This window comes from Bradyrhizobium sp. Leaf396 (assembly GCF_001424605.1).
In the GTDB taxonomy this organism is placed as follows: Bacteria; Pseudomonadota; Alphaproteobacteria; order Rhizobiales; family Xanthobacteraceae; genus Bradyrhizobium; species Bradyrhizobium japonicum_C.
Window position 1 is genome coordinate 331128 of sequence record NZ_LMQJ01000065.1, and the last position, 54305, is coordinate 385432.

At 64.6% G+C, this 54305-nt stretch carries 58 protein-coding genes and 1 pseudogene (2 of these 59 cut by a window edge); 26 read left to right on the plus strand and 33 right to left on the minus strand.

The window, feature by feature from the left end; genetic code table 11:
• Positions 1–1134, plus strand: the 3' end of a protein-coding gene (gene gcvP / locus ASG57_RS34550) for an aminomethyl-transferring glycine dehydrogenase (protein ID WP_057199100.1). The gene continues 1734 nt to the left of window position 1, outside the view; only the last 1134 of its 2868 coding nucleotides appear in the window; its start codon lies off the left edge, out of view; its stop codon occupies positions 1132–1134.
• A gap of 128 nt (positions 1135–1262) precedes the next feature.
• Here gcvP and ASG57_RS34555 read toward each other — a convergent pair whose 3' ends face one another.
• The 4 genes from ASG57_RS34555 to recA form a co-directional block, all read right to left on the minus strand.
• On the minus strand, positions 1263–2237 hold the full coding sequence (locus ASG57_RS34555) for a hypothetical protein (RefSeq protein WP_230646552.1): 975 nt from the start codon (positions 2235–2237) through the stop codon (positions 1263–1265).
• Between the two features lie 42 nt (positions 2238–2279).
• On the minus strand, positions 2280–2930 hold the full coding sequence (locus tag ASG57_RS34560) for a hypothetical protein (protein WP_230646551.1): 651 nt from the start codon (positions 2928–2930) through the stop codon (positions 2280–2282).
• A gap of 355 nt (positions 2931–3285) precedes the next feature.
• The gene (locus ASG57_RS34565) at positions 3286–4092 is read right to left on the minus strand and encodes a hypothetical protein (RefSeq protein WP_230646550.1); all 807 of its coding nucleotides are present in this window, start codon (positions 4090–4092) and stop codon (positions 3286–3288) included.
• 273 nt (positions 4093–4365) lie between these two features.
• On the minus strand, positions 4366–5454 hold the full coding sequence (recA, locus tag ASG57_RS34570; RefSeq protein ID WP_024340905.1) for a recombinase RecA: 1089 nt from the start codon (positions 5452–5454) through the stop codon (positions 4366–4368).
• Positions 5455–5716: 262 nt separating this feature from the next.
• Here recA and ASG57_RS38900 point away from each other — a divergent pair, with 262 nt between their 5' ends.
• A complete protein-coding gene (locus tag ASG57_RS38900) occupies positions 5717–5884 on the plus strand; it encodes a hypothetical protein (RefSeq protein ID WP_035698441.1) in 168 nt (55 codons plus the stop codon).
• 599 nt (positions 5885–6483) lie between these two features.
• On the opposite strand, the gene ASG57_RS34580 is transcribed toward ASG57_RS38900, so the two are convergent.
• The 3 genes from ASG57_RS34580 to ASG57_RS34590 form a co-directional block, all read right to left on the minus strand.
• Entirely contained in the window at positions 6484–6741 is a 258-nt protein-coding gene (locus ASG57_RS34580; protein ID WP_024340909.1) for a DUF2798 domain-containing protein, read from the minus strand.
• 192 nt (positions 6742–6933) lie between these two features.
• Entirely contained in the window at positions 6934–7188 is a 255-nt protein-coding gene (locus ASG57_RS34585) for a hypothetical protein (protein ID WP_057199072.1), read from the minus strand.
• 106 nt (positions 7189–7294) lie between these two features.
• Positions 7295–7588, minus strand: coding sequence for a hypothetical protein (locus ASG57_RS34590; RefSeq protein ID WP_024340911.1), 294 nt, complete (start codon positions 7586–7588; stop codon positions 7295–7297).
• 381 nt (positions 7589–7969) lie between these two features.
• Here ASG57_RS34590 and ASG57_RS34595 point away from each other — a divergent pair, with 381 nt between their 5' ends.
• Positions 7970–8434, plus strand: a complete 465-nt coding sequence (locus ASG57_RS34595; RefSeq protein WP_024340912.1) for a PaaI family thioesterase — start codon at positions 7970–7972, stop codon at positions 8432–8434.
• A gap of 112 nt (positions 8435–8546) precedes the next feature.
• Here the strand turns inward: ASG57_RS34595 and ASG57_RS34600 are convergent, their stop codons facing one another.
• On the minus strand, positions 8547–8840 hold the full coding sequence (locus tag ASG57_RS34600) for an HdeA family protein (protein WP_024340913.1): 294 nt from the start codon (positions 8838–8840) through the stop codon (positions 8547–8549).
• Between the two features lie 181 nt (positions 8841–9021).
• Here ASG57_RS34600 and ASG57_RS34605 point away from each other — a divergent pair, with 181 nt between their 5' ends.
• Positions 9022–9264 (plus strand): PilZ domain-containing protein, encoded by a 243-nt coding sequence (locus ASG57_RS34605; protein WP_024340914.1) that lies wholly within the window; start codon positions 9022–9024, stop codon positions 9262–9264.
• Between the two features lie 43 nt (positions 9265–9307).
• Here the strand turns inward: ASG57_RS34605 and ASG57_RS34610 are convergent, their stop codons facing one another.
• Both ASG57_RS34610 and ASG57_RS34615 read right to left on the minus strand, forming a co-directional pair.
• Positions 9308–11338 (minus strand): pyrroloquinoline quinone-dependent dehydrogenase, encoded by a 2031-nt coding sequence (locus ASG57_RS34610; RefSeq protein ID WP_082529098.1) that lies wholly within the window; start codon positions 11336–11338, stop codon positions 9308–9310.
• Positions 11339–11351: 13 nt separating this feature from the next.
• Positions 11352–11576 (minus strand): hypothetical protein, encoded by a 225-nt coding sequence (locus ASG57_RS34615; protein WP_057199073.1) that lies wholly within the window; start codon positions 11574–11576, stop codon positions 11352–11354.
• Between the two features lie 151 nt (positions 11577–11727).
• Between ASG57_RS34615 and ASG57_RS34620 the strand changes: the two genes are divergently transcribed.
• Positions 11728–12132 carry a hypothetical protein gene (locus ASG57_RS34620; protein ID WP_024340917.1) on the plus strand — a complete coding sequence of 135 codons (405 nt, stop codon included), beginning with the start codon at positions 11728–11730 and terminating at the stop codon, positions 12130–12132.
• A 111-nt stretch (positions 12133–12243) separates the two neighbouring features.
• On the plus strand, positions 12244–12573 hold the full coding sequence (locus ASG57_RS34625) for a hypothetical protein (protein ID WP_057199074.1): 330 nt from the start codon (positions 12244–12246) through the stop codon (positions 12571–12573).
• Positions 12574–12640: 67 nt separating this feature from the next.
• Here ASG57_RS34625 and ASG57_RS34630 read toward each other — a convergent pair whose 3' ends face one another.
• The 4 genes from ASG57_RS34630 to ASG57_RS34645 form a co-directional block, all read right to left on the minus strand.
• The gene (locus tag ASG57_RS34630) at positions 12641–12997 is read right to left on the minus strand and encodes a carboxymuconolactone decarboxylase family protein (protein ID WP_024340919.1); all 357 of its coding nucleotides are present in this window, start codon (positions 12995–12997) and stop codon (positions 12641–12643) included.
• Positions 12998–13007: 10 nt separating this feature from the next.
• Positions 13008–16229, minus strand: coding sequence for an efflux RND transporter permease subunit (locus ASG57_RS34635; protein ID WP_057199075.1), 3222 nt, complete (start codon positions 16227–16229; stop codon positions 13008–13010).
• Entirely contained in the window at positions 16226–17230 is a 1005-nt protein-coding gene (locus ASG57_RS34640) for an efflux RND transporter periplasmic adaptor subunit (RefSeq protein WP_057199105.1), read from the minus strand. The genes ASG57_RS34635 and ASG57_RS34640 overlap by 4 nt, the downstream gene beginning before the upstream one ends.
• Before the next feature lie 121 nt (positions 17231–17351).
• Positions 17352–17672, minus strand: coding sequence for an ArsR/SmtB family transcription factor (locus tag ASG57_RS34645; RefSeq protein WP_028145971.1), 321 nt, complete (start codon positions 17670–17672; stop codon positions 17352–17354).
• Between the two features lie 95 nt (positions 17673–17767).
• On the opposite strand from ASG57_RS34645, the gene ASG57_RS34650 reads away from it, so the two are divergent.
• The 5 genes from ASG57_RS34650 (at position 17768) to ASG57_RS34670 (ending at position 22526) form a co-directional block, all read left to right on the plus strand.
• On the plus strand, positions 17768–19054 hold the full coding sequence (locus ASG57_RS34650; protein WP_024340923.1) for an NAD(P)/FAD-dependent oxidoreductase: 1287 nt from the start codon (positions 17768–17770) through the stop codon (positions 19052–19054).
• Positions 19051–19494, plus strand: a complete 444-nt coding sequence (trxC, locus tag ASG57_RS34655; RefSeq protein WP_024340924.1) for a thioredoxin TrxC — start codon at positions 19051–19053, stop codon at positions 19492–19494. Before ASG57_RS34650 ends, trxC begins: the two co-directional genes overlap by 4 nt.
• Before the next feature lie 23 nt (positions 19495–19517).
• Positions 19518–19721, plus strand: coding sequence for a YgaP family membrane protein (locus ASG57_RS34660; protein ID WP_024340925.1), 204 nt, complete (start codon positions 19518–19520; stop codon positions 19719–19721).
• 39 nt (positions 19722–19760) lie between these two features.
• Entirely contained in the window at positions 19761–21200 is a 1440-nt protein-coding gene (ccoG, locus tag ASG57_RS34665; protein WP_057199076.1) for a cytochrome c oxidase accessory protein CcoG, read from the plus strand.
• A gap of 156 nt (positions 21201–21356) precedes the next feature.
• Complete coding sequence (locus ASG57_RS34670) at positions 21357–22526, plus strand: GNAT family N-acetyltransferase (RefSeq protein ID WP_057199077.1); 1170 nt, start codon at positions 21357–21359, stop codon at positions 22524–22526.
• Between the two features lie 5 nt (positions 22527–22531).
• On the opposite strand, the gene ASG57_RS34675 is transcribed toward ASG57_RS34670, so the two are convergent.
• Both ASG57_RS34675 and ASG57_RS34680 read right to left on the minus strand, forming a co-directional pair.
• On the minus strand, positions 22532–23197 hold the full coding sequence (locus ASG57_RS34675) for a DsbA family oxidoreductase (RefSeq protein WP_057199078.1): 666 nt from the start codon (positions 23195–23197) through the stop codon (positions 22532–22534).
• Between the two features lie 69 nt (positions 23198–23266).
• Positions 23267–24085, minus strand: a complete 819-nt coding sequence (locus tag ASG57_RS34680) for a helix-turn-helix domain-containing protein (protein ID WP_024340929.1) — start codon at positions 24083–24085, stop codon at positions 23267–23269.
• 102 nt (positions 24086–24187) lie between these two features.
• Here ASG57_RS34680 and ASG57_RS34685 point away from each other — a divergent pair, with 102 nt between their 5' ends.
• Together ASG57_RS34685 and ASG57_RS34690 are read left to right on the plus strand one after the other, a co-directional pair.
• Positions 24188–24418, plus strand: coding sequence for a hypothetical protein (locus tag ASG57_RS34685; protein ID WP_024340930.1), 231 nt, complete (start codon positions 24188–24190; stop codon positions 24416–24418).
• A 31-nt stretch (positions 24419–24449) separates the two neighbouring features.
• The gene (locus tag ASG57_RS34690) at positions 24450–24848 is read left to right on the plus strand and encodes a hypothetical protein (protein ID WP_024340931.1); all 399 of its coding nucleotides are present in this window, start codon (positions 24450–24452) and stop codon (positions 24846–24848) included.
• A gap of 81 nt (positions 24849–24929) precedes the next feature.
• Here the strand turns inward: ASG57_RS34690 and ASG57_RS34695 are convergent, their stop codons facing one another.
• Entirely contained in the window at positions 24930–25493 is a 564-nt protein-coding gene (locus ASG57_RS34695; RefSeq protein WP_024340932.1) for an SET domain-containing protein, read from the minus strand.
• A 163-nt stretch (positions 25494–25656) separates the two neighbouring features.
• On the opposite strand from ASG57_RS34695, the pseudogene ASG57_RS34700 reads away from it, so the two are divergent.
• Positions 25657–26265, plus strand: a pseudogene (locus ASG57_RS34700) (hypothetical protein).
• A gap of 18 nt (positions 26266–26283) precedes the next feature.
• Here the strand turns inward: ASG57_RS34700 and ASG57_RS34705 are convergent.
• On the minus strand, positions 26284–27012 hold the full coding sequence (locus ASG57_RS34705; RefSeq protein WP_024340934.1) for a TetR/AcrR family transcriptional regulator: 729 nt from the start codon (positions 27010–27012) through the stop codon (positions 26284–26286).
• Between the two features lie 106 nt (positions 27013–27118).
• On the opposite strand from ASG57_RS34705, the gene ASG57_RS34710 reads away from it, so the two are divergent.
• The 5 genes from ASG57_RS34710 to ASG57_RS34730 all read left to right on the plus strand — a co-directional run bounded on the left by ASG57_RS34710 (position 27119) and on the right by ASG57_RS34730 (position 30973).
• On the plus strand, positions 27119–28516 hold the full coding sequence (locus tag ASG57_RS34710) for a carotenoid oxygenase family protein (protein WP_024340935.1): 1398 nt from the start codon (positions 27119–27121) through the stop codon (positions 28514–28516).
• A 77-nt stretch (positions 28517–28593) separates the two neighbouring features.
• The gene (locus ASG57_RS34715) at positions 28594–28851 is read left to right on the plus strand and encodes a hypothetical protein (RefSeq protein ID WP_349510075.1); all 258 of its coding nucleotides are present in this window, start codon (positions 28594–28596) and stop codon (positions 28849–28851) included.
• Between the two features lie 229 nt (positions 28852–29080).
• Positions 29081–29635, plus strand: coding sequence for an inner membrane-spanning protein YciB (locus ASG57_RS34720; RefSeq protein ID WP_057199080.1), 555 nt, complete (start codon positions 29081–29083; stop codon positions 29633–29635).
• Positions 29636–29740: 105 nt separating this feature from the next.
• Complete coding sequence (locus ASG57_RS34725; RefSeq protein WP_024340938.1) at positions 29741–30037, plus strand: hypothetical protein; 297 nt, start codon at positions 29741–29743, stop codon at positions 30035–30037.
• A gap of 15 nt (positions 30038–30052) precedes the next feature.
• Positions 30053–30973, plus strand: coding sequence for an SH3 domain-containing protein (locus tag ASG57_RS34730; RefSeq protein WP_024340939.1), 921 nt, complete (start codon positions 30053–30055; stop codon positions 30971–30973).
• Between the two features lie 157 nt (positions 30974–31130).
• Here ASG57_RS34730 and ASG57_RS34735 read toward each other — a convergent pair whose 3' ends face one another.
• Complete coding sequence (locus ASG57_RS34735; RefSeq protein ID WP_057199081.1) at positions 31131–32786, minus strand: fumarate hydratase; 1656 nt, start codon at positions 32784–32786, stop codon at positions 31131–31133.
• A 211-nt stretch (positions 32787–32997) separates the two neighbouring features.
• Here ASG57_RS34735 and ASG57_RS34740 point away from each other — a divergent pair, with 211 nt between their 5' ends.
• Positions 32998–33471 carry a hypothetical protein gene (locus ASG57_RS34740; protein WP_024340941.1) on the plus strand — a complete coding sequence of 158 codons (474 nt, stop codon included), beginning with the start codon at positions 32998–33000 and terminating at the stop codon, positions 33469–33471.
• Positions 33472–33779: 308 nt separating this feature from the next.
• The gene (locus ASG57_RS38905; RefSeq protein ID WP_196232393.1) at positions 33780–33953 is read left to right on the plus strand and encodes a hypothetical protein; all 174 of its coding nucleotides are present in this window, start codon (positions 33780–33782) and stop codon (positions 33951–33953) included.
• Between the two features lie 103 nt (positions 33954–34056).
• On the opposite strand, the gene ASG57_RS34745 is transcribed toward ASG57_RS38905, so the two are convergent.
• The 9 genes from ASG57_RS34745 to flgB form a co-directional block, all read right to left on the minus strand.
• Positions 34057–34764, minus strand: a complete 708-nt coding sequence (locus ASG57_RS34745) for a glutathione S-transferase (protein ID WP_024340942.1) — start codon at positions 34762–34764, stop codon at positions 34057–34059.
• A 164-nt stretch (positions 34765–34928) separates the two neighbouring features.
• The gene (locus tag ASG57_RS34750; RefSeq protein WP_024340943.1) at positions 34929–35966 is read right to left on the minus strand and encodes a Tim44 domain-containing protein; all 1038 of its coding nucleotides are present in this window, start codon (positions 35964–35966) and stop codon (positions 34929–34931) included.
• A 161-nt stretch (positions 35967–36127) separates the two neighbouring features.
• Complete coding sequence (gene cckA / locus ASG57_RS34755) at positions 36128–38713, minus strand: cell cycle histidine kinase CckA (RefSeq protein WP_024340944.1); 2586 nt, start codon at positions 38711–38713, stop codon at positions 36128–36130.
• A 155-nt stretch (positions 38714–38868) separates the two neighbouring features.
• Positions 38869–39948, minus strand: coding sequence for a flagellar biosynthesis protein FlhB (flhB, locus tag ASG57_RS34760; protein WP_024340945.1), 1080 nt, complete (start codon positions 39946–39948; stop codon positions 38869–38871).
• A 4-nt stretch (positions 39949–39952) separates the two neighbouring features.
• Positions 39953–40729 (minus strand): flagellar biosynthetic protein FliR, encoded by a 777-nt coding sequence (fliR, locus tag ASG57_RS34765; RefSeq protein WP_057199082.1) that lies wholly within the window; start codon positions 40727–40729, stop codon positions 39953–39955.
• A 17-nt stretch (positions 40730–40746) separates the two neighbouring features.
• Positions 40747–41010, minus strand: coding sequence for a flagellar biosynthesis protein FliQ (fliQ, locus tag ASG57_RS34770; protein WP_024340947.1), 264 nt, complete (start codon positions 41008–41010; stop codon positions 40747–40749).
• Between the two features lie 161 nt (positions 41011–41171).
• Positions 41172–41480 (minus strand): flagellar hook-basal body complex protein FliE, encoded by a 309-nt coding sequence (fliE, locus tag ASG57_RS34775; protein ID WP_024340948.1) that lies wholly within the window; start codon positions 41478–41480, stop codon positions 41172–41174.
• A gap of 16 nt (positions 41481–41496) precedes the next feature.
• A complete protein-coding gene (gene flgC, locus ASG57_RS34780; protein WP_024340949.1) occupies positions 41497–41922 on the minus strand; it encodes a flagellar basal body rod protein FlgC in 426 nt (141 codons plus the stop codon).
• 36 nt (positions 41923–41958) lie between these two features.
• Complete coding sequence (gene flgB, locus ASG57_RS34785) at positions 41959–42363, minus strand: flagellar basal body rod protein FlgB (protein ID WP_024340950.1); 405 nt, start codon at positions 42361–42363, stop codon at positions 41959–41961.
• 347 nt (positions 42364–42710) lie between these two features.
• On the opposite strand from flgB, the gene ASG57_RS34790 reads away from it, so the two are divergent.
• Together ASG57_RS34790 and fliP are read left to right on the plus strand one after the other, a co-directional pair.
• On the plus strand, positions 42711–43670 hold the full coding sequence (locus ASG57_RS34790; protein ID WP_024340951.1) for a flagellar biosynthetic protein FliO: 960 nt from the start codon (positions 42711–42713) through the stop codon (positions 43668–43670).
• On the plus strand, positions 43667–44425 hold the full coding sequence (fliP, locus tag ASG57_RS34795; protein ID WP_024340952.1) for a flagellar type III secretion system pore protein FliP: 759 nt from the start codon (positions 43667–43669) through the stop codon (positions 44423–44425). The genes ASG57_RS34790 and fliP overlap by 4 nt, the downstream gene beginning before the upstream one ends.
• A gap of 188 nt (positions 44426–44613) precedes the next feature.
• On the opposite strand, the gene ASG57_RS34800 is transcribed toward fliP, so the two are convergent.
• The 5 genes from ASG57_RS34800 to fliL all read right to left on the minus strand — a co-directional run bounded on the left by ASG57_RS34800 (position 44614) and on the right by fliL (position 51360).
• Positions 44614–48321: a tetratricopeptide repeat protein gene (locus ASG57_RS34800; RefSeq protein WP_057199083.1), complete on the minus strand. Its 3708-nt coding sequence runs from the start codon at positions 48319–48321 to the stop codon at positions 44614–44616.
• 102 nt (positions 48322–48423) lie between these two features.
• Positions 48424–49188: a MotE family protein gene (locus tag ASG57_RS34805; protein ID WP_024341020.1), complete on the minus strand. Its 765-nt coding sequence runs from the start codon at positions 49186–49188 to the stop codon at positions 48424–48426.
• A gap of 9 nt (positions 49189–49197) precedes the next feature.
• Positions 49198–49644, minus strand: a complete 447-nt coding sequence (locus ASG57_RS34810) for a DUF6468 domain-containing protein (protein ID WP_024341021.1) — start codon at positions 49642–49644, stop codon at positions 49198–49200.
• Positions 49641–50843 carry a flagellar motor switch protein FliM gene (gene fliM / locus ASG57_RS34815; protein WP_024341022.1) on the minus strand — a complete coding sequence of 401 codons (1203 nt, stop codon included), beginning with the start codon at positions 50841–50843 and terminating at the stop codon, positions 49641–49643. The genes ASG57_RS34810 and fliM overlap by 4 nt, the downstream gene beginning before the upstream one ends.
• 19 nt (positions 50844–50862) lie before the next feature.
• On the minus strand, positions 50863–51360 hold the full coding sequence (fliL, locus tag ASG57_RS34820; protein WP_024341023.1) for a flagellar basal body-associated protein FliL: 498 nt from the start codon (positions 51358–51360) through the stop codon (positions 50863–50865).
• 385 nt (positions 51361–51745) lie between these two features.
• Between fliL and flgF the strand changes: the two genes are divergently transcribed.
• The 3 genes in view from flgF to flgA are tightly spaced (at most 16 nt apart) and all read left to right on the plus strand, a layout consistent with a single transcriptional unit that may run on beyond the window.
• On the plus strand, positions 51746–52507 hold the full coding sequence (gene flgF / locus ASG57_RS34825) for a flagellar basal-body rod protein FlgF (RefSeq protein ID WP_024341024.1): 762 nt from the start codon (positions 51746–51748) through the stop codon (positions 52505–52507).
• 16 nt (positions 52508–52523) lie between these two features.
• Positions 52524–53312 (plus strand): flagellar basal-body rod protein FlgG, encoded by a 789-nt coding sequence (flgG, locus tag ASG57_RS34830; RefSeq protein WP_024341025.1) that lies wholly within the window; start codon positions 52524–52526, stop codon positions 53310–53312.
• A gap of 10 nt (positions 53313–53322) precedes the next feature.
• Positions 53323–54305, plus strand: partial view of a flagellar basal body P-ring formation chaperone FlgA gene (flgA, locus tag ASG57_RS34835; protein WP_057199106.1) — the 5' portion only. 148 nt of this gene lie beyond the right edge of the window; only the first 983 of its 1131 coding nucleotides appear in the window; the start codon lies at positions 53323–53325; its stop codon lies off the right edge, out of view.

A 54305-nucleotide genomic window follows, 5' to 3' on the forward strand; every position in this document is an offset into this window, starting at 1 on the left:
GGCTACCATGCCGCGCGCGGACAGGGCCACCGCAGGATCTGCCTGATCCCCTCCTCCGCCCACGGCACGAATCCGGCCTCCGCCGCGATGGTCGGCATGGACGTGGTGGTGGTGTCTTGCGAGAAGAACGGCGACGTCGATGTCAATGATCTCCGCGCCAAGGCGGAGAAGCATTCCAACGATCTCGCGGCGGTCATGATCACCTATCCCTCGACCCATGGCGTGTTCGAGGAGCATATCCGCGAGATCTGCGACATCGTGCACGCCCATGGCGGCCAGGTCTATCTGGACGGTGCCAACCTCAACGCACAGGTCGGCCTGAGCAGGCCCGGCGATTACGGCGCCGACGTCAGCCATCTCAACCTGCACAAGACGTTCTGCATTCCGCATGGCGGCGGCGGCCCCGGCATGGGCCCGATCGGCGTCAAGGCGCACCTGGCGCCGTTCCTGCCGGGTCATCCGGTGACGAATGCTGAAGCGCCAGTCGGGCCGGTCTCGGCCGCGCCGTTCGGCTCGGCCTCGATCCTGACCATCTCCTACATCTACATCCTGATGATGGGCGGCGAAGGCTTGAAGCGCGCCACCGAGATCGCGATCCTCAACGCCAATTACATCGCGGCCCGCCTCGATCCGCACTTCCCGGTGCTCTACAAGAACGCCAAGGGCCGTGTCGCGCACGAGTGCATCGTCGATCCGCGTCCGCTGAAGACGACATCAGGCGTTACCGTCGACGACATCGCAAAGCGCCTGATCGACTACGGCTTCCACGCGCCGACCATGAGCTTCCCGGTGCCGGGCACGCTGATGATCGAGCCGACCGAGTCGGAATCCAAGGCGGAGCTGGACCGCTTCTGCGACGCCATGATCGCGATCCGGAAGGAGATCGCCGAGGTCGAGGCCGGCCGCTTCAAGATCGAAGCCTCGCCGCTGCGCCACGCTCCCCACACCGTGCACGACATCGCGGATGATGATTGGAATCGCGCCTACACCCGCAGCGAAGGCTGCTTCCCAGCGGGCACGTCACGGACCGACAAGTACTGGAGCCCCGTGGGCCGCGTCGACAACGTCTACGGCGATCGTAACCTCGTGTGCTCCTGCCCTCCGGTCAGCGATTACGCAGAAGCCGCGGAGTAGGATTGTAGGGTGGGTTAGCCGCGCGGCTGCGCAACGCGCAGTCGACGAGGCGTAACCCGCCACGTCTGCTTTCGCCGAGATGAACAGTGGTGGATGACGCTGCGGCTAATCCACCCTACGGATCCGCCCTAGGGCGCCACCAACAGCCGGCTTTTGCGATCCCATCGCCAGAGCTTTTCGTTGGTGAGCTCCGTCCCGCCCCACCACCGATAGATTCGGTTGTGCCGCCACATGTCGTCTTCTCGGGCGAGCAGTGATCGCCCGAGTTCAGTCAGCGTGAGTTTCCATTCGCTCCTGCCGAAATAGCGATCCTCATTGTCGAACGCCGGATCGCCTAACAAGAGCGGCGGCGCCGAATACGCCCCTAGTTCGAGCAAAGCGTCATAGGCGTCGTTTTCGTCGAATACATCGCGAAGCCATCGCGCATCTTCGACAAGCCTTGGATCGGTTTGCCCGCCGTTCACAGAATCCAGCAGATCCATTTCAGTGGCACCGAGTCCCGTCACGCTGTCCGGAAGCTCTTCCAGCACCGCGATGAGCGCCGATCGAAGTCTCGGCAAGATCATCAGGTCCGTCATCAGCAGATCGAAGCAGGTTTGTGGCGTGTCAGCCCGATAGGCTCGCCAGGCGCGGCTTGCCGTCGCCAAGTGGTTCTCGGTCACCTTGAAGGCCGGCAGCCTCCATTTTGCGACAGACTCCGGATCATAGTTCGAAATGGTGTCGTCCGCATGCACAAGGCTCAGCTTGGTCGTGATCTCCTTATATGGACGAAGCAAGTCCAGCAGCCAGACGAGCACCAGCTGATCATTGGGCTGGGGATCAACCCATATGTCAATCGAGTCGAACTTCGCGCACAGCTCGAAGAAACCGATATCGCGCGTGCTGAAACCGTCGAGCGCACCGCTACAAACGTCATCGAGCCAGTGATCGCCGGAATTGCGGTGCTTTTCCGATCGGCGCTCCAGCCCCATCAGAAGCTGCTCGTCCGAAGGCAATTTCCTCCAGACAAAACGCGGACAGAACCCAAGCGCGACGTTCGCCAGGCCGGACTGGCGAAGCACGTCTTCCGCACGATCGTTGGTCGCTAGGATCAGATGTGACAAGATCGCTCCTTAAAATTGATGAGCCATACGGGTGAGCACGCGTTAGCCAGGCGCAATCAACAGCCGGCCTTTGCGATCCCACCGCCAGAGCCGATCGCTGACGAGAAGCGTCCCGCCCCACCAGCGGCGGATGGGATTATGATGGCGGAAATCCTCGCCTGCCAGCACCGCCCTCCCCAGATCCATGAGCGACAAGCGGGATTGCTTGTATCGCACGAGAAGAAGAGCATCCTCATGCATGTCGAGCGTGAATTGCCCCTCCTCCAGCCCGGAGACGGCCGGCACCGGGCAGCGCGCTAGTCCATCGAGCAGCGCGCCAACTTCCCAGTAATCGAAGACGCGACGCTCGTTAGGCTTCTGATGTCCCGGGAACACGTCAAAGGGCTGCACCCCACCCGGAGCAATCAATTCCAGTATCCGCGTTTCTGTGGCCCCAAGGCCGCTGCTCACGTTTGGAAGCTCTTCGAGCAGCGCGACGACGCAACGCTCCAGCTGCGGAAGCAAGCGCAAATCCGTTTCGAGTAGGCCGAACCAAGCCTGCGGCGTCGGCGCACGATAAGCTCGCCACGCGCGGCCGGCCAGTTCAACGTGATCTTGCGTGAGCTTGACCATCGGCGGGTTCAGCTTCGCAAGGCCTGCGGGACTGAGGCCGCTCACGGCGATGTCCAGCGAACGCATCACGAGTTTGGACATCGCCGCTCTATCGCTGCCGCAACGGTCGAGCAGCCAGAGCAAGATCAATTGCGCATCTGGCTTCTGGCTCCATCCACCGTTCGACCGAGTCATATTCTGACAACAGCTCGATCAGTCCGCGCCCCCTAAGGCCCGAACTTTCGAGGCGCCAGGAGGGCGTATCGTCCAGCCAATGAAGACCCGATGGGTGCATCGTATGCGGCGCAAGGAATGCATTGAGCTCCGCAGTGGATGGCAGCGATCCCCAGACAAGCAGGCGCTCGATCGCAATCACGAGGTCGGCAAGGCCCGCCACCTGTAACGCGCCGGCGGCGGACGAATCTGTCGTCACAATAAGCCGGTCACGTCGGCCTCCTCAGCGCTTCGTCAGGACAGGACCGTAGCGCCACAGCCGATCGTTGGTCAGATGCGTGCCGCCCCACCAGCGGTCGATCGGATTATGACGGCTGAAGTCTTCCTGATGGGCCAGGACAGCCTTACCGAATTCGGTCAGCGACGACCGGCTGCGGAGGTAAACCTTGTGCCGGGCTCCGAGATTGCCAAGGTCGATGGCGCGTAATTCTTCGCCCAGCCCGGCCACAGCTGGCTTGGGGCCGAGGGCGAGGCCTTCGAGCAAATATCCCGGCTCGACCTCACCCCAGACGTAAGTGCCCCGTAGCGAGCGTAGGTGAAACAACGGATTCGTGTTTGCAAACCAGTCGAGCATCTCCAGAAATCGCATCTCGGTTGCGCCTAGCCCTGTCAAGGGAGACGGGAGCTCTGCCAGAAGCTGAAGCAACGCTGGCCGCAGCACCAGCAAGGCACCCAGATCGCGGTGAAGCAGATCGATACAGGCCTCGGGCGTCGGCGCCCGGTAGGACAACCACGCCAACCGGGCGATCTCGAACTCCTTCGCACCGAAGTTCCCGATGGGAATATGGCGTTCGCCCTCAGCGAAATCATAATCGGGACCGAATATGAGGTCGGAGTCCAGCAATCGCACCCCGAACTTCTGTGCCAGCACAGGAAAACTGCCGAGGTGATCGAGCAACCAGACCAATTGCAGCTGGTCGCGGGGATTCGCTCCGAACCAGAATTCGATCTCGTCGTACGGCTCGCAAAACTCGCCAGCGATAATTTGCGACCCTTGGCGCCCCGTGGCCAGCGGACCCAATCCGACCAATGATCAGCCGGGCCAAGGTCTGCGGTGTAGGCGCCAAATAAGCCGAGAGCTTTTCCGCCGGCGGGAGCGGTCCCCACTCAAATGGAACGGGATGACGATCTCGGCCAACCCCGATCGAGCGAGATCACTCCCGCCACCGCAGCCGGTCAAGATCAGCCGCTTCATCGCACCACCTGATCAACGCAACGCAGAAACGAAACGGGCACCGAAGACGTCGGCAACTCAACGTCCTCAGTGCCCGCTCCTCGCGAAAAACTCTTCGCTGGTCGAGGCCTACTCTTCCGCCGGCTCCTCGCCATCGGCGTCACGCTCGGGCGTGCCGGCCAGGATCTGCTCGGCGATCAGGCCGGAGTTCTGGCGGATCGCGGTCTCGATCTTGGCGGTGATGTCGGGATTGCCCTTCAAGAACGCCTTGGCGTTCTCGCGGCCCTGACCGAGGCGCTGGCTGTCATAGGAGAACCAGGCGCCGGACTTCTCGACGATGCCGGCCTTGACGCCGAGATCGAGGATCTCCCCCATCTTGGAGACGCCCTCGCCGTACATGATGTCGAACTCGATCTGCTTGAAGGGCGGCGCCAGCTTGTTCTTCACCACCTTGACGCGCGTGGTGTTGCCGACCACCTCGTCACGCTCCTTGATCGCGCCGATGCGGCGGATGTCGAGGCGGACTGAGGCGTAGAATTTCAGCGCATTGCCGCCGGTGGTCGTTTCAGGCGAGCCGTACATCACGCCGATCTTCATGCGGATCTGGTTGATGAAGATCACCATCGTGTTGGACTTGTTGATGGAGGCCGTGAGCTTGCGCAGCGCCTGGCTCATCAAGCGGGCCTGCAGGCCCGGCAGCGCATCGCCCATCTCGCCCTCGAGCTCGGCCTTCGGCACCAGCGCCGCGACCGAATCGACCACGAGAACGTCGACGGCACCGGAGCGCACCAAGGTGTCGCAGATCTCCAGCGCCTGCTCGCCGGTGTCGGGCTGCGAGATCAGCAGCTCGTCGATGTTGACGCCCAGCTTGCGGGCATAGACCGGGTCGAGCGCGTGCTCGGCGTCGATGAAGGCGCAAATGCCGCCCTTCTTCTGCGCCTCCGCCACCGTATGCAGCGCCAGCGTCGTCTTGCCCGACGATTCCGGCCCGTAGATCTCGACGACACGCCCCTTGGGCAGGCCGCCGATGCCGAGCGCGATATCAAGCCCGAGGGAGCCGGAGGACACCGCCTCGATGTCCATGGACCGGTCGTTCTTGCCCAGCTTCATCACCGAGCCCTTGCCGAACTGCCGCTCGATCTGAGAGAGCGCGGCGGCCAGAGCTTTACTCTTGTCCATGGAAGATCCTTCGACGATACGCAGGGCAGTTGCGGACATTGGGTCGTGCTCCTTATGGCGAGGATTCGCGTGAGGGACAAACGATTGCGAGGCAGCTCGGCGATAAAGGCAATGTACCCTATCTGTTCTATGTTCGCAATATGTTCTTTTGCGGATTTGGGCGGTCGGCCTCGCTCCACGTTTGATGCGCCTCAACGGCGCGCGGACGAGATGCCGTCAGAATTCCGATCCGACGGCACCGAACCTTTTCGCGGTCTCCGGCCTTCTCTGGTCATGGACCGCAACTCTGGGGACCATGACCATGACGGAAACCACGCACGGCGCTGCCATGTGGCGCCATCAGCTGCTCGAGGCGGCGCACGAGGAGATGGCGAAGTTCGAGCGACAGGAGAACGAGTTCCGCAGGAAGGATCGCCAGGAGCGTGCCGCCGAGCTCCACCTTCCCCTGAACGAGGTCAGGATTCACTGAGAAGCAAGGACCCGGCTTCGGAACTGGCCATCGCCGGGCTTGAGGGGCGCAACGAAGGCTTGAGGTATCTGAACACCATGTTCAAGCCATTGGCGGACCAAGCAAATTGCCGGGCAGCCTACTGTGCATGGGGTTGTTTTGCAGTTTTGACAGACAGGATGTGACTGCGCCTGCCATCGGAAGGCACGAACTCCGGCCCGGCCGCGCACCCGCTACAGCACCGCCAGCAGCACCAGGCCGATCACCAGCACCACGAAGCCAACCGCCGTCGCGGCGGCGAATGACCGCTCTACGTTATCCATGACGCCACCCCGTTCTCGGCGCGCCACGTTTCCCCCATGGCACTGCCGACGGATCAGATCTTGCCGACGGGTATGTCCGCAGTGGCGCGAGCGGATGTCGAAATTGGGACGGGTGCGGGGCCAGTCTGCGGCCCTTCAATCGCGACCTCGGCGGATTACGCCAGCCGTCGCGCGGGTAGACGCGTCAGGCTGTCGTCAGCCGAGCCAGCCGGAGTAGCTCCGCTCAGGTGTTGCAGCCCAGCACCCCAGCCTCCAATGACTCTCGGCCACGCTTGGCGCTCCCAGGCGAGACTTTTTTCATGCCTCCCGGCCGACCCGCGGATCCCGCTCCCCCTGCGTCAGGCGCAGTGAGAAGGCGCGAATCGCGGGTGCCGCCAGCAGCACGATCGGCAGCATCGTCGCCCATGCGATCAGCCACGACACCATCCAGTGCCGAACGAAGCTCATCGGGCTGGCCGCGGGAAAGCTGGCGATCCCCGCCGCGATCAGCGAGGTCAATCCGGACTGGATGATGCCAAAGACGAAATGTGAATAACGGCGGGGAATGCCGAGCATGGGACGTCCATGGTTGCGTGCCGCCATCAGAGAAGCAAGGCACATGCCGTCTGGAGCGATCTGGAACCTTGGCCGGAACCGCCTCAGAGTTCAACGGTGTCCGCAAGCAGCCCGTGCGATGTTCAGGAACTTTGTTCATGGTCGGAGAACCACGGAGTTCGAGCGGAGGCTCGCGTTCGGATCAAGCCTCGGTCAATCCGCGCTGGGCAGCCGCCGCATGGTGAACTCGATGTCGCCGCCGGGCAGCTCGCGCCAAGTCTCGACGGCGCTCATATAGCCGGCCTTGGGGTAGCGGGCGAAGAAGGCCTGCGCCCTTTCCCGCGCCGCTGCGCGCGGCAGCGTGAAGGTCTCGCGCAGATAGCCGTCGCCGGCCATCTGGCCCGGCTTGCCCACCAGCTTGCGCCGGCGCGCCATCCGCTCGGCGAGATCCCGCGGCCGATCGGCCATCTTCCGCTACTCCTCGACGCAATACGCTCAACCAAATGTAGGCGCGGGCCGAACGAAGAGGAGTCCTGTCCGAAGGGGCGTTGCGCCCTCCGAACGGGTTTCGCGGTCAGTTGGCAGCCGTGCCGCTCTTTGTCTTCTTCGGCGCGCTGGTTGCGGCCGAGGCCTTCGGCGCCGGCTGCTTCGGCGGATCGGAGCGCATGCCGCCCCAGGGATCGTTCGATCCCTTGGAATCCGGGATCTTCTTCAGCGTTTCCTTGTAGGCCCTGTCACGCTCGGCTTCGGCGGCCTTTTCCTCCGGGGTCTTGCTCGGGGCATCCTGCAGCAAATTGAGATTGGGCATTTGCGCGTAGGCCGGTCCCGCCAACACGGCCAGCACCGCGGCCAAACGGAAAAGCTTCATCATCCACTCCTTGATCATCCATGAGGCGCGGACCGCCCCGCCCGTGTCATCCTTGCTTCGGCCCGGCTGCGTCCAAGGGGCCGCTCAAGGCAACGTGTGCCGCTAGAGCCGATCCGATCTGCACGATTTGGGCGCATGCAGCCAATCGTCCCACACCGGCCCGCATTTGGTGCACCCGCCCAGCGCGAAACCGAGCGCGGCCATGCAAAAGACGAGGACACACCGACGCAACATCTTCCACCCGTACCCAAGCAAGGCATCATACCGGGCCAACTCGGGCATTTTCAAGCCGAGGGGACCGGCGCAAGCCGGGTGACTTTGCCGCGGCGATGAGCGCACAATGAGGCGAAACATCCGGCAACACGGGAGAGCGCAACAGCAATGCAAATGCAGCCACAGGCCGAGTTCGGCATCGCAGACGCCCGACGCATCCTCGGCGAGGTTTTTGCGCCCTGGGTCCAGGACCTCAACCTCGCCGTCGAGCGCATCGAGCATGCGCAGCCGGCGGACCTCCCGGACTGGCAGCCGGGCGCGCTGCTGCGCATGCCGTTCTCGGAGCGGCTGTGCCGGCACGGCGGCGTGGTCTGCGGTCAGGCCCTGATGGCGCTTGCCGACACCGCCATGGTGATCGCGATCCTCGCTGCCAATCGCGGCTACCGCCCGATGACCACGGTCGACCAGACCACGCATTTCATGCGCGCGGTCTCCTCGTCCGATGTGCTTGCGGATGCGCGCGTGGTGCGGCTCGGGCGCACCATGAGCTTCGGCCGCGTGACGCTGCTCTCGGCTGCCGACAGCAAGCCGGTCGCGATGGTGTCGAGCGCGTTCGCGATGCTGCCGGGGTGAAACGCGACCTGAAAAGAAAAGAGCCGCCGGCAAGCGCAGCGCGGCTCTCGGCACTCATGTCGGGATGGGAAACGCGATCGCGGACGCGCTTGGCATCGTCGCGGCGGCGATCTTACTTGCCGAGGATCTCGTCGGCCGCGGTGACGATGCTGGCGTTCGGATTCTTTGCGCAATAGGCGCCGAACTTCTTGGCGTTGTCGATGAACTCGTCGGTGTCGATGATCGCGTTGTCCTCGTCGCCCTTGTACCAGCCGTCCATCCAGGTCAGCACGACCTGGATGTTGTCTTCACCGCTTTCGAGGAACTGCTTGCAGCTCATGGTCGCGAGGTCCCACTTGACCGCGTGGGCGGGCATCGATGACAGCGAGAACGCTGCAGCGAACAAGATCGAAAGCAAAATTTTCATCAGTATCTCCATCGGCGTGTGACGCCATAAAAAAGGGCTCGCAGGCAGGTTCGCAAAGCGACCCTCCGCTTCAACGTCGTAAACAAAGTCTGAAGGCTTGTGCAAGTAGCGCCAGTATTGAATTTAGTTGAACGCAATTTCCATGCACTACTTCACACTCATCAACATGGATCGACGCGGGATGATCGAGAAGCGTTCAGCACAACGTCACCGTGTTTTCAAGGGTGGAACGATCACCTTCGAAAACAGCGGCATCTCTTGCACGGTGCGAAACATGTCGGCGGACGGCGCGGCGATCGACCTCGACGCCTCCGTCATGCTGCCGCCATCGTTCACGCTTGCGATCGTGCGCGACGGTTTCGTACGGCATTGCCGCACGGTTTGGCGCAACGACAGGCGCATCGGCCTCGCCTTTGTGCAATAGTCGCGTGATGTAAACGAGCGTTCGCATCACATGCACACCACGATCACGATTGCTTGCCGCGGCGACGCCAGCGCAGGCTTGCGATCGCGAGCACGACGATCCCGATCCCGATCACCGAGGATGCCGCAAGGAAGCGTCCACCAGGACGATCGATGGTACGCGACCATAATGTCGGCCCCTCGCCTGGCCGCGCCAGGCGGAACGCCACCAAGCTGTCGCCGATCGAGGTACCTGCCTCGGAGTGGCCGCCGGCGCCGATCGCAACATATTGCTCGCCCTTCCAGAAATAGGTCATGGGATTGGCAACACCGGGCACCGGCAGCCGACCCTGCCACAGCTCCTTGCCGCTGCGCCCGTCGAAGGCACGTAAATAAGCGTCCATCGCTCCGGTGAAGACGAGACCGCCGGCGGTGACAGCAAGCCCGTTGACGAGCGGCGCGCCCCAGGGCAACGGCACGCCGAGCGGGGCCAGATCCTCGGTGGTGCCGACCGTCGCCCGCCAGAGGATTTTTCCTGCCCGAACATCGACCGCGACCATCTCACCCCATGGCGGCTTGTTGCAGAGCAGCCCAAGCGGCGACGTCACCAACGCACGCGACATCGCGAACGGCGCGCCACGCTGCTGGCCGAAATCGTGACCGGGCGGCGGATTGAATCCGGCCGCCTCGGCGCGCGGGATCAGCTTGATGAGGTGAACGGCGCGACTGGTGTTGGCATAAAGGATCTGGTTGACCGGGTCGAAGGCCGCGCTGCCCCAGTTCACCCCGCCACCGGTGAACGGAAACACCAGAGTGCCTTGCCTCGAGGGCGGCGTGAACAGGCCCTCATTGCGTGCTTCCGCGAACTGACGTTCGCAAGACGAACGGCCGATGCCGGGCATCAGAGATAGCGCATCATCGGGCGAGATCGTCTGCGATGTCAGTGCCGGCACATGTGTCGGGAATGGCTGCGTCGGGGACAGCGCCTCTCCTTCAGCGCCGCCCTGCGGCACCGGGCGTTCCTCGACCGGCCACACCGGCTTTCCGGTGTCACGATCGAGCACGAAGACAAAGCCCTGCTTGGTCGGTTGGATCACGACATCGCGCTGCCCTTCGCCGGTATCGATGCGCGTGAGCGTCGGCTGCGCGGCCAGATCATAGTCCCAAACATCGTGATGCACCGTCTGGAAGGCCCATACGAGTTCGCCGGTCGCGATGCGCAATGCGACCACCGAATTGGCGTGCTCGTTGCTGCCAGGCCGCTTGCCGCCCCAGAAGTCCGGCGATGGCGACGAGGTCGGCAGGAAGACGAGTCCGCGCGCGTCATCGACTGACATCGGCGCCCAGACGTTGGCGTGACCGGCTTCGATGCCGTCGCGCTTGAGCGGGTCGAAGGTCCAGCGTGGCTGGCCATTGCGCGCGTCGAACGCACGCACCATGCCGCTCGGCGCATCGACGCGGCGATTGTCGCCGATCGCGGAGCCGACCACGACCACACCGCGGCCAACCGCTGGCGGCGAAGTGACCTGGAATTCACCAGGCCAATCCAGCGGCATGCCGATCTCGAGTTTGACCTCACCGCCGTTGCCGAAATCGGCACAGGGAATTCCAGTCTTCGCGTCGAGCGCGATCAGGCGAACGTCGTTGGTGCCCATGAAGATGCGCGAGCGGCAGGCGGCCTCCGGGGGCGCCGTGTCATCGACCCAATAAGTGACGCCGCGGCAGACATGGCGATTGGCCGGACGCTGGTTGACCGCGATCTTCGGATCGAAGCGCCATTTCTGTACCCCTGTTCCGGGATCGAGCGCGATCACCTCGTTGAAGGGCGAGCAGAAGATGAGGCTGTCCTCGACGAACAGCGGCGTCGCCTGGAATTTGGTTCGCCGCACCACCTCGGGCGGGCGCGCGGTGAGATCGCCGGTGCGATATTCGAAAGCGCGGACGAGCTGACCGACATTGTCCGGCGTGATCTGTCGCAACGACGAGAAGCGCGAGCCGCCGACGTCGCCGCCCCAGCTCTGCCAGGCGAAGCATGGCGAGGCTGCAAACAATACGAACGCAGCGAATGGAGCCGCGAAAAGCTGACGCGCTCGCAACGGCCGCCTCGCTCTATCTCGATTTCTTGGCGGGGTCGCTTGGCCGGGCGCCGCCCCACGGATCGTATTTATCCTTGGGCTCGGGGATGCGTTCGAGCGCGGCCTTGTAAGCCTTTTCGTCGACCTTGGGTGCATGGTCGGCGGGCTTGGCTCCGTCATTGGGCTGGCGCCGGCCTTGCGCCTCCGCCGATCCAGCCGCCAGCGCCAGCGCCGCTGCCGCTATGACCAAAATCCTCATCGATGCAATCCCCCTCGTGTGGGGTACAAACTAGCCCGCGATCGCGGAATAGCAAACGCCGCGCGTTCCTGGCCTCAGCAAATCTTGATCGGCCGGGACTTCGCCGGATCGCGTTCGTGCCTATCTGTTGGCCCGCAGGGGATCCTCACGGATGTTACGGATTATTGCTCATGCGGCGCTGTTCGCCGGAGCGCTCGCGCTCGGGGCCTGCGGCTTTGCCGACAGCCGCGCACCGGTGCCTGAGTTCATGCGCATGAAGGAGCCCGAGCAGCCGCCGCCCGAAACGCCACCCGACGTCAAGCGCGTGGTGCGCGAGCAGATCGACGTCGTCTTTCTCCCAACGTCCTATCCGCGCGAGGTGCACGTCGCCCCACCCCATCGTGAGCTGCGAGGACTCGGCTGGACGGCATGCGTCCGCGCACAGCTCACCTCCGCGACGGGCGCGCCGCTCGGCGCCCAGACCTACCTGGTGTCCATCAATGGCGGAAAGGTCGTGGACCGCCGGCGGGCGGAAGCCGACGACATCTGCGGCACGGAGACTTACGAGCCGATCTAGGAACCCGTTCTGCAGCGCGTTGCGGTTCCGGGAAAAACAAGCAGCGCGGCCGGGAGCGATCACTGCTTCCTCTTCTTGTTACCGCGGAGGGCAGTCTCGGAGGAGGACACGATGAGGACGTTTACGATTGCGCTGTTGGCTGGCGTCGGTGCTTTGGCAGCCGCGTCGAGTGCGAAGGCTTCCGATATCTATACAACCAGCGAGTACACCAATCCGGATCTTGTCCAGCAAGTGCGGATGGTCTGTGATGACGACGGTCGCTGCTATCGCAAGCGCAGCGGTTCGCGCGTGATCGTGCGCGACTCCTATAACTACATGCCGCGCGACCGCTATTATGAGCGGCGGACGTATCATCGCCACCGGCATGACGGGCCGCGCGCCGGCGTGGGCATTCGCGCCCCTGGCGTCAGCGTCGGTGTGGGCGTCGGCGACCGCTGGTAAATCAATGACGGATTGATAGGCGGGACCGGACGAGACGACTCGGCCGGTCCCGTTCCTATGACCGCCGTTATAGAGCGGCTGATTGCTGCTGGAACTGCTCGTAGGCCGCAATGGCATCCGCAGCGTACATCAAAGACGGCCCGCCACCCATGTAGACGGTCATGCCGAGCGTCTCCTCGATCTCTTCGCGCGTTGCGCCCAGCTTGACGAGCGCCTCGGTGTGAAAGCCGATGCAGCCGTCGCAGTGTGCGGCGACACCGAGCGCCAAGGCGATGAGCTCCTTGGTCTTCTTGTCGAGCGCGCCGTCACGCGTGGCGGCCTGGGCCAGCGCGGCAAATCCTTTCATGGTGTCGGGAATGTCGCTCCGCAGCTTCTTCAGATTGGCCGAGATGTTCCGGGTGATGTCGACGTAGTTCTTGTCCATCGGATCCTCGTTAGCTGGATTTGGCTGTGGTCGGAGCCTCGCGCGGCGCACGCAAGGCGATGTAGATCGCGGGAATCACCAGCACGGTGAGCAGCGTTGACGACGCAAGCCCGAACAGGAGCGAGATCGCCAATCCCTGAAAAATCGGATCGAGCAGGATGGTTGCCGCCCCGATCATGGCCGCAAGCGCAGTCAGCAGGATCGGCTTGAAGCGGACTGCTCCCGCCTCCAGCACGACATCGCGGAGCGATTTGCCCCCGGCGCCGCTATGCCGGATGAAGTCCACCAGCAGAATCGAATTGCGGACGATGATGCCGGCCAGCGCTATGAAGCCGATCATCGAGGTGGCGGTGAACGGCGCCCCCAGGAGCCAGTGCCCGATCAGGATGCCGATCAGCGTCAGCGGAATCGGCGTCAGGATCACGAGCGGCAGGCGGAAGCTCCTGAACTGGGCCACGACCAGCACATAGATGCCGAGGATCGCTGCACCGAAGGCCGCGCCCATGTCGCGGAAAGTCACCCAGGTGATTTCCCATTCGCCGTCCCATAGCAGCGTCGGACGCGACTCGTCAGACGGCTGGCCGTGCAGGCTGATCGCGGGCTTCGGCAGCTTGCCCCAATCATGCGCCTCGACGCGATCGGCAACCGCGAGCATGCCGTAAAGCGGAGCCTCGAAGCGTCCGGCGAGCTCGGCCATCACCATGTCGGCGAAGCGGCCGTCGCGGCGGAAGATCGTGGGCGAGCCCTCCTCCACGGTCGCCTTCACGACCTGACCGAGTTCGACCACCGTCTTGCTGCCGGGCAACGTATTGGCTGGCACCGGCGTTGAGGCGAGAGCCTCGTCCCAGACCAGATCGCGCTTCCCGAGGCGCACGGCGATCTCGATCGGGTTGCGGTCCTCGCCTCGATGCGAGTAGCCGATCGAGGTGCCGCCGAAGAGCGTCTGGATCGTGTCGTAGACATCGCGCTGCTCGACGCCGAAGAACTCGAGCCTGTCCTGGTCGATCGAGAGCCGCAGTCGCGGCCGCTTCTCGCCGATGGAATCATCGATATCGACGATGAACGGCACTTCGGCGAAAATCTTCTTGAGCTCGGCCGTGACTGCCCGGCGCGTGGTCGCATCCGGACCGTAGACCTCGGCGAGCAGCGTCGAAAGAACCGGCGGCCCGGGGGGCACTTCGACCACCTTGATGCTGGTGCCCGGGGGCGGACCGAGCGCCTTCAGCTTCTCGCGCAGCTCGAGCGCGATTTCGTGGCTCGCACGCTTGCGCTCGCCGCGCGGCGCCAAATTGACCTGCACCTCGCCGAGCTCGGGCCTCTCCCGCAAGTAATAGTGCCGCACCAGGCCGTTGAAATTGAAGGGAGCCGGGGTGCCGGCATAGGATTGCACCGAGGTCACCTCAGGCAGTTGCCGCGCGATCTCTGCAGCGCCGAACAGCGTACGCTCGGTCGCCTCCAGACTTGCCCTTTCCGGCAGGTCGACGACCACCGCAATCTCGGACTTGTTGTCGAACGGCAGCAGCTTGACCGTCACCGACTTGGTCGCAAAAAGCGTCATCGACAACAGCGTCGCGATGCCGACACCGAGCAGGAACAGCCAGGCCGACCGCTTGCTCCGCACGATCGGTGCGGCGAAGCGCCGGTACAGCCGGCCGAGCCGGCCCTCATCGTGCTCCGCATGCGCCGGAGCCGTATCGCCTTTCGGCGCGAGCTTGAGCATCAGCCAGGGCGCGACCACCATCGCGACGAAGAACGAGAACAGCATGGCGGCCGACGCGTTGGCCGGGATCGGAGCCATATAGGGCCCCATCAGCCCCGACACGAACAGCATGGGCAACAGCGCCGCGACTACGGTCAACGTCGCAACGATGGTGGGGTTGCCGACCTCGGCCACCGCCTCGATGGTCGCCTGCAAGCGCGGTCGGCCGTCACGCATGGCCCAGTGGCGCGCGATGTTCTCGACGACGACGATGGCGTCGTCGACGAGAATGCCGATCGAGAAGATCAGCGCGAACAGGCTGACGCGGTTGATGGTGTAGCCCATCAAATTGGCGGCGAACATCGTGAGCAGGATCGTCGTGGGAATCACGACGAAGGTCACCAGCGCCTCGCGCCAGCCGATCGCGATCGCGATCAGGACGACGATCGAGATCGTCGCAAGGGCAAGGTGGAACAACAGCTCGTTTGCCTTCTCGTTGGCCGTCTCGCCATAGTCGCGCGTCACGGTCACCTGGACATCCTCGGGAATGAGGCGGGCCTTCAATTCCTGCAGCCGGTGGGCGATATTCTCGGATACGACGACGGCATTGGCGCCGGCCCGCTTGGCCAGCGCCAGGCTGACGGCGGGCGTCCGCGCCCACTGTCCGGCGGTATCGCGCGATTCCGTCCAGACGCGATGCTCAATCGTGCTCGGGCCAACGACGACGGAGGCGACGTCCTTGACGTAGACCGGCCGGCCGTCGCGGCTCGTGATGAGCAATAGTCCGATGTCGGGAATGCCGGAGAGCGTCTGGCCCGCCGCGACGCTCCGCACGGTGCCGGCATCGTGGACCTGTCCCGCCAGGAACGAGCGGTTGGCATCCTTGACCTTGGCGACGAGTTGCTGAAGCGTGATGCCGAACAGCGACAGCTTCTCCGGATCGGGCTCGACCCGGATCTGCTGCGCCGCCCCGCCCGATATGTAGGTCAGGCCGATGTCGTCGACCTTCATCAACTCCGAGCGCAGTTTGTCGGCGAGCTCGTAGAGATCCTTGTCGGTCCAGCGGCTGGCCGCCTCCGGCTTCGGCGACAGCGTCAACACCGTCACCGCGACGTCATTGATACCTCGTCCTACGATCAGCGGCTCCGGGATGCCGACGGGAATGCGATCCATATTGGCGCGGATCTTCTCGTGCACCCGCAGGATGGCATCTTCGAACTTGGTGCCGACCAGGAAGCGCGCGGTCACCATGACGCGGTCGTCCTCGGTCTGGCTATACACGTGCTCGACGCCGTCAATGCCCTTGACGATCGATTCCAATGGCTTGCTCACAAGCTCCACGGCGTCCGGTCCGCGCAGGCCGTCGGCATTGACACGGATGTCCACCATGGGAACGCTGATCTGCGGCTCCTCCTCACGGGGAATGATCACCACCGCGATCAGCCCCACGACGAGCGACGCGAGCAGAAACAGCGGCGTCAGCGGGGATGCGATCGTCGCTCTGGTCAACCGTCCTGACAGTCCGAGATTCATGGCAGCACCAACTGGTCGCCGGCAGAAATGCCGGACAGGATCTCGAGTCCGTCGGGAAGCGCCGGCGTCGGCAATTCGCGACCACGCTGCACCGGCACGTCTATCGTTCCTTTATCCTTCTGAAGCCGAACATAATCGATGCCGAATCGCGTCGTCACATAGCTGGAGGGAATGACGAACGCTGCTCGCGTGCCGCCGGAGATCCAGACCCGCAAGCGGTCACCGACGAAATATTCACCGAGGCCCTCGACAGTCGCATCCGCAATGACGCGCCCCTCCTCGATCTGAGGATAAACGAGATCAATGACTCCGGACTTGGCGACCTCTCCGACGAACTCCGCGCCGTCGACGCGGATCCGATCCCCCGCCTTGAGGAAGCGCGCATGCCGTTCGGGCACGCGGAGCCGCAGCTTGAAATTCTGCTGGGCGACGGTGACGATGGGATCACCCGCGAGCACGACGGATCCCACCGTGATCAGCCGCTTCAGCACGCGACCATCCGCCGGCGCAAGCACCTGGCCCTGGTTGAGCTGCTCGTTGATCACCGCACGTTCAGCGGTCTTGGCCCGGAGGCCGTTCTCGGCGACGTTCAGCGCAGTTCGCTGCTCGTCGAGCTTGATCCGCGGCAGAATACCACGCTCGACCAAACCTTCGGTCCGGCTGAAGTCGAGCTGCGCCTGGTTCGCCTGTGCCTGCAGCGCCTCGATCTGGGCGTCGAGCGATTTCATTTGCAGCACGAGCTTGTCGTCGCCGATCGTGGCGATCGCCTGACCAGCGGCAACGCGATCGCCCTCCCTGACCTTGAGCTGGACAACCGTGCCGCCGATGCGTCCGCGCGCTGGCACCACGCTGACGCTTTCGACCGTGGCGAATACGGCCTTTTCGTCGGCGATCGATTGCTGCGTGACCACGAGCGTTTCGGCCGCACTCGCCAGTGTTGCAGGCAGCCCGATGGCCGCGAAGGCTGCCAGCAAGCCCAATGATCTCGCCAGACATCGCATGGGATAGTTCCGTATCATGATCCAAGCACCATCACGCTGCTACACACAGCTCATTTCATCTGCTTCGGAAGGGGGCGTGTTGATCCTGCTCAAGGCGCCCTCACTCGAACTCTTCTAGATTTCATCTGGTCCTTGCGGACTTCGGCGCGCAAAATGCCTGAAAGAGCGTCTTCAGCACCTTGCGCGCCGGCTCGCTCGCGATCGAATAGAAGATCGTCTGGGCCTCACGCCGGGCGGACACCAGGCCATCCTTGCGAAGGAGCGCAAGATGTTGGGAGACTGTGGAGTCCCGCAAGTTCAGGAACTCGGCGAGCTCGCCGACCGAGCGTTCGCCATCGATCAACTGGCAGATGAGGAGCAGGCGATGCCGGTTGGCGAGCGCCTTCAGCAACTCGCTCGCCTGATCCGCAGCCCGCTCCATGATTTCAGCATTCATCTTCATACTTGCGTATATATGAAAATACGAATATATAGTCAAGCGCTGCACGACAGCCGGAACCGAATTGGCGGAGCAGCTTGGTCCAACGGAGGAAACCCATGGCGGAAGTTGTCGTAATCGGAGCCGGTCTGAGCGGAACGCTGATGGCCTATGAATTGCTGCCACAGTTGAGGAAGGAAGATCGCCTTAGCGTCATCGCGCAAGGGTCCGTCTATCATTTCGTCCCATCGAACCCCTGGGTCGCAGTCGGCTGGCGCAAGCGTGAGGAGATCGAGATCGACCTCGCGGACATCATGAAACGCAAGGGCGTGCGACTGCTGACGCAGGGCGCAAGGCGCGTCCACCCGACCGAGAACAGTGTCGAGCTCGGCGACGGCACGTCGATCAACTATGACTATCTGGTCGTCGCAACCGGTCCCGAATTGGCTTTCGACGAGATTCCGGGTCTGGGGCCGCAAGGCCATACTCAGTCGATCTGCCACGTCGATCATGCCGCACATGCCCGTGAAGCCTTCGAGAAGCTTGCGGCGAATCCCGGACCGGTCGTGATCGGCGCCGTGCAGGGCGCCTCCTGTTTCGGGCCAGCCTACGAATTCCTCTTCATTCTGGAAACTGAGCTGCGCCGGCGAAAATTGCGCGACCGGGTTCCGATGACGTTCGTCACTTCGGAGCCGTATATCGGACATCTCGGCCTCGACGGCGTCGGAGACACCAAAGGGCTTCTGGAAAGCGAGATGCGCGAGAAGCACATCAAGTGGATCACCAACGCCCGCGTCGACAACGTCGCGCCCGGCTTGATGTCGGTGGAAGAGTTCGCCGACGACGGCACGTCTCGCAAGGCCCACGAGCTGCCTTTCGCTTATTCGATGATGCTGCCCGCCTTTCGCGGCGTCGAAGCAGTGCGCGGTATCGAAAAACTGACCAACCCGCGCGGCTTCGTCATCGTCGACAAGCATCAGCAGAATCCCACCTACCCCAACGTCTTCGCGGTCGGTGTCTGCGTCGCGATCGCACCAGTCGGCGCGACACCGGTGCCGGTCGGCGTCCCAAAGACCGGCTTCATGATCGAATCCATGGTGACGGCGACTGCGATGAACATCGGTGCCCTGCTTCGCGGCAAGGCGCCGACAGCCCAGCCGACCTGGAACGCGATCTGCCTCGCCGACTTCGGCGACTCCGGTGTCGCGTTCCTGGCGCAGCCGCAGATCCCGCCGCGAAACGTCAACTGGTCGTCCAAGGGCGAATGGGTGCACCTCGCCAAGGTCGCTTTCGAGAAATACTTCCTGCGCAAGATGCGGCGCGGCGAGAGCGAGCCGTTCTACGAGCGCTTCGTTCTCGACAAGCTGAACATCGCCAAGCTCAAGGAGGTCCGAACCGGCACATGAGCACGACACGCCAGATCGTCTGCGGCAGTTGCGGGCGCATCAACCGTCTGCCCGCCGAACGCGCGCCGCAAGGTGCGCGTTGCGGCGCCTGTCACCAGCCGATGTTCACCGGCCATCCGGTCGAGGTGGACGAGGAAGCCTTCAGCCGACACGTCGCCAACAACGACATTCCCGTGCTGGTCGATGTCTGGGCACCATGGTGCGGCCCGTGCCGCGCCATGGCGCCGATGTTCGAACGGGCCGCGCAGCAGCTGGAGCCGAAAGTCCGGCTGTTGAAGCTTAACTCCGACAACGCCCCCTCATTGTCCTCGCGCCTCAACATCAGCGGCATCCCCACCCTGCTGCTGATGCGCGGCGGCCGCGAGATCGCCCGCCATTCCGGCGCGATGGATGCCCGCAGCATCGTCGCCTGGACCGAAGCCGGTCTCACCCGTTCTTAACTCGCCAACAAAAGGAGTCTGCCATGAATGTCGACAAAGCCGTTCTCGCCTTCGCGGGATGCGTCGTCCTGCTCGGTCTCGCACTGGGCACCTATGTGAATGCGTACTGGTACCTGCTGACGGCCTTTGCCGGGCTCAACATGCTGCAGGCTGCGTTCACCGGCTTCTGCCCGGCCGCGATCATCTTCAAGAAGCTGGGCCTGGGTAGCGGCTGCGCGTTCTCCTGAACGCGTCTGGATGCAGCCTGTGATGCGGGGGAATTTGCCATGACCGATGACACCTTCATCGAAGGACCTCTCTACGAGAAGCGAAGGAAGGTCTATCCGCAATCGGTGCATGGCCCTTTCCGCCGCATCAAATGGGCAATCCTCTGCATCACGCTCGGGACCTATTATCTCCTGCCGTTCGTGCGCTGGGATCGTGGACCCGGCCTGCCTGACCAGGCCGTGCTGATCGACTTCCCGCACCGGCGCTTCTACTTCTTCTTCATCGAGCTCTGGCCACAGGAGGTCTACTATTTCACCGGCCTCCTGATCCTCGCGGCCATGACGCTCTTCCTGATGAATGCGGTCGCGGGGCGGCTGTGGTGCGGCTACATGTGTCCGCAGACCGTCTGGACCGACCTGTTTTATGCGGTCGAGCGTTGGGTCGAAGGCGACCGGCGCGAGCGCATGCAAGGCGACAAGCACTATTGGACCTTCACCCACCTCCGCAAGGTCGCGCTCAAGCACTTCCTCTGGATCATGATCGCTTGGTGGACCGGTGGCGCCTGGGTGCTCTATTTCGCCGACGCGCCGACGCTGGTGAAGGAGCTCGCGACCTTCCAGGCCCCGTTCCTCGCTTACCTCTGGATCGGCATCCTGACCGCCACGACCTATGTCTTCGCCGGTCATGCCCGCGAACAGATGTGCATCTATATGTGCCCGTGGCCGCGGATTCAGGCGGCGTTGACCGATGAATGGGCGCTCAACGTCACCTATCGCCGCGACCGCGGCGAGCCGCGCATGTCGGTGAAGAAGGCGGATGCCGCCCGCGCCCACGGCGCACCCGCCGGCGATTGCGTCGACTGCCATCAGTGCATCAATGTCTGCCCGACCGGCGTGGACATCCGCAACGGTATCCAGCTCGGCTGCATCCAGTGCGGCCTGTGCATCGACGCCTGCGACAACGTGATGCGCGAGATCGGCCGCCCTCAAGGCCTGATCGGCTACGACACCGACATCAACATGCAGCGTCGCCGCGATGGCAAGCCGCCGATTTACCGCATCATCAGGCCGCGCACGGTGATCTACGCGGCCGTGATCGCCATCGTCGGCAGCATCATGCTCTACACGCTCGCGACCCGCGCCACGATGGATGTCAACGTGCTGCACGACCGCAATCCCCTCTTCGTCCAGCTCGCGGATGGCGGGGTGCGCAACGATTACACCGTGCGCATTCTCAACAAGGGCGCGCAGCGATCGTTCACGCTCGAGGTCTCGGGACTGCCCGGTGCAACCATTCGCGTCGCCGGGATCGAGGCTGCCCCCGGCGGCAAGCCGGTCATCGAGGTCGGACAGGATCAGACCCGTGAGGTCCGAATGTCGCTGCACGTCGGCCCTGCCGACTTGCCGAAGACCTCGCGCGACATCGAGATCGCGATCGCCGAGACCGCCGGTGGCGGACGTGCAAGCGCCCGCGACCATTTCGTGCCGGGCGATCAATAACGCCGCACTGCATCCGGCGGCGTGCCGCCGGATGCTCAACAGGACGTTAATATTACCGTTCGAATTGAAGCCGCGTCCCAACGGTATTTTCCAATCTTTGCGCTAAGCATGGCGGCGTGACGCGGCACGCGTCCGCATGATTGGGGACGGCGGGACATGGTCGACATCGCGCAGCAGGCGGCGATCCACCCGGCATCGGCAAGCAATGCCGGGGCCGCGCGCGCGCCCGTTCCGCTGACGACGATCGACCCCGGCCAGTGGCGTGCGCTGGCGCAGCGCGCGATCGAACCGAACGCATATTACCTGCCCGCCTGGGAGTTCGCCGTCAGCGCATCTGCCCGCGGCCGCGCCGAGGCCTCGGCACTGAGCGCGTTCGACGCATCTTCAACGCGGCTGATCGGGCTGATGCCGGTGATCTCGCTCTGGCGGGCCCGGAAGATCCCCCTGCCGGCACTGGTGAGCGCGCATCCCTACGGCACGCTCTGCAGCCCGCTGATCGACCGCGACCTGCCAATCGAAGCGGCCGCGTCTCTCCTGCAACAGGCGCGCGAGGCCGGAGCGCATGCGCTCGTGCTGACCGACGTCGCTCTCGACGGCGCGGCGATGAACGCGCTCAGGCAGATTCTAAGCCGCACCGGCCTCAAGCCGCGCATCCTCTCCTGTTACGTCCGCGCCAGCCTCGATGCGGCGCAGGAAGGCGAGACGCTGCTACGGGAGGCGCTCGGCTCCAGGAAGCTCAAGGAGCTGCGCCGCCAGCGCCACCGCCTGGAGGAGCATGGGCCGGTCATGTTCGAAGTCGCGCGCAAGCCCGACGAGATCAGGCCGGCGCTCGAAGCATTCTTGCAGCTCGAGGCCAGCGGCTGGAAGGGCAGGCGCGGCACCGCGCTGGTCCAGCATGCCGGCGATGCGACCTTCATCCGCCGCGCGGTTCCGGCGCTGGCAGAGACCGCGCAATGCGAGGTCGTCACGCTTCGCGCCGGCACGACGCCGGTTGCCGCCGGCATCGTGTTGCGTCATCAGGATCGCGCCTTTTTCTTCAAGCTCGGCATCGACGAGCGCTTTGCAAGACATTCGCCGGGCGTGCAGCTCACGCTCGACCTCACCCGCCACCTCTGCGCCGATCCCGCCATCTCCAGCGCGGACTCGACGGCGAACGCCGATCACCCCATGATCAACCCGATCTGGCGGGGGCGCTTCGCGATCGGCGATGTGCTGATCCCGCTGCGACGGCACGATCCCATGGTGGCACTCATTCATGGGGCGCTCTCGGCGCACGGCGCCGTCTATGCGACAGCGCGCCGAATGGTTCGCCTGCTCCGCAAATAGAACAGCTACTCCGCCGCCTCCGCGTTGATCTCCGCCGAAACCTGCCGGATGGCACGCGCGAGCAGGTTGGGATCCTGCGCGCCGGAGACGGCATATTTCTGCGCGAAGACATAAGTCGGCACGCCGGAGATGCCTTTCTCGGCGGCCTCCTGCGCGTCGGCCGAAACGCGCGCGACGTCCGCGTCAGTGGCGAGGCGCTGGCGCACGTCGTCGGCATCGAGACCGACATCGGCGGCTGCCCGCACGAGCACGTTCACATCGGTGAGATCGCCGCCGTCGCGGAAGTACAGCTCCATGAGGCGCTGCTTCATCTCGGGCGCCTTGCCGATGGCTTCCGCCCACAGGATCAGGCGATGGCAATCGGTCGTGTTGGGCTGGCGCGCCACCAGCTCGGGCTTGTAGACGAGGCCCTCCTCGCTTGCGGCCGCGACGACGCGCCCGGCAATGCCCTTATAGGCCTCGACCGAGCCGAACTTCTGGGTGAGATAGGCCTCGCGGCTGATGCCCTCGCGAGGCACCCAGGGATTGAGGAAGAAGGGCCGGAAGCTGAGCTTGACCGGCACGTCGGGCACGAGCGCCAGCGCGCTCTCGATGCGGTGCTTGCCGATATAGCACCAGGGGCACACCACATCGGAGACGACGTCGATCTGGAGCGGTTTCAGCGTGCTCATGTCAGGCGCCTCCTTCGGGCGGTACCAGGTTGGCCCAAGATAAGCCGAACCCGCCCCGAGGCAAGAGCGCTAGGTCATGGCCGCCATCTGCTTCAGTCGCTCCGCGGTGCGCTCGTCCGCCGGGAAGAAGGTCTCCAGCGCCAGCTCCGACAGCGTGATGTCGACGGGCGTGCCGAACACCATGGTGGTGGAGAAGAAGCTGAGGATCTCTCCGCCATGGCGCAGCTTGAAGGGAATCGCGACGTTGTCGCTCGACAGCGGCGCGGATCGGGCCGGAATGGGATAGCTCCTGAGGTCATTGTAGAGCTTGATCAATTCAGGATCGGCGGTTGCCTCGCATTGCCGGTGCAGCCGCTCGAGCAGATGCCCGCACCATTCTGCGAGATTGACCGTGCGCGCTGCCAGGGCCTGCGGATGAAAGGCGAGCCGCAGCACATTGAGGGGCTGGCCGAGCAGATGCTGCGGAATGCCATCAAGCAGCGGCGCCACCATCCGATTGGCGGACACCAGGTTCCAGTGCCTGTCCACCGCAAGCGCGGGGTTGGGCTCATGTGCTTTGAGGACGAGGTCGATCGCCTGGCGGGCTGACTTCAATGCAGGATCCTCCAGCGTACGCTGCGGGAACGCGGGCGCATAGCCAGCGGCGACCAGCAGGACGTTCCGTTCGCGCAGGGGCACGTCGAGGCGCTCGGCGAGTCTGAGCACCATCTCGCGCGACGGCGCAGCGCGCCCGGTCTCGACGAAGCTCAGGTGCCGTGCCGAGATCTCCGCTTCGCCCGCAAGATCGAGCTGGCTCATGCGGCGGCGCTGCCGCCATTCGCGCAAATGGTCGCCGATGTGGACCGGCTGGCTGCGCTCGGTTCGTGCGGTGGAAGCGTGTGCGTTCATGGTCCGAAACCTATCACGCGGATTTCGGCCCTTCCATTACCCGCAAGGTAATCGAATCGGGGCGCAGACGCGCGCATTTTCGGTCGAACAGGAGAGATGACCATGATCGCACTGCTGCTCTACCGGACCGTTGCAGACCACGTCCTGCCCTGGGCCTTGGCGTTCGGAACCCGGATGCTGGCGCGCAGCCTCAACATGCCCGAGCCGCTGGTGCATTCGACCGGCGACTATGTCGTTGCCCAGGTCATCGCCTTCGAGCACGGCGTCGGCAGGAGTCTCTGCCCGCTCCGCCTCGCCCGCCTGCTGCGCGCCTGGTGGCGCGGTCGGCTCTGAGTTCACCCTAGCCCAACAAAGGAGACCTACGATGATCGAAGCTTCCACCTTCCTGCGCCGCGCGCTTCTTGCCGATGCCATCTTCAGCGGCGTCGCCGCCCTCGGCTTCACCTTCGGTGCAAGCGCGTTCGCAAGACTGTTCAATCTGCCGGACATGCTGCTGCTCGAAGCCGGCCTGTTCCTGATCGCCTACACCGGGCTGGTCGGCTGGCTCGCGTCGCGCGCCTCCGTGGCGAGGGCGCTCGTGCTGCTGGTCGTGATCGGCAACGCGGCATGGACGGTCGGCAGCATCGCGCTGCTCCTTTCGGGCGCGGTGTCGCCGAACCTCGCAGGCGAGCTCATGGTCGTGGCGCAGGCTATCGCGACCGGCGTGTTCGCCGAGCTGCAATATGTGGGATTGCGGAGAAGTGCCAGCGCGGCGGCGGCGTGAGACCGCACTCGGCGCCCTCGTCGCCCGGCTCGTCCTCGGCGGAGCCGGACCGGGCGACGCCTGAGCTGGGGTGAGCTTGCGTTACGATCTTGCGCGACCGGCCTTGCCGGCGAAGTGCTTGCCGTTCACCTTCTTCTTCGCGGTCGCGCTCTTCGGGCCTGCCTTCTTGGCCTTGCGCTCGGCCCGCGCCTTCACCTTGGCGCGTTCGGCCCGTGCCTCGGCGCGCAGCTTCTTGCGCTTCCTTTCGCAGGAGTCACACCTGCAGCCGATCGGCTTCAGATAGGCTTTGAAATAGTCGGTGCCGTAGTCGTAATTGATCTCCTCGCCCGGCTCGATGTTCTTGATGGCGCGAATATAGACTTTGCGCTCGCGCGGCCGGACGTCGGATTCTGCATTGGGCCGGCAAGAATGGTTGATGTAGCGGGCGAGGTTCTTGCGCACCGACCCGTCGATGGTCCAGCGGCCGTTGAGCTCGAACAGATATTTGTTCTCGATCTCGTCCTGCTCAGGAATTCGCGAATCCAGGATCGGTCCGAAATAGCGGATGATCCGGGTGCCCTTCTTGATTGGCTTGGTGGCGAAGAGGCCGAGTCCGGTCTTGGAGCGGCCGACGCGATAGGGTTTGTTCGAGGTTGTGGCTGGCATGATCAGGAGTACGGAGACGCGAACGAGGCTGGAGGAGCCCAAGCGAAGCTGTTCTTCTAGAACGATTCCGTGCCGGTGTCAGGTGTCTGGCAGTGCTGTTTGAACCTTGCCCACAATCAAGGCGTCTGATGGTGCGAGGTTCCAGCTGCACCGAAGTGTCATCATGATCCGCATCACCACCCCATTGCTCGTCACGCTGCTCCTATGCGCCGGCCTCGGCTGCGCCAACGCCCAGGCGATCGGCAGCAGCTACTACACCTCGACGGCGCCAAAGGACTGCCGCCAAGTCGGCCAGCCAAGCGACCTCGACGGCAGCACCACGCGGGTCTGTCCGGGCAAGGGCGGGCTCGTGGTGCTGATCGCCGAGGATGATCTGCGCGAGGTCGTCTCGGTGGGCCGCAATCGCAAGCAGGCGGCCGAGGAACCGGCAGCCAATGTCTGGTTCGCGCCGTTCAACTCGTCCGAGAGCACCATCGAATGACGCACTGCCGGTGAAAAGCCATTTGCGATCATCCAGCGCTGGCACATCGCGGACAACACCGATCCCGACAAGCAGGGGCGGCCGAAGACGAAGGCCATGCTGGTCGTGACCCGGCTGCCGCCGGGCCCGGTCTGCCACGTCGCCTATGTCGATGCGGTCGCCAACCCGACCGCGAACGAGCTTGCGCGCAAGGCTGCCGACGATTTCGCCCGCAGCTTCACCTGCGGCAAGGATGAAGTGAAGGTCATCGGCACGAGCGGGCGCGCCGTCGAGCTCGCCACGATGCGCTAGGCGCCTGCCCGAGATCCGCTACACGGGAAGCTTCGGAGTCACGGGCGCCGTCAGCATCGCCTCAAGCAGGCGTTCCGCCGTCGTCCCCTCGGGCAGCCGCGCGAGAATGTCCTCGAGACGGCCGTCGAGCAGCAGCATGGTAAAGCCGTGCACCATCGACCAAGCACGCGCGATCGCGGCGCCCTGGTTCAGCGTCAACGCGTCGCCGCTGATCTGCTCCTGCCGCATCATGCCGATCGCATTTGCAAGCCCGGCGAAAGAAGCTTCAGCCGCCTCATGCAGCGACGGCCGGGAATAGTCCAGGCGCTCGGTGCGGAACATGATGCCGTACATGCCAGGATGGGCTTGCGCATAGGCGACGTAGGCTTTCGGCCGCGCCAGCGCACGCTCGAGCGGCGTGGTGGCGGCATCGCACGACGCGGCCATCGCCGCGTTGAACTGGCGGAAGCCGACGGCCGCGAGCTCGCTGAGCAGCCCCGTCAGATCGCCGAAATGATGAGTGGGTGCGGCATGCGAGACCCCGGCCTCGCGCGCGACCGCACGCAATGTGAGGCCGGCGAGCCCGTCGCGCTCCAGCACCCGCTCGGCGGCCTGGAGCAGCGCTTCGCGCAAGGCGCCGTGATGATACGGGGTCTCGGTCTTTGCGCCCGTCGTGCGGCGTCTCGGTCGCGATGCCGCAGCAGACGTCGTGCTTCTGGAAGTGCGCGAGCTTCGCGCCGGTTCGCTCTTGGTGTCGGTCTTGCCCATTCGCAAGCTATATGACGCAATATTGACAGTGTAAAGATTTCGCTTGACCGGCGCGGCAACCCGCGTTATCTAATCTTTACGATGTAAAGATAGGGAGGGATAGGCCGTGCAGCACGATGCCATCGTTGAGCGCCACGACAACGTTGCGCCGATCCCGTTCGAAGCGGACGCGCCATTCCTGAGGGTCATCGGCGAATTGCCGCGCGAATTGAATGGGACCCTCTACCGCAACGGTCCAAATCCGCAGTTCGACTCGCCGGGCGCGCACTGGTTCGTCGGCGACGGCATGCTGCATGCTTTCCACCTCGAGAACGGTCGTGCGAGCTATCGCAATCGCTGGGTCCGCACGCCGAAATGGCTCGCCGAGCACGACGCCGGCCGCGCGCTATTCGGCGGCTTCGGCCGCAAGCTGCCGGACGCCCCGGCTGATCTCACCGATGGCGGCGTCGCCAACACCAACATCATCTTCCATGCCGGCAAGCTGCTGGCGCTGGAAGAAGCGCATCTGCCGACCGAGATCGAGCCGGGGACGCTGGCAACGCGCGGCTATTACAATTATCAGGCGCGCGTTGCGGGCAGTTTCACCGCACATCCGAAGATCGATCCCATCACCGGCGAACTGGTGTTTTTCGGTTATAACGCCGCCGGGCCGCTGACGCCTGCCCTCTCCTACGGATCGATCGACGCCTCCGGCAAGGCCACACGCTTCGAACGGTTCGAGGCGCCCTATGCCAGCATGGTGCACGACTTCATCGTCACCGAAAACCACGTGCTGTTCCCGATCCTCCCGATCACCGGCAGCATGGCTCGCGCGATGAAAGGGCAGCCGCCCTACGCCTGGGAGCCGGACAAGGGCGCGTATGTCGGCGTGATGAAGCGCAGCGGCACGACGAAAGACATTGTCTGGTTCCGAGCCGAGGCCTGCTACGTCTTCCATGTCATGAATGCGTGGGAGGACGGCCAGCGCATCGTCGCCGATGTCATGCAATTCGAGGAGGCGCCGCTGTTTCCGCATCCCGACGGCCGGCCGACGGACCCGCAGAAGTCGCGCGCCCGCCACTGCCGCTGGACGTTTGATCTCTCGGGGAATACCGACCGCTTCCAGCAAACTTATCTCGACGATCTCACCGGCGAATTCCCGCGGATCGACGACCGCCGCGCCGGGCTGAAGAGCCGTCACGGTTGGTACGCCTGCGCCAATCCGAAACTGCCGATGTTCGGCGCGTTGTCGGGCATCGTGCATGTCGACGGCAACGGCAGGAGGCTCGGCCATTATCTACTGCCGGCCGGCGACACCATCTCCGAACCGGTGTTCGTCGAGCGGTCGAAAGATGCGGCCGAGGGCGACGGCTGGCTGCTCGCGGTTGTCTGGCGCGCGCGGGAGAACCGCAGCGACCTCGCCGTGTTCAACGCCACCGATATCGAGGCAGGTCCGGCCGCATTGGTGCAACTCGGCCACCGCGTCCCCGACGGCTTTCACGGCAATTGGGTGGGGGCGCAGTAGCTCTCGTCAATACGGGCCGCGACGAGGTCGCGAGTCCCGCCCGAGGATGTTTGCGTCAACAAACAGGTTCCATGCACATGCTCTCGATCACCGCGGACATCCTCGCTGTTCTTGCCCTGGCCGGCGCCGCGCTCGCAATCCTGACGATGCGACTGCGCCGGCGAAGCCTCACGTTCTTCGAAGGCGGCGTCCTGCTGGCCACCTGCCTTCTAGTTGCCGCCGCACTCCCGATAATGTCGCGCCTGCCCTGGGCAGACCTGGTCGACGAGATGACCGACCATCTCGTTGCTGCACTTCATATCCTGGAGATCGCCTACGTCGTTCTGACATTGTAGGAGACTGGTTCGACTCGGTGCGGCGTCCTGACCGTCGCGCCCTCTTCCTGATGGCGGTTCCGAAGCCTGCGCTGCTGGGTCTCGGCCCGGCGTTCCGGTGGGTCTTGCGGCGGCTTTCGCCGCTTGCAGCATCGCGGTTGTCTTCACAAAAGTGATATGCCGGGCATCGCCAGATCACGTACGATGGCCTGGCCTGCGCCTTGCCCACGCCCGCTGAACAGGAATGACGATGAAGGACGTATTCGCCCGCCTCGCCTCCGATCTCCTCTCCGTTATCATCTTTCTGGCGGTCTATCTCGTCACAGACAACGTGATCCTCGCAACGGCAGTGGCGATTGCCGGCGCGTTCGCGCAGGTGATCTATGCGCGTCTCAAGGGACAGCCGCTCCATTACATGACCTATGCGAGCCTCGCTCTGGTGGTCGTGCTGGGCGGTATCACGCTGCTCACCAATGATCCGCGCTTCATGCTGGCAAAACCCTCGATCGCACATTTCGCGATCGGCGCGATCATGCTCAAGCGCGGCTGGATGCTGCGCTACATGCCGCCCGCTATCGTCGAGACCGTCCCGGAATATGTCACCATCGCGGGCTATGCCTGGGCGGCGCTGATGTTCGTGATCGGTGTCGGCATGTTGGCAGTCGCCGCCACCGGCGATCTGAAGCTGTGGGCGTTCTATCTCATGGTGGTCGCAGGCGGCGCCAAGATCCTGGCCTTTGCCGTGCAGTATTTCGTTCTGCGGCTGATCGTGACCAACCGCCGACGCGCCGCTGCCCGCGCCTAAATGCCCTATCGGAGGGTTAGTCAGGAGCTGCAAGTTGAGCTATAGGCTCGCTCAGGACGGGTCGCGGATCCTCGCGGGCCGCGGAAATTTGTTCGGGAGACGGGAATGGCCGTAGACGGCAACTGGAATCTGACCATGACGACCCCGATGGGCGAACGCCAGGCAACGCTGAGCCTCAAGGCTGCGGGCGGCACGCTCACGGGCACGCAGGGCGCGGAAGGTAATACCGCCGAGATATTCGATGGCACCGTCAGCGGCGACAACGTGTCCTGGAAGGTCTCTATCGACAAGCCGATGCCGCTGACGCTTGAGTTCACCGGCACCGTCTCCGGCGACAGCATCAGCGGCGAAATGGGCATCGGCCCAATGGGCAGCTTCCCGTTCACGGGCGCGCGCGCGTAAGGCTGCGCAGCCATCATGCGCGTGCTCCGTCTTATCGCGGCGGCGTTGCTGTGCGTCGCGACACAAGCGGCACGCGCGGATGACAGCGAACCGGCGTGGCGCGCAAGCGCGCTCGCCATGGTGCCGGCGGGCTATGTCGCCGGCCTCGCCTATCGGACCGATGGTTCGACTGGCTATCTCGCGGTCTATCCTGCGACGGCGAACGATCCGAAGACACCGGCAAGCGTGTTCGCAGGGCGCCAGGCCCTCGTCGTCACGCTGACACCGGATGCGACACGCGCAGTGTCGGCCGATCTGAAGCCGCGCGCCGAGCCCGATCCGGACAATGACGAGGCCGATTTCGCCAAGCTCCACGCCGAACTTGCGGCGAAGCGTGCATCGCTCCCCGACGGCACCGAGCCCTGCAGTCTCGGCGCCTGGTCCATCGACAAGGATCCAAACGGCCTCAACGTGCGCGCCGAGCCGTCAACCACGGGGCGCGTGCTCGGCACGTTGCCGCCGCCCTACCGCCTGAAGCTTGGCGGCGCCGAGAACACGCCCGATGGCGGCTGGCTCACCGAATTCAGCATCATCGGCTTCAAGAACGGCTGGTTTCTCATCGAAGGCGCAAGGCCGCCGGGCCAGGACTACGAGGACGAGAAGCGATATCCGCGCAGCGCGCCAAAGCCGTATGCCGGACGCGGCTGGGTCGCCTCCAACAAGGTCGGCGCGAACTACGCCAATGGCGCCACCCGCGCGGGCGGCCTGTTTCAGGCGCCCTTCATCGACGCCAAATGGACGCCGGCCCAGCGCGAGCTCGGCGGTCCGATCGACGGCGACGGCGGGCCGAAACGGCTGATGGCCTGCAGCGGCTTCTGGGGTCTGGTCGAGAGCCATGACGGCGTGCGCGGCTGGTGGCGCGCGCTGTGCTCCAACCAGGTCACCAACTGCAGTTAGGACGTTGACGCATCCGCATCGCCCTGGCCGGGCTTGTCCCGGCCATCCACGTCTTCGCGGCACCAAGAACGTCGTCGATGCCAGGGACGAGCCCGGGCATGACAATCGTTGGTAAGGCGAGATATGCAATCAATCGCAAGCATGGGCGAGCGAAGAGCTAGCCCAAATTCAACTCCTTGAAGAAGTCGTTGCCCTTGTCGTCGATGATGATGAAGGCAGGGAAGTCGACGACTTCGATGCGCCAGATCGCTTCCATGCCGAGCTCGGGATATTCGAGCACCTCGACCTTCTTGATGCAGTGTTCGGCAAGGTTCGCCGCGGCGCCGCCGATCGAGCCGAGGTAGAAGCCTCCATACTTCTTGCACGCCTCGCGCACCGCCGGCGCCCGGTTGCCCTTGGCCACCATTACCATCGAGCCGCCAGCGGCCTGGAACTGGTCGACGAAGGAATCCATGCGTCCGGCGGTGGTCGGACCGAACGCGCCGGAGGCGTAGCCTTCGGGCGTCTTGGCCGGACCGGCGTAGTAAACCGGATGGTTCTTGAAATAGTCGGGCAGCGGCTCGCCCTTCTCCAGCCGCTCGCGCAGCTTGGCATGGGCGGAATCGCGCGCGACGATCATGGTGCCCGTCATCGAGACTCGTGTCTTGATCGGATATTTCGAGAACGTCGCGAGGATGTCCTTCATCGGCTGGTTGAGATCGATCTTGACGACCTCGCCGCCGAGCGTCTGCTCGACCTGCGGCAGGTACTGCGCCGGGTTGTGCTCGAGCTCTTCCAGATAGACGCCGTCCTTGGTGATCTTGCCGAGCACCTGGCGGTCGGCCGAGCAGGACACGCCGAGCCCGATCGGCAGAGAGGCGCCGTGACGCGGCATGCGAATCACGCGCACGTCGTGGCAGAAATATTTGCCGCCGAACTGCGCGCCGACGCCGAGCGACTGCGTCATCTTGTGGATTTCCTTCTCCATCTCGACGTCACGGAAGGCGTTGCCGTCGGGCGAGCCGTGGGTCGGCAGCGCGTCGAGATAGCGTGCGGAAGCGAGCTTCACCGTCTTCATGCACAGTTCGGCCGAGGTGCCGCCGATCACGATCGCGAGGTGATAGGGTGGGCACGCCGCGGTGCCCAGCGTCAGGATCTTCTCTTTCAGGAACGCAAGCAGCCGGTCCTTGGTCAGGACAGAAGGTGTCGCCTGGAACAAGAAGCTCTTGTTGGCCGAGCCGCCGCCCTTCGCCATGAACATGAACTTGTAGGCATCATCACCCTCGGCGTAGATCTCGCACTGCGCCGGCATGTTGTTGGCAGTGTTCTTCTCCTCGTACATCGAGAGCGGCGCGACCTGCGAGTAGCGCAGATTTCGGCGCAGGTAAGCATCGCGCGCGCCTTCCGACAGCGCCGCCTCATCGTCGCCGTCGGTGATGACGTTGCAGCCCTTCTTGCCCATGATGATCGCGGTGCCGGTGTCCTGGCACATAGGCAGCACGCCTCCGGCCGCGATGTTGGCGTTCTTCAGGAAGTCGAGCGCAACGAACTTGTCGTTCGGGCTTGCCTCGCCGTCCTCCAGGATCGCGCGGAGCTGCTTCAGATGGCCGGGCCGCAGATAGTGGTTGATGTCGCCGAAAGCCGCCTCCGACAGCGCCCGCAGCGCCTCCCGCGACACCACCAGCATGTCCTTGCCCAGAACCTTCTCGACCCGGACTCCTTCGGACGAGATCTTCTTGTAGGGCGTCTCGTCCTTGCCCAGCGGGAAGAGCGGGGTGTGCTTGTACGGCGGAACGGGCTTTGACTGGTCGGGAAAAGCTGTGGGAGCGTTCATGGAGCGGATCTCAGGTTTGCGGCCTTGGCGGGCCTCGGCGTAGAAGCGTTCTAAGCCCATTTTGGACGGAAAAGAAAGGGAGCGAGAGCCACGGGAGAGGCAGCCCAGGCGAGCGGGAAGGCCATTGGCACAGCTCGTGGAAATGGCCCCTCCGACCCTTGCGCTTCGCGTCCGGCGACGCTTGAATGCGCGCCCTAAGGGGCTTTTCATCATGACATTGAAACTGAACGTCCGCGGCGCGATCCTGGTCGCCGCCGCCATCACCGGCCTTGTGGCTCTCGCTTCGCCTGCCCGCGCCGACCGCTGTGACGACAGCGCCAAGGAGCTGGCGAACCAGGTCGATCGCCTCAAGGTGAATTTCCGCGCCGCCAATGTCGTCTACATGACCCACCCGGCGGCCAAGGAGCTGTCCGTGGGCTGCCGCGGCGACAAGTACTCGATCGAGCTCTATGCCAAGGGCGATCGCAAGCCCAAGCCGGAGTTCTACGCGCTGGTGGGATCGATGGCCGCGATCGTCTTCACGGTGACGAAGGACGACACGACGACGGGCGCGACGCGCTGCCTGAAGCGGATGGGCCTGTTGCGCGGCGACAAGGTCACCATGCGCTACCGGCGACTGAACATGGAATGCACACGCACCAAGTCGGACGCCTCCATCGCGATCACGCGCGGCAAGGACGAGTAGGCGCTCCCTTTTTCCCTCTTGCAACGTAGACGGCGGCGCCTGCATCCCATGCCGGCAGCCACAAGCTCCGCCATTGCGAGTGTGGCGAAGCAATCCGGAATCCGCTCCGCGGCGACCGCCTGGATTGCTTCGTCGCAAGAGCTCCTCGCAACGACGACGAGAGGCCTCATCATCTCGCGAACACCGGGATGCCGTACCAAAGGAGCATCGTCGACCGCGGCAATCCCTCGCATTTTAACAATTGCCTTGAAGGAAATTTCGCTCCTGGTGGGGCAGGCTCAATTGTTTCATTCTGTGAGGACTTGCGAATGAAGGTTTCGACAGTTGCGCCCCCGCCAATCGCGATCGTGGTCCCGAACTACGACACGACCAAGCAGCAGGACGACCAGGCCAAGGCCAAGGACACCGACCCGGTCTACAAGCCGCAGCCGCCTGCGCCGCTGCCGCCGGGCCAGGGCACGCGGATCGATCAGCTCGCCTGATCAGGATTGCCAAAGCCGGAGCGTCCGCGCCGATCGGTCGGGCCTTCGTACGTCCGGCTGTATCTGATGGACTCGAGGGTGTCCCAACTCGCGCACAATCGGTCTAACCGTCCAGCTCCCGATAGCGGCGGAAGATGCCCTGCTCGTTGAAGGCAATGCGGCGATCGCTTTGGAGATAGGCCTTGATGTTCGGCCGCGCGGCGATGCGGTCATGCAGGCCGACGAGGCCTGGGATGTCCCTCTCGAACGCCGTCATGCGCTTGGGGAAGGCATAGCGCAGTCCCGCGACGATCTGGAATAGCGAGAGGTCGACATAGGTCGGTCTGCGGCCGGTCACATAGGCACCGCCGCTGTCGGCGAGAAGCTGCTCGAAATAGCCGAGATATTTCGGCACGCGCTCGCTCCAGAACTCGGCGGTACGCTTCTTCGCCGGCGCTTTCTGGTCCTCATAATAGAGCGAGGGCCCGAGCGGATGATGGGTGTCGTGAATCTCGACGACGAGGTCGGTGATGGTGAGCTGAAGCTGATGGACCCAGAGCCGGCCGGCTTCCGTCTTCGGCGCCAGCCCATGGCGGGCACCGAGATAGAGCAGGATGTTGGCGGTCTGGCCGATCACGAGCTTGCCTGCTTTGAGGAACGGCGGCGCAAAGGGCGGTGTTCCCTTGTGCGCATCCATCATCTTCATCATCGCGGACGGGCCGCGCGGGCCGCGCGCGACATCGACGTAAGCGACCCCCGCCTCCTCCAGCGCCAGCCGCACATATTCGCCGCGGCCCTGGATCTCGGGCCAGTAGTAGAGCTCGTATTTCATAAGAGGGGTCGTGAACGTGGCGACGGACCCAATGTATCATTCGCCGCCAAGTTCCGTCAGCATCGCGAGGACGGCTGCCCCCATGACGGGTGCTGATCGAGCAATCCGCCCAACAAAAGGGCGCCGTGCCGAAGCACGACGCCCCCGTGTGTTGCTGCCGACGATCAGTTGGTCTGCTGGATCGCCGACAATTCCCAGCCGCTGCCCGGCCGCCGGGCGAAGGTCCAGACTTCGGTCGCCTCGCCGGGCTGTTCGCTGCCGGCAACGACTGCGCCGGTGTTGCGATCCACCGTCTTGTCGGTGAGGGCGAAGCGCAGCGCCACGGTGGCGTAGTCGGTCTCGCCTTCGCGCCAGGCTTCCGCGAGGTCACCCTGCAACAGCTTGACGTCGGTCACCTTGTTGACGACGTTGCGCGCGCGGTTCTGGGCGAGGTCCTGCTCGAAATAGGAGACCATCTCCGGTGTCGCGAGCGTATGCAGCTTGGCCACGTCCTCGTTCGACCAGGCCGTCTGGATCTCGCCGAGCAGGCGCTCGAACGCCTCATAGTCGTCCGGCTTGATCTCCAGCGGCGCGTTGTTGGCGCCGAAACCAAAGCCACCGAGTCCACCGCCAAGACCGCCCCCTAGACCACCGGCCAGCCCGCCACCGAGGCCGCTGCGCTGGTTCGTCTGCGGTCCGGGACCGGCGCCTGCATCCGCATTGGCGTAAGCCTCACGTGGAGCATGACGGCGCTGCCACCAGGACATCGCCAGCCGCACAACGAGCACCACGAGCGCGATCTGGATCATCAGGCCGAGGATCGAGGACAGGCCGCCGAGGCCGCCGAACAGGCCGCCGCCGAACAGCATGCCGAGCAGGCCGGCGCCGAGGAAGCCGGCCGCAAGGCCGCCCATGAAGCCGCCTGCACGGCCGAACAGGCCGCCGCGCGCGGGCGCGTTTGCAGCCGACTTCATGCCTGCGCCCGGCTGGGTGTAGGTGCGGTTGAACTGCGAGGCCGAGCCCGGCGCGGTTGTGGTTGAGGGCGGGGCCGAATAGGAGCGCGAACCGCGCGAACCCGACGACATGCCACCACCGGCCCTGGCGTCGGCTGACGAGATCGTCAGTGCGGTCGGCAGCGCAAGCGCCAGCACGACGGCGATCGCGTTGAAGAGATTGCGGGAGCGAAGCGAGAAAGTCATGTGCGTTTCCCAAATCCCCGGCATGGGGACGTGCGCTTAAGATGGGCAGACTTGCCGAAAAGTGAAGCCGGTTTCGGAACCCCCGGCTGCGGCCCTCAGTCGCGGGGATGTGGCAAAAGCCCATATTTCGCGGAGGCTTGGCGGGGCATGGAAGGGAACCAGGGCCGCTGGTTCTGCGGCGAACCTCACCCCTGCTTCGTCATCGTCTCCTTCACCGCCGCCACAAGCTGGCTGAGCGTGAACGGTTTCGGCAGGAAGTCGAATTGCTGACCCTCGGGCAGGCTCTTCTCGAACGCATCCTCGGCGTAGCCCGACACGAAGATGAACTTGATATCCGGGTTCTTCTCCCGCATGGCCTTCAGAAGCGTCGGGCCGTCCATCTCGGGCATGACGACGTCGGACACGACGAGATCGATCGCCCCGCCCTGCTCCTCCAGCATCTCCATGGCCTCGACGCCGTTCTCGGCCTCGACCACGGTGTAGCCGCGCGAGCGCAAGCCGCGTGCGTTCAGCGCGCGCAGGCCCTCCTCGTCCTCGACGAGCAGGATGGTGCCCTGGCCCGTGAGATCGGTGCGCGGCTTGGCCTCCACTGCAGCGGGCGCGGCTTCCTTCCCCGCGCCGATGCTCGCGCTGACCGTAGCCGCCGGCTGCTCGGCGTGCAGGTCAGCCTCGGCATGATGACGCGGCAGGAAGATGTGGAACGAGGTGCCCTGCCCCGGCTCGGAATCGACGTAGATGAAGCCGCCGGTCTGTTTGACGATGCCGTAGACGGTCGAGAGGCCGAGACCCGTGCCTTTGCCCACTTCCTTGGTCGAGAAGAACGGCTCGAAGATCTTGTCGCGGATGTCGGCGGGAATGCCGGTGCCGGTATCGGCGACCTCGATCCGCACGTAGTCCGCCGCGGGCATGCCCTTGTAGGCGAGCTTGGCAGCATCCTCGGTGGTGACGTTGGCGGTGCGGATGATCAGCTTGCCGCCGTCGGGCATGGCGTCGCGCGCGTTGACCGCGAGGTTGACGATCACCTGCTCGAACTGGGAGACGTCGACCTTCACCGGCCAGAGGTCGCGGCCGTGGACGAGGTCGAGCTTGACCTTCTCGCCGATCAGCCGGCGCAGCAGCATGGTGAGGTCGGAGAGCGCATCGCCGAGATCGAGCACCTGCGGTCGCAGCGTCTGCCGCCGCGAGAATGCCAGCAGCTGCCGCACCAGGGTCGCAGCCCGCGTCGCGTTCTGCTTGATCTGCATGATGTCCTGGAACGACGGGTCGGTCGGCTTGTGCGCGTTCAGCAGGAAGTCGTTCGCCATCATGATGGCGGACAGCACGTTGTTGAAGTCGTGGGCGATGCCGCCGGCGAGTTGGCCGACGGTCTCCATCTTCTGCGACTGGTTGATCTGGTTCTCCAGCGCGCGCCGCTCGGTGGTCTCGAGCATGTGCACGATGGCGGCTTCGGCCTCGTTCTCGGCCGAATCGACCGGCGTGACGAAGAATTGGCCCCAGCGCTCCTTGGTCCCTTCCAGAGCGACCTCGACCGGCGCGATGTCGGCTTGGCCCTCGGCGGCCTGGTTGATGGCCGCAATCAAGAGATGCCGGTCGCGCGCATTGACGGCGCGGAAGATCGATTTGGAGGCGTTATCGAGCCCCAGCGCCTGGCCGAGCTTGGCGTAGCGCGCATTGGCGCGCACGACATTGCCGGCCCGGTCGACCGTCGCTATCGCCATCGGCGTATGATCGAAGAAGCGCATGAATCGCACTTCGGCAGCGCGATCCGGATCGCTGCGCTCGTCGCGGGCACGGCTGATGACGAGCGTGCGCGAGGGCCCCGGCGCACCGTCGGCGCCGAAGGCGAGCTTGTGATAGAGCCGCACCGGCATCGTCTTGCCGCTGCGCATGCGCAGGTCGATGTCGAAGACTTCCGTCTTCACCTCGCCAGGCACCGCTACGATCGAGGTCAGCAGCGAGGCGCCGTCGCCGGAGACGATGTCCGTCAGCTTGAGCCCGCCCGAGCCGATCTCGGCGAGGTCGTAGTCGAGCCAGTTCGCCAGCGTCGCGTTGACATAGGCCAGCTCGCCGGCGGGATTGACCGAGAAGAAGCCACACGGCGCGTGGTCGAGATATTCGATCGCGTGCTGGAGCTCCTGGAACACGTCCTCCTGGCGCTCGCGGTCGCGGGTGATGTCGGCGATCGACCAAACCGCGTATTTCGCCTCGCGCTTTGCGGAGCCGAGCGGACGCACCCGCATGCGCAGCCAGCGGCCCTGGCTGCCATCGAGGCCGGAGATGCGCACCTCCTCCTGCTGCCGCTTGCCTTCGCGGGCGGCCTTGAGCAGGCGAAACACGGCTTCGGAGACGTCAGGGTTGCCGATGAAGACCCGCTCCACGGGACGCACGTCCTGCGGACCAGTGGCGCCCGTCAGCGTCAGATAGGCAGCGTTGGAATAGACCACGTGTCCGCGCGCATCGGTGACCGCGAGGCCGTCGAAGGCGTGATCGGAGATGCGGCGAATGACGGGATCATCGAGATTGCGGTCGGCAAAGCGGATGATGCCGGCAGCGAAGGCGAACAGGTTGAACAGACCCACCATCGCCAGCACGGCGAGGATGCCGAGGATGTAGGGCTGCGCCTGCGCGCGCCCGAGCGTCATCAGCCCGACGGCGACCGCGACGAGGCCGGCCGCCACCAGCAGCACCAGAGCAATGCTGCCCGAGCGCGGCGACGGCTCGGCCGCCGCAACGGGCTCTCGTGTGAGGTCGTGGTCGGTCTCGGCGGTCATTCTCGAGCTGGCGCAGCCTGTCGGCAGAGAATCAACGCGCTACGGGGCGCGTGGGGTCCTCCCTGCCTGAATCGGACCCTGAGGTGCAAGGGCAGCAGGGGCGAAACGTACGCTGATTCCCAGATTACGGCCATTTCCGGTGCTTTCCGGGTGTTTTATCCCCGCCCGGCGCTGAATCCGCGCTTTAGCCGCATGACGTAACCGATGACTTCGGCGACGGCATGGTAGTGCTCGGTCGGGATTTCCTGGTCAATCTCGACGGTGGCGTAGAGCGCGCGGGCCAGCGGCACGTTCTCCACGATCGGGATGTCGTGCTCGCGCGCGATCTCCCGGATCTTGAAGGCGAGATTGTCGACGCCCTTGGCGACGCAGATCGGTGCCGACATGCCGCGCTCATACGACAGCGCCACCGAGTAGTGGGTCGGGTTGGTGATGATGACGGAGGCTTTTGGAACCGCCGCCATCATGCGCTTCTTGGCGCGCTGCTGCCGGAGTTGCCTGATCTTGCCTTTGATGTGCGGGTCGCCTTCGGACTGCTTGAACTCTTCCTTGATCTCCTGGAGCGACATCTTCTGGCGCTGGAACCAGGTGCGGTACTGGAAGAAATAATCGGCGATGGCGATGATCGCGAGCGCCGCGACCACCGAACCGAGCAAATGGATCGTCATGCTGGTGGAGGCGCCGAGCATGGCGGCCGGGTCGAGCCTCACCATGGCCTCCAAGCGATGCCGTTCCGGCCACAGGATCATGGTCATGACCACGCTGAGGGCGATCAGCTTGCCGATTCCTTTCAGGAAGTTCGCGGCCGCTTGCTTGCCGAAGATGCGCTTGAAGCCGGCGCCGGGCGATATCTTGCTGAGTTTCGGCGTCAGGGATTCGCTCGACCACACCAGGCGGTGCTGCAGCATGTTGCCGGCTATGGCTGCCAGCACCAGCATCAAGAGGGGCACGCCGATCGCAGCGAGCACGGCGTACTCGATCTGCTGCATCAGGACGAGCAGCGCCTTGCCGTCGGTCTTGATCATCCAGGCATTGGCGAGAAGGTTGCGCATCGGCGTCAGCAGCCCGCTGCCCACCGAGCCCGAGAAGGTCGAGACCACGAGCGTACCGCCCGCCATCATGAACCAGGTGTTGATCTCCTGGCTCTTGGCGACGTCGCCGCGCTCCAGCGCATCATCGAGGCGCTTTTGCGTCGGGTCTTCTGTTTGACTCTCCGGGTCCTTGTCGTCTGACATCGACCTACCGTGGCCTCAGAGGCATCATCTGGTGCATCACGCCGATGAAGTAATCGAGATAAGTGCCCATCATCGCCGAGAGCACGACGGCGAGCACCAGGAAGCCGGCGAAGATCGAGAGCGGCACCCCGACGAAATAGACCTGCATCTGCGGCATCAGCCGCGCCAGCACCCCGAGCCCGATGTTGAACACGAGGCCGAACACCAGGAACGGTCCGGAGAGTTGCAGGCCCAGACGGAACGCGGCTGCGAAGGCACGCGTTGCCAGCGAAGCGACATCGCCGCTCGACACCGTCTCGCCCGGCGAGAAGATCGTATAGCTATCGTTCAGCGCTGCGATCACGAGATGATGGCTGTCGGTGGCGAACAGCAGCGTTATACCGAGCATGGTCAGGAAGTTGCCGACCAGCACGCCCTGCTGTCCCTGGGTCGGATCGACCGAGGTGACGAAGCCGAGCCCCATCTGCTGCGCGATCACGGACCCGGCGACCTGAAGTGCCGACAGCGTCACGCGCGCGGTCGCACCCAGCACGATGCCGATCGCGATCTCGTGCAGCATCAGCACGAGCAGCGGCGCGAGCGAGCCCATGTCGACCTGATAGGCGTTGCGATGCAGCGGCAGGATGATCAGCGTGAGCAAGAGCGCAATCGACAGCTTTATCCGAGTCGGAATGTTGGTCTCGCCGAGGCCCGGCAGCAGCATCACCATCGCGCCGACCCGGGCGAAGGCGAGCATGAAGGAAGCGGCGAGCGCCGGCAGCAGCGAGACGTCGATGCGCATAATTCACGCATTGTGCCTCAGCCGCCGATGATTCGCGACGAGATCCGCATCATGTGGGCGTGCATCGAATCCGCCATGAACGGCAGCGCCAGCAGCATCGTGGCAAAGATGGCCAGAATCTTCGGCACGTAGATCAGCGTCTGCTCCTGGATCTGCGTCAGCGCCTGGAACAGCGACACGATGACGCCAACCACCAGACCGACCACCATCAGCGGCGAAGAGACGATCACGATGGTCCAGATCGCATCGCGCGCGACGTCGAGGGTTTCGGGTCCGGTCATTTGGCAGATTCCTTTGTTCATCTCTTGCCTCCCCACCACTATTTCGAGCGATGCGAAGGCCTCTCCCCCGTTCGTTGCGAGCGGAGCGAAGCAGTCCAGGCTGCGGCCGAGGAAGGATTCTGGATTGCTTCGTTCCGCTCGCAATGACTCGGGGGCCGAAATCAGATCGGCATCTTCATGATGTCTTCGTAGGCCGCGATGACGCGGTCCCGCACCGAGACCAGCGTGGACACTGCGACGTCGGTGTCCGCGACGGCCGTCACCACGTCCATGACGTTGGCCTTGCCGGCGGCCATCGCCACCGTCTGCGCATCGGACTTGCGGCCGGACTCCATGACGCTGCCGACGGCGTCCTTCAGCAGCGAGGCAAAGGATTGCCCGCTCGGTTCGCTGCCCTTGCCTGCGCCGCTGTTTTCCAGCACACGGGCGAGACTGGCGTACGCATTGGCGGCGACTGTCGGTGATGCCATGGCTCAAATGTCCTGTTCAGCTCTTGAGGATGTCGAGCGTGCGCTGGATCATCCGGCGCGTCGCAGTGATGATGTTGAGGTTGGCCTCGTAGGACCTTTGCGCATCGCGCATGTCGGTCATCTCGACCACCGAGTTCACGTTGGGATACTTGACGTTGCCGCTCGCATCCGCAGCCGGATTGTTCGGCTCGTATTTGACGCGAAAGCTGGACTGGTCGGGCTTGATCCGGCCCAGTGTGACCACTTGCGCATCGAGCGTGCGGTCGAGCGCGGAGGAAAAGGTCGGAACCTTGCGCCGGTAGGGATCGCCGCCGGCGGTCTGAGCGGTCGAATCCGCGTTCGCGATGTTTTCCGAAATCACCCGCATGCGGCCGGCTTGCGCCCGCAGACCGGAGGTCGCGATTGCCATCGAGCGGGCAAAGTCGCTGCTGTCATTGGCCATGATGCGCCCTTAGCTGCCTTGTTTCCGGATCATGCTCTAGCCTTTGCCGATCGCCGTCTTCAGCAGGCGCAGGCTCTTCGAATAGAGCGAGGTCGCCGCCGCGTAATCCATCTGGTTGCTGGCGGCTTTCATCATCTCTTCCTCGAGATTGACGGCATTGCCCGCTGGACGGGTCTCAAAGCCCGCGTTCCTGTTCTGGTCGAATGCGGAGGCGGCCCCCGATGGCGCCATGTGGGAGCTGCTGGTGCGCGTGAGCGCCAGTGGTCCCATCGAGCCTGCGACTGTGCCGCTCTTGTCGAACTTCGGCTCGACCAGGTCGCGCGGCCGGAATTTGGGCGTGTCGGAATTGGAGACGTTCTCGGACAGGACGCGCTGGCGTTCCTGGTGCCACTGCATCTTGGTGCGAAGCGCCGACAGTTCCGGAATATCGTTGATGGACATGGTCGCGGCTCCTTCCGCCGCCACGGACCCTGGGTCCGAAGCTAGGCAGAATTTGCCGCGTGTATGGTTAACAGCTGGTTAAGATATCCCGGGCCCGTGTCCCCGAACGGCACACGCATGCGCCCGCCCGTGATTTTTCGCTCCCAAACCGGTATTAACCCATCCGTTTGGCGGTGCGTGCACAGGCCAAGAAGTCGTTTTGGATCGAGCGATTCATGGGTTATTAAGAGTTGGGGACGGCAAAACTTGCCGTGGGACGTTAAGAGATCGCAGTTTGGGGCATCGTTGGCCGGTGGTTGGGTATCTGACCATGGGCACGAAAAAAGCGCCATTTGTCGGGGACAAGTATGCAAGGCAGCCCTATCACCTTCATCGTCGCGTTCATCGTCGTTCTGGCGTTGATCGGCGTCGCTGCTTGGCTGGTTCGCCGATTCGCCGGCAGCCGGATCGGCGCCAATACCCAGCGTGGCCGGATGCCCCGCCTCGCCGTGATCGACGCTGCCGCGGTCGACGGCCGGCGCCGACTGGTGCTGGTCCGGCGCGACAATGTCGAGCATTTGCTCATGATCGGCGGCCCGACGGACATCGTGGTCGAGCCCAACATCGTTCGTGCCGCGCCCAGCCGCGACCAGCTTCCGCAACGTCCAAACGCCGCCGAGCCGCCGCGCCTTGCTCCCATGCCCGATGCCGGTGGTTGGGCCGACGAGGCGCCGCGCCCCGAGCTGCTCGATCATCCCGAGCCGCAAATGCCCGAGCCGCCGCCGCGACCGGCGCGCCCATCCTTTGCCGACGAGGTCCGCCGGCCTGCGCCTACGCTGGCTGAACGCCGCAGCGAGCCGTCGCTGGGAAGCTTTGCGCCCGAGCCGATTGCGCCGCGTCCCGAGCGCGAACCGCGACCGGAGCCGCTGCCGCCGCGCGTCAGCCGCAGCGAACCGCCGGTGATGCCGCGTCCGCCGCGCGGGAGTGAGCCGATGAAGATGCCGCCCGTGCGCGCCGAGCGCGCGGCTGCGCCGCCACCGCCCGTGCCCCAAGCGCCGCCCGTGCCGCCGCCTGGCACTCCATCCAGCGCCGAGCAGAACCTGGCCGAAATGGCCCAGCGGCTGGAGGCTGCCCTGCGCCGCCCGGCCGGCGAAACGGTCGCGCCTCCGGTTGCGCCGGAGCCTCCGGCTGCTCCTCCGCGGACGGCACGCAGCGAGCCGGCGGCACCACCCGCCCCGCCTCCGAAGCCGGCCGCGGAAAAGACCAGCTTTGAAAATCTCGAAGACGAGATGGCCTCGCTGCTCGGCCGTCCGAAGCCGTCTTCGTGAGGCTGCCGACCCTCCCGCGTAGAGTTCTTTTTCTTTCTGTCCTGTTCGGTGCGGCATCGCTCGCAGGCTTTGCGCACGCGCAGGACATCAGCATCAATCTCGGCGGCGGTGCTGGCGGCGGCGTCACCGAGCGCGCGATCCAGCTCATCGCGCTGCTCACGGTCCTATCGATCGCGCCGTCAATCCTGATCATGATGACGTCGTTCACGCGCATCGTGGTCGTGCTATCGCTGCTGCGCACCGCGATGGGCACCGCAACCGCTCCGCCGAACTCGGTGATCATTGCGCTCGCGATGTTCCTCACCTTCTTCGTGATGGGTCCGGTGCTGCAGAAGTCCTATGACGAGGGCATCCGTCCGCTCGTCGCCAACCAGATCGGCGTCGAGGACGCGCTCCAGCGCGCTTCCGTGCCCTTGCGCGGCTTCATGCAAAAGAACGTGCGCGAGAAAGACCTCAAGCTGTTCCTGGACCTTTCGGGTGAACCTGCGCCAGCCACCCCCGACGACCTCGCGCTGCGCATCCTCGTCCCCGCCTTCATGATCTCCGAGCTGAAGCGCGCCTTCGAGATCGGTTTCCTGCTCTTTCTGCCCTTCCTGATCATCGACCTCGTCGTCGCATCGGTGCTGATGTCGATGGGCATGATGATGCTGCCCCCGGCCACGATCTCGCTGCCGTTCAAGCTGATCTTCTTCGTCCTGGTCGACGGCTGGTCGCTGGTGGCCGGAAGCCTGGTGCAGAGTTACGGGGGAGGATGAGCTCGGGCGACGTCAGCGAAGCATCCTCTCCGCTCTCAACGATAGCTCTCGACCTCTCCCCGTCATTGCGAGGAGCTCTTGCGACGAAGCGAATCCGGGCTGCCCGTGGAACGATCCTGGCTTCGCTCCGCTCGCAATGACGAGATTGCAGAGCCATCGCTTGCCGCACCTTGCGCGGCACCCCAGCCCTAACGCGTCATCTTGATCTGACGCACGACCGGAATTGTGGGCAGCGAGCCGGTGTGGTCGGACTCGTCCTTGACCTGCGGCGAGCCAGGCGCTCGCGCCGTGGCGTCGGGGAAGCGCTGCTTCATCTCGCGCAGGAATCCGTCAAGCGTATCCACGCTGGCGGCCAGCTTCGCGATCTCGGCGAATTCGGCGCTGGAAGCCGCGGCCGGCTTGCTGGCGATGTCGAAGGCGAGACGGTCGGCGCTCTCGCTCATCAGCGGCGCGTATTTCTCTCGGAAGCGGGACAGGCCGATCGAGTCGTCGGCGAGCGCGTAACCGACGGCGGCGCGGATGATGTCGCTCTTCTCGACCGCGTTGAGCGGCTTGAAGTCGCGGAAGCGCTCGCCGTAATAGAGCTCGATCTGCTCGGCGGCCTCACGCCAGCGCCGCGCCGCCCAGAAGATGTCGGAGCGGAGGCGCAGCACTTCGCGCCCGGAGACGTTGGAGACGATGTCGAGCGCGAGATCGTGACGGCCGACGTCGCTCTGCGCGCGCGCCTCCAGGAGCAGGCGCTGCTGCCTGAGCTCGCCGGAGAGATCGCTGATGCGGCTCGCGCGCAGCGCGGTGATCGCCATGTCGGGCTTGCGGTTGGCGAGATAGATCATGGCGAGCCGCGCGGCGACTTGGGCGCGCGCCGCCCCCTCCAGGCGGTGATCGACCTGGTATTGCAGCAGCTCGGCCGCCTGATCGAGCAGATCGATCGAGGCGAGACGGTCGGCGAGACGACGGATCAGCTCGTCGCCGCGGCGGCCGATCGGCGTCAGCTCCCGGAATTCGTAGAACATCCCGAGCGCCTCGACGGGCGGCAATTCGTCGCCCTTCGGCCCTAGGAATAGCTGCGTGAACAGATTCGATGCGAGGTCCTGCGCCTGGCGCGAGGCTTCCGCGTTGGGCTGGAGCCTCGTCGCGGTGCGCGCGGCGGTGAGCGCATCCCGATAACGCCCGCTCTCGGCATACATCTGCGACAGCATCTGCAGCGTCCTGACCTCGATCGCGTCGCCGCGCCACGTCATCGACAGCGTCTCGAGCTCGCGCAGCGCCTCGTCCTTGCCGATCTCGTCGCGCTTCTGACGCAGCGCGATCTCGAGCTGCTTGGCCTCGGCCGCAGCAGGACGGTCGCTCGAGGCGACCGCGAGTTGGTAATCGTCAAGCGCATCCTTGTCGTGTCCGAGCGCCTCGGCGAGCCGCCCGCGCAGCACCGCGAAGCCGGGCCCTGCCTCGGGCGGGACACCCACCACCTCGAGCTCGCTGCGGCGCTTGGAAGCGCCGGCATAATCTTTCACCTCGAGCGATGCGCGCATCGCGTCCATCGTCACGATGCGCTGGATGTCGAGCGGCAGCGAGGCGATGGCGAATTCGACGTTCTTGAACTTCTCGCGCGCATCCGCCCATTTGCCCTGGCGCGCATAGGCGAGCGCCTTCCAGAGCTGCGAATCGTGGCTGTTGCCGATCACGGGATTGGCGAGATCCTTCAGGCCCTGCGCCGGCCGGCCGATCAGGATGCTGGCAATCGCATGCATGATCAGCGCACCGCTCTCCTCCTTGTTGAGGGGATCGGCCAGCATCAATTCGGTAACGGCCTTCGCCTCGTGATACATCGCGCGCGACATGTAGAATTGCGCAAGATCGAGCCGCGGCAGGGAACGCAGTGCCGGTTCGACGGCCGAGATCGCCATCATCAATTCGTTCTGACGGTCCCAGAAATTCTCCGACTGGCCCTTGCGCCAGCCTTCGGGGCTGAAGACCGGCCGCACCGCCGTCGGGGCCCGCTCGGCGGAGATGTCGACCGGCGACAGCGTCAGCCCGCCCTTCTTGCCGAGGATCACCTTGTCGGCGCCGACCTCGACGCCGATCTCGTCGGAGTTCGGCCGGATTGCGATACCGTGCGCGGATTCCAGCAGCGAGAGGTCGACGAGATCCTGCCGCTTGATGAAGCCGCGCACCGGCCGCTGCGCGGTGACGACGTAGAGCATATCGCCTGCATCGGGATCCGTGAGCTTGTGCAGCATGCCAGGATTGGCGAAGGGAATCGCGATATTGGCGAGCGCCGGGTCGGTGATGTTGCGCGACATCATCAGCGGCAGCGGCGTCGCCTGGATCTTGTCGGCGAGCGTCAACAGCCAGTTGGTCTCCTTGCCGACCTCCTCGCTCGTCAGCGAATAGACCAGCGGGCGGGTGAGGCGGATGCGGACCGCCTGCCCCTTTTCGAGCGGGATGCGGCCGGCCTCGCCGATCATCGCGCCGCCCTTGGTGCGGATCGCTTCGACGTCGATCGGCTTTGGCGAGTCGAACACGAGCCAGACGGTGTCGCCGCGGCGGAACGCCGCCGCGGGCGTCGCCACCTGAATCGGGAACGTCACGCGCAGGCCGTCGCTGTCGCGGCGCGCATCGACGGCGGCAATCGCGGGCTGCGGTGCGGGAGCGATTTCGGCGGCTGCTTTAGCAGTCTCCCTGACTGGCTCCCTGGCGGCGTCCTTCACTGCCTCTCTGGGCGCTTCGGTCATGACGGGCCTGGCCGGTGCGGCCTCCGGAACGGGCTGCGCAGGCTTTGGTGCTTCCTTCGGGCCCTCTACAGCTTGCGCAGCCTGCGTCGCGGGAGCCGGCTTCGGCGCTTCAGCCGGCGGCATCGCGGCAGGCAATTCCGGCTTCACGCCAGGCTTCACATCGATCTTGGCCTCGCGCGCGATCGTCTCGGATGTCGGCGGCGCAATCTCACGCTCTGTCTCCTTCTTCTCGGGCGGGGCCGCAGGAACGGCCGTGCGACCGCCCGGCTTCATCTGCGCGATCGCCGCCTCGGGAGTCGCCGCCATCTTGCCCTTGTCGGGCTGGAAGGAGACATCGACGACGTAATTCTTCTCGTCACGGAAGGAATGCACGTCTGAATCACCGATCAGCGCGATCTCGACATTGGTCTGGTCGATGTCGGCCTTCTGCTTGATCGAGGCGACGTTCGGCGGCGCCGCGACGACCGCGTCCGCCAGGTCAAAATTCAGGTTGGCATTGAAGACCAGCGTGAGCTTCTGCTCGTTGAGCACGGAGGAGACGCCGACGCCGTCGGGCATTTCGAACACGAATCGCACGAAAGTCGGCTGCACGGAGGCGCGCACACGGATCTGCGGACGCTTCTTGGCCTCGGCGGCGGCGCGCTGGGCCCGCAGCGCGCGCTCGGCAACGCGTGCGCGCTCGGCGAGCTCCTTGACCACGTCCAAGGGCAGGCTCGGCGGCGGGCCCTTCCAGCCCTCAGGCAGCAGGTCGACGAAGGTGCGCTCGCCGGCATTCATGGTATTGACGGTGACGCGCCGCGCCAGCGACAGGCGGATGGCGCCCCCGTCCGGATCGCGGCGAGCGGAGTTGACGTAATCGGGAGCGCCTTCCGGAACACGATCGACGGGAACATCGACGGGTCGGTCGAAACGAATGACGAGAATGGAGCCGGCCGTCGTCACCTCGGAAGGAACATCCTCCCCGAGCTTGATGACCAGACGGGCAAAGCCGCCGCTGGCCGAAAACGTCGCCTCGCCCCTGATCGGATCGGCCGCCCGGGCCGGCTGCGCAAGACCGATCAGGACACAGGTCGTCAGCACCGTCGCCCGGCGGAAATGACGCGACAAGCCCCGCGCGACAGCGCGGGCTCGCGATACAAATCCAGCGGCAGCCTCTCGCGCCATTGGCGGCATTTCTTCCGGTTCGGCGGTCATGCCGGCACTGGCGCCGGCCCGTGCCGTCGACTCTAAGGTTTTGCCAATTAAGGACTTCTTAAGTATGAGCCCTCAATTCGGCTTTTGCGTCGGCCTGCCATCGATCTTGGGCAGCTCGCCGGCCGAGGCCGACTGTTCGCCACCACCATTGGCACGGCGGGCCATCTCGACGGTCAGCCGCTCGGCGGCTTCCGATGACATCAGGCCCAGGATGTCCGACATCTTGCGTGGCGCGATCGCCGAGGCGATCTCGATCAGCACGCCCATCTCGAGCCGGTCGAACACCCGGGCGGCGTCCTTGGGCTTCATGCCCTCATACATGGTCACGAGGCCCTTCATGCGCTGGGCTTCGGCGGCCTTCTGCTCGGCCTGGGTCGCGGAGATGCGGGTCTCTACCGCCTTCATCTCCTCGACCTTGTTCTCGATGCGCTTCTCGGCCGACTTGAGCAGGCTCTCGCGAATGTCGATCTCGCGCTGGCGCGCCTCGATTTCCTGCCGCCGCGCCTGCAACCGTTCCAGGACCGCACGTTCCGAGGCCGAGACCTGCGGCTGGCCCTCGTCGATCTTGACGACGGTGCCACCCTCCATCTTTGTCTCGGGCGCGGCCGGCTTGGGTGCTTCCTTCGGCGCGCCATGGGTCGAGCCGGTGATATCCGGGTCCTCGCGCCCGGTCGGAAAATTCAGGTTCTCCTCCGCCCAGGATTTCTTGCCCTGGCTCGGCTTGTACTCGAAGACGTAGCCGCCGTTGATCGCGAGACCCGCCACCTTCAGCGTGGCGAGTCCTGCGATGGCGACCAGGACGACCGGTATGACTCGGATGTTACGAAAGGACTTCATGCCCAGACTTTATGCGGCAAGGCCGTTGGATCGTCTGCGCTCGGAAAAGGCTTCGGCCGCCGCCGCGACCGCTTTTGCCGACGAGGGCTTGGCCGCAGGCGCAGCAACCGTTTCGGGGTTGGTCACCGGACGCGCGGCGCTCGCGATCTTCGACAAGCGGCGCACCACGTTGTCGGCTTCGCCGAGCTGCTTGTAGAGCTGGTCCGACATCTGCGTGGCGGCGGCGAGCTGGCTGCCCAGGTTCTCGTTGACGTCGCGCACGGCGAGCTTCAGCCCGCCGATCGCGCGTTCGGCGATCTCGGTCGCGGTGATCAGTTCGCCGATCACCGCCTTCAGCGAATGCTCGTCCGCCTTCAGCCGCGTCAGCCGCTTGTTGAGCATGACGCAGTAGACGATCGTCAGCATGAGCAGGATAGCCACCAGCGTCTCGATCGCCATTCCCAGGGAGTGGTTCATGGGGCCTCCATCATCTTGTTCTGCTCGTCCACCTTCTCGAACATCGCAAGTGTCGTGCTTGGCTTGCGCAAGGGTTTCGTCACGCGGATCGCGACTCGGTCGCCGACCCGTCCCATCCGCCCCTCCGTCAGCGTGACGTCGCCGCAACGCACGGTGACGTTGGCGTCGGCGCGCATGTCCAGCGGCAGCGTGTCGCCGACCTTGAGCCGCATCAGCTGCTTGAGGGGAATGTCGGCTTCATAGAGCACGGCATCGACGGCGATCTCGGCCTGCACGATCTCGGTGGCGAAATGGCCCTCCCAGACCGGGTCGCGGCCGAACTTTTCGCCCATGAACATCTGGAGCAGGACGCCCCGGATCGGCTCGATGGTCGCGTAAGGCAGCAGCAGCTCGATATTGCCGCCGCGGTCTTCCATGTCGATGCGCAGGCGGACCAGGATCGCGGCGTTGGCGGGACGGCTGATCGCGGCGAAACGCGGGTTGGTCTCGAGGCGGTCGATCGTGAACGTCACCGGAGACAGCGGCCGGAACGCCTGCTCGGCGTCGGACAGCACCACCTCGACCAGCCGCTTGACCAGCTCGGTCTCGATCGTGGTGTAGGGCCGGCCCTCGATCCGGAGCTGGCTGGTGCCGCGGCGGCCGCCCAGCAGCACGTCGATCATCGAATAGATCAGGTTGGAATCGACCGTCGCCATGCCGAAGTTTTCCCACTCCTCGGCCTTGAACACGGTGAGGACGGCGGGCAGCGGGATCGAGTTCATGTAATCGCCGAAACGCACCGAGGTGATGCGGTCGAGCGAGACTTCGACGTTGTCCGAGGTGAAGTTGCGCAACGATGTCGTCATCAGCCGCACCAGGCGGTCGAAGACGATTTCGAGCATCGGCAGACGCTCGTAGGAGACCATCGCCGAATCGATGATCGCGCGAATGCCCGAATGGTCGTCGAGCGTGACGTCGCCGACCGTGAAGCCGAGGAGATTGTCGATCTCCTCCTGCGACAGCACCCGCTCGCCGGAGTTCTTGCCGGTGCCGAGATCGCGGCTGCCGTCCTCGACCATGGCCGCCCATTGCAGGGCCATGGTTTCCGATAGCTCGTTCTCGGCGGCAGCCTTTGCGGCCTCTGCGGGATCCTCGGAATCGAGCGAGGCCTCCCACTGGGCGGCAATTGCATCCTGGTCGACTTGGTCGTTGCCCGCCATGATCCCTAGTCCGTCATGCTCACTGGACCACGACTTCCTTGAACAGCACCGCGCTGACCTGGATCGGGGCGACCGCCGCGTTGACGCGCTTGGTCAGTTCCTCCTTGAGGCGGAAGATGCCGGCGGAACCGTTGAGGTCGGAGGGACGCAGTTCGCGCACATAGGTCTGGAAGATGTCGGTGACGCGCGGCATCGTCGGCTTGATCGCCTCGATCTGCTTTTCTTCCTTGAGCTCCAGCACGATCTTCAGCCGCAGATATTGCACGCGCTCGCCTGGCGAGCCGGCGAGGTTGACCATCAAGTCGGGGACGTCGACGAAGGCCGGCGGCTTCGGAGGCGGCGCGGCCTCGGCATGGTGCTCGGCCTCGCCGTGACGGAAGAAGAAGAACCAGGTCGCCGCGCCGCCGCCGAGCACGGCGAGCAGGCCGACGGCCATGATGATCAGCTTGAGCTTGTTCTTCGGCGGAGCGGCTTCCGCGCCCTCGGCGGCTGCGCCGCCTTCTTCATTCTCTGCCATGGGTGCCGCGCTCGTTCATCTCTCAAAGGGGTCGAAAGAGCGAAGCCTCCTGGCAGACCGTGACGCGGTACGAATGCCCCCAGCGCGATGCGCTCCTCTGATGTGCAAACGCTACGGTAATAATGGTTAACGGAATCTTTCGATTGGGCCCGCGCTAGGAAAAATCTGCCGGGCAAACATGGCTAACAGAACCTTTCTGCCGCCTTCCCGCGCCCATCAAAAGTTGGCAAGACTTTGAAATTGTTTAATTTTTCTGTTTGGCACGACTTTCGCTGAGAAAGGACCGAGACCCGACGGTTTGGGAGAACCTGAAGGCCTCGTTCACGGGGTCCGCCAAGGCGCTTGGGAGAGCGAAATGGCAGATCCCACTCAGGGGAGATTTCCGATGCAGAACGCGCTTCTGATCGGCTTGTCACGGCAGATGACGTTGGAGCGGCAGATGGCCGTCATCGCCAACAACGTCGCCAATTCCAACACCAGCGGCTTCAAGGCCGACCATTCGCTGTTCGAGGAGCACCTCAACTCGAACGCGCGTGAGGACCGTTTCATCGGCCGCGACCGGCTGGTCTCCTATGTCCAGGACCGCGGCACCTTCCGCGATATCAGCCAGGGGCCGCTGGAGCCGAGCAACAATCCGCTCGACCTGGCAATCGACGGCAACGCCTATTTCGTCGTGCAGGCCAACGGCGCCGAGCGCTTCACCCGCGACGGCAAATTCTCGCTCAACAGCACCGGCCAGCTCGTCACCTCCGACGGCAATCTCGTGCTCGGCACCGCCGGCCCGATCACGTTCCAGCCGACCGATCACGACATCAACGTTGCGCCCGACGGCACCGTCACGGTGCTCGAGGGCACGGCACGAACCGACTCGATCCGCGGCAAGATCCGCATGGCCTCGTTCGACGATCCGGCCAAGCTGACCAAGCTTGGCGCCAATCTCTACGATGTGGGCTCCGCCGTTCCGCAGGCCGATGCCAAGTCCAACGTCCGCCAGGGCTACGTCGAGAAGTCGAACGTGAACGCGGTCGGCGAGATGGGCCGCATGGTCGAAGTCATGCGCAGCTACGCCGCCATCGCCAACCTGCTTCAGCAGCAGAGCGACCTCCACAAATCGGCGATCGACAAGCTCGCCGACGTTCCGGCCTGATTGAAGGAGAATTGACATGCAGGCGCTTCACACCGCAGCGACCGGAATGGCGGCACAGGAACTCAACGTTCAGGTGATCTCCAACAACATCGCGAACCTGCGCACCACCGGCTTCAAGAAGCAGACCGCGGCGTTCCAGGACCTGATCTACGAGCACGTCCGCCGCGTCGGCGCCCAGTCGTCCGACCAGGGCACCATCCTTCCGGTGGGCGTCGACATCGGCGGCGGCGTCAAGACCGTCGGCACGCCGCGCAGCATGACGCAGGGAACGCTGTCGCAGACCGGCAACGACCTCGATCTCGCGATCTCGGGCGATGGCTTCTTCAAGATCCTGATGCCGGACGGGACCTACCAGTACACCCGCGACGGCACGTTCCAGATGGACAACCAGGGCCGTGTCGTGACTGCGCAGGGCAACCCGGTGCAGCCGACCATCACCATTCCGAACAACGCCTCGGGCATCTCCGTGAGCGAGCAGGGCCAGGTCTCGGTGACGCTGCCCGGTTCATCGACATCGTCGATCATCGGCCAGATCGGCGTCACGCGCTTCATCAACAAGGCGGGCCTTCAGCCCGTCGGCAATAACCAGTTCATCGAGACCCCCTCCTCCGGCCCGCCGCAGGACGGCACCGCCAACTCGGAGGGTTACGGCAAGATCACGCAGGGCAGCCTGGAGCAGGCCAATATCGACGTGGTCTCGGAAATGAGCGACCTGATCGCCGCGCAGCGCGCCTATGAAATGAACGCCAAGGTGATCAGCGCCGCCGACCAGATGATGCAATCGACCACGGCGCTGTTCCGCTGAGGCAATGACGATGATCCGCGCCACCCTCGCCACGATCTCCGCCCTTCTCGCGCTGACATCGCCGGCGGCAGCGGCAGACGACTTCATCGCCGCGCCGACCTTGCGCGCAAGCGTCACCGTCACCTCGGACGTGGTGCGCATCGGCGATCTCATCGAGAACGCCGGATCGGCCGCGTCGATCCCGGTCTACCGCTCGCCCGATCTCGGCACCACCGGCACCCTGACGGCCACCCAAGTGCTGTCCGTGCTGCGCGCCAAGCAGGTGATCGGCGTCATGACCGGCGACGTCAAGGAGGTCCAAGTCACCCGCCTCGCCCGCACGCTCGCCAGCAAGGACGTCGAGAACGCGGTCGCCGCAGCGCTCGAGCGCCGCTTCGGCCTCGGAGACGCCGCCAACATCACCGTCACGTTCGATCGCAGCGTCGCCGAGATGCGGCTCGACGCCTCCAACACCGGGGCACTCCTGCCGGCCGCAACCCGCTACGATGCACGCAGCGGCCGTTTCGACATCGCCTTCGAGATTGCCAATGACAGCAATCCCGCTCCGACCAAGCTGCGTTTCACCGGCACCGCGATCGAGACGGTGGAGGTAGCCGTGCTGACCCGCGACGTCGACCGCGCCGAGCTTCTGAAATCCTCCGACCTTTCGCTGGAGCGCCGGCCGAAGGCCGAGGTCACCGGCGAACCCGCGTCCCGCGACCGCAGCGTCGGCATGGAATTGCGCCGAGCGATGCGGGCTGGCACGCCGATCCGCGCCGCAGACGTCGTCAGGCCCAACTTCGTGGTGCGCGACCAAGCCGTCACCATCATCTACCAGATGCCCGGCCTCTATCTCACCACGCGTGGCAAGGCGACAGAGAGCGGCGCCGAGGGCGACACCGTCAGCGTGCTCAATCTGCAGTCCAAGCGCACGCTGACCGGCGTCGTCACCGCCCGTGGCCAGGTCACGGTCCAGGGTGCCAGCCAGTCCGCGCCGATGGCCCCTGCGGTCGA

What these genes read in the sequence shown, in the direction of transcription:
- ASG57_RS34560 (WP_230646551.1), bottom strand. Translation starts at nt 2,930, where the DNA reads ATGTCCAAACTCGTGATGCGTTCGCTGGACATCGCCGTGAGCGGCCTC.
- recA (WP_024340905.1), bottom strand. Translation starts at nt 5,454, where the DNA reads ATGTCCGCAACTGCCCTGCGTATCGTCGAAGGATCTTCCATGGACAAG.
- ASG57_RS38900 (WP_035698441.1), top strand. Translation starts at nt 5,717, where the DNA reads ATGACGGAAACCACGCACGGCGCTGCCATGTGGCGCCATCAGCTGCTC.
- ASG57_RS34580 (WP_024340909.1), bottom strand. Translation starts at nt 6,741, where the DNA reads ATGCTCGGCATTCCCCGCCGTTATTCACATTTCGTCTTTGGCATCATC.
- ASG57_RS34585 (WP_057199072.1), bottom strand. Translation starts at nt 7,188, where the DNA reads ATGGCCGATCGGCCGCGGGATCTCGCCGAGCGGATGGCGCGCCGGCGC.
- ASG57_RS34590 (WP_024340911.1), bottom strand. Translation starts at nt 7,588, where the DNA reads ATGAAGCTTTTCCGTTTGGCCGCGGTGCTGGCCGTGTTGGCGGGACCG.
- ASG57_RS34595 (WP_024340912.1), top strand. Translation starts at nt 7,970, where the DNA reads ATGCAAATGCAGCCACAGGCCGAGTTCGGCATCGCAGACGCCCGACGC.
- ASG57_RS34600 (WP_024340913.1), bottom strand. Translation starts at nt 8,840, where the DNA reads ATGAAAATTTTGCTTTCGATCTTGTTCGCTGCAGCGTTCTCGCTGTCA.
- ASG57_RS34605 (WP_024340914.1), top strand. Translation starts at nt 9,022, where the DNA reads ATGATCGAGAAGCGTTCAGCACAACGTCACCGTGTTTTCAAGGGTGGA.
- ASG57_RS34615 (WP_057199073.1), bottom strand. Translation starts at nt 11,576, where the DNA reads ATGAGGATTTTGGTCATAGCGGCAGCGGCGCTGGCGCTGGCGGCTGGA.
- ASG57_RS34620 (WP_024340917.1), top strand. Translation starts at nt 11,728, where the DNA reads ATGTTACGGATTATTGCTCATGCGGCGCTGTTCGCCGGAGCGCTCGCG.
- ASG57_RS34625 (WP_057199074.1), top strand. Translation starts at nt 12,244, where the DNA reads ATGAGGACGTTTACGATTGCGCTGTTGGCTGGCGTCGGTGCTTTGGCA.
- ASG57_RS34630 (WP_024340919.1), bottom strand. Translation starts at nt 12,997, where the DNA reads ATGGACAAGAACTACGTCGACATCACCCGGAACATCTCGGCCAATCTG.
- ASG57_RS34635 (WP_057199075.1), bottom strand. Translation starts at nt 16,229, where the DNA reads ATGAATCTCGGACTGTCAGGACGGTTGACCAGAGCGACGATCGCATCC.
- ASG57_RS34640 (WP_057199105.1), bottom strand. Translation starts at nt 17,230, where the DNA reads ATGCGATGTCTGGCGAGATCATTGGGCTTGCTGGCAGCCTTCGCGGCC.
- ASG57_RS34645 (WP_028145971.1), bottom strand. Translation starts at nt 17,672, where the DNA reads ATGAAGATGAATGCTGAAATCATGGAGCGGGCTGCGGATCAGGCGAGC.
- ASG57_RS34650 (WP_024340923.1), top strand. Translation starts at nt 17,768, where the DNA reads ATGGCGGAAGTTGTCGTAATCGGAGCCGGTCTGAGCGGAACGCTGATG.
- trxC (WP_024340924.1), top strand. Translation starts at nt 19,051, where the DNA reads ATGAGCACGACACGCCAGATCGTCTGCGGCAGTTGCGGGCGCATCAAC.
- ASG57_RS34660 (WP_024340925.1), top strand. Translation starts at nt 19,518, where the DNA reads ATGAATGTCGACAAAGCCGTTCTCGCCTTCGCGGGATGCGTCGTCCTG.
- ccoG (WP_057199076.1), top strand. Translation starts at nt 19,761, where the DNA reads ATGACCGATGACACCTTCATCGAAGGACCTCTCTACGAGAAGCGAAGG.
- ASG57_RS34670 (WP_057199077.1), top strand. Translation starts at nt 21,357, where the DNA reads ATGGTCGACATCGCGCAGCAGGCGGCGATCCACCCGGCATCGGCAAGC.
- ASG57_RS34675 (WP_057199078.1), bottom strand. Translation starts at nt 23,197, where the DNA reads ATGAGCACGCTGAAACCGCTCCAGATCGACGTCGTCTCCGATGTGGTG.
- ASG57_RS34680 (WP_024340929.1), bottom strand. Translation starts at nt 24,085, where the DNA reads ATGAACGCACACGCTTCCACCGCACGAACCGAGCGCAGCCAGCCGGTC.
- ASG57_RS34685 (WP_024340930.1), top strand. Translation starts at nt 24,188, where the DNA reads ATGATCGCACTGCTGCTCTACCGGACCGTTGCAGACCACGTCCTGCCC.
- ASG57_RS34690 (WP_024340931.1), top strand. Translation starts at nt 24,450, where the DNA reads ATGATCGAAGCTTCCACCTTCCTGCGCCGCGCGCTTCTTGCCGATGCC.
- ASG57_RS34695 (WP_024340932.1), bottom strand. Translation starts at nt 25,493, where the DNA reads ATGCCAGCCACAACCTCGAACAAACCCTATCGCGTCGGCCGCTCCAAG.
- ASG57_RS34705 (WP_024340934.1), bottom strand. Translation starts at nt 27,012, where the DNA reads ATGGGCAAGACCGACACCAAGAGCGAACCGGCGCGAAGCTCGCGCACT.
- ASG57_RS34715 (WP_349510075.1), top strand. Translation starts at nt 28,594, where the DNA reads ATGCTCTCGATCACCGCGGACATCCTCGCTGTTCTTGCCCTGGCCGGC.
- ASG57_RS34720 (WP_057199080.1), top strand. Translation starts at nt 29,081, where the DNA reads ATGAAGGACGTATTCGCCCGCCTCGCCTCCGATCTCCTCTCCGTTATC.
- ASG57_RS34725 (WP_024340938.1), top strand. Translation starts at nt 29,741, where the DNA reads ATGGCCGTAGACGGCAACTGGAATCTGACCATGACGACCCCGATGGGC.
- ASG57_RS34730 (WP_024340939.1), top strand. Translation starts at nt 30,053, where the DNA reads ATGCGCGTGCTCCGTCTTATCGCGGCGGCGTTGCTGTGCGTCGCGACA.
- ASG57_RS34735 (WP_057199081.1), bottom strand. Translation starts at nt 32,786, where the DNA reads ATGAACGCTCCCACAGCTTTTCCCGACCAGTCAAAGCCCGTTCCGCCG.
- ASG57_RS34740 (WP_024340941.1), top strand. Translation starts at nt 32,998, where the DNA reads ATGACATTGAAACTGAACGTCCGCGGCGCGATCCTGGTCGCCGCCGCC.
- ASG57_RS38905 (WP_196232393.1), top strand. Translation starts at nt 33,780, where the DNA reads ATGAAGGTTTCGACAGTTGCGCCCCCGCCAATCGCGATCGTGGTCCCG.
- ASG57_RS34745 (WP_024340942.1), bottom strand. Translation starts at nt 34,764, where the DNA reads ATGAAATACGAGCTCTACTACTGGCCCGAGATCCAGGGCCGCGGCGAA.
- ASG57_RS34750 (WP_024340943.1), bottom strand. Translation starts at nt 35,966, where the DNA reads ATGCCGGGGATTTGGGAAACGCACATGACTTTCTCGCTTCGCTCCCGC.
- cckA (WP_024340944.1), bottom strand. Translation starts at nt 38,713, where the DNA reads ATGACCGCCGAGACCGACCACGACCTCACACGAGAGCCCGTTGCGGCG.
- flhB (WP_024340945.1), bottom strand. Translation starts at nt 39,948, where the DNA reads ATGTCAGACGACAAGGACCCGGAGAGTCAAACAGAAGACCCGACGCAA.
- fliR (WP_057199082.1), bottom strand. Translation starts at nt 40,729, where the DNA reads ATGCGCATCGACGTCTCGCTGCTGCCGGCGCTCGCCGCTTCCTTCATG.
- fliQ (WP_024340947.1), bottom strand. Translation starts at nt 41,010, where the DNA reads ATGACCGGACCCGAAACCCTCGACGTCGCGCGCGATGCGATCTGGACC.
- fliE (WP_024340948.1), bottom strand. Translation starts at nt 41,480, where the DNA reads ATGGCATCACCGACAGTCGCCGCCAATGCGTACGCCAGTCTCGCCCGT.
- flgC (WP_024340949.1), bottom strand. Translation starts at nt 41,922, where the DNA reads ATGGCCAATGACAGCAGCGACTTTGCCCGCTCGATGGCAATCGCGACC.
- flgB (WP_024340950.1), bottom strand. Translation starts at nt 42,363, where the DNA reads ATGTCCATCAACGATATTCCGGAACTGTCGGCGCTTCGCACCAAGATG.
- ASG57_RS34790 (WP_024340951.1), top strand. Translation starts at nt 42,711, where the DNA reads ATGCAAGGCAGCCCTATCACCTTCATCGTCGCGTTCATCGTCGTTCTG.
- ASG57_RS34800 (WP_057199083.1), bottom strand. Translation starts at nt 48,321, where the DNA reads ATGGCGCGAGAGGCTGCCGCTGGATTTGTATCGCGAGCCCGCGCTGTC.
- ASG57_RS34805 (WP_024341020.1), bottom strand. Translation starts at nt 49,188, where the DNA reads ATGAAGTCCTTTCGTAACATCCGAGTCATACCGGTCGTCCTGGTCGCC.
- ASG57_RS34810 (WP_024341021.1), bottom strand. Translation starts at nt 49,644, where the DNA reads ATGAACCACTCCCTGGGAATGGCGATCGAGACGCTGGTGGCTATCCTG.
- fliM (WP_024341022.1), bottom strand. Translation starts at nt 50,843, where the DNA reads ATGGCGGGCAACGACCAAGTCGACCAGGATGCAATTGCCGCCCAGTGG.
- fliL (WP_024341023.1), bottom strand. Translation starts at nt 51,360, where the DNA reads ATGGCAGAGAATGAAGAAGGCGGCGCAGCCGCCGAGGGCGCGGAAGCC.
- flgF (WP_024341024.1), top strand. Translation starts at nt 51,746, where the DNA reads ATGCAGAACGCGCTTCTGATCGGCTTGTCACGGCAGATGACGTTGGAG.
- flgG (WP_024341025.1), top strand. Translation starts at nt 52,524, where the DNA reads ATGCAGGCGCTTCACACCGCAGCGACCGGAATGGCGGCACAGGAACTC.